The sequence below is a fragment of the Variovorax sp. YR216 genome (assembly GCF_900107745.1).
Classification (GTDB): domain Bacteria; phylum Pseudomonadota; class Gammaproteobacteria; order Burkholderiales; family Burkholderiaceae_C; genus Variovorax.
Map to the genome: position 1 here is coordinate 54,812 of NZ_FNRO01000018.1, position 55,665 is coordinate 110,476.

54 protein-coding genes and 1 pseudogene (2 of these 55 only partly in view) are annotated in these 55,665 nt (G+C 68.2%); 22 read left to right on the forward strand and 33 right to left on the reverse strand.

The features are described from left to right. The 9 genes from BLW05_RS29355 to BLW05_RS29395 all read right to left on the reverse strand — a co-directional run. Window positions 1-1,060, reverse strand: the 5' portion of a protein-coding gene (locus tag BLW05_RS29355) for a family 2A encapsulin nanocompartment cargo protein cysteine desulfurase (protein ID WP_371126986.1). The gene continues 671 nt to the left of window position 1, outside the view; only the first 1,060 of its 1,731 coding nucleotides appear in the window; it begins with the start codon at window positions 1,058-1,060; its stop codon lies off the left edge, out of view. A gap of 72 nt (window positions 1,061-1,132) precedes the next feature. Beyond that, window positions 1,133-2,071 (reverse strand): family 2A encapsulin nanocompartment shell protein, encoded by a 939-nt coding sequence (locus BLW05_RS29360; protein WP_093167319.1) that lies wholly within the window; start codon window positions 2,069-2,071, stop codon window positions 1,133-1,135. 65 nt (window positions 2,072-2,136) lie between these two features. Further along, complete coding sequence (gene epsC, locus BLW05_RS29365; RefSeq protein WP_093167321.1) at window positions 2,137-3,042, reverse strand: serine O-acetyltransferase EpsC; 906 nt, start codon at window positions 3,040-3,042, stop codon at window positions 2,137-2,139. Window positions 3,043-3,066: 24 nt separating this feature from the next. Then, window positions 3,067-3,546, reverse strand: coding sequence for a rhodanese-like domain-containing protein (locus tag BLW05_RS29370; RefSeq protein WP_093167323.1), 480 nt, complete (start codon window positions 3,544-3,546; stop codon window positions 3,067-3,069). Window positions 3,547-3,653: 107 nt separating this feature from the next. Further along, window positions 3,654-4,604, reverse strand: coding sequence for an aliphatic sulfonate ABC transporter substrate-binding protein (locus BLW05_RS29375; protein WP_093167325.1), 951 nt, complete (start codon window positions 4,602-4,604; stop codon window positions 3,654-3,656). Window positions 4,605-4,642: 38 nt separating this feature from the next. Further along, window positions 4,643-5,884, reverse strand: coding sequence for an SfnB family sulfur acquisition oxidoreductase (locus BLW05_RS29380; RefSeq protein ID WP_093167327.1), 1,242 nt, complete (start codon window positions 5,882-5,884; stop codon window positions 4,643-4,645). Further along, the gene (locus tag BLW05_RS29385) at window positions 5,881-6,900 is read right to left on the reverse strand and encodes an aldo/keto reductase (protein WP_093167450.1); all 1,020 of its coding nucleotides are present in this window, start codon (window positions 6,898-6,900) and stop codon (window positions 5,881-5,883) included. Before BLW05_RS29385 ends, BLW05_RS29380 begins: the two co-directional genes overlap by 4 nt. Window positions 6,901-6,941: 41 nt before the next feature. After that, complete coding sequence (locus BLW05_RS29390; protein WP_093167329.1) at window positions 6,942-8,126, reverse strand: LLM class flavin-dependent oxidoreductase; 1,185 nt, start codon at window positions 8,124-8,126, stop codon at window positions 6,942-6,944. A 116-nt stretch (window positions 8,127-8,242) separates the two neighbouring features. Continuing rightward, entirely contained in the window at window positions 8,243-9,490 is a 1,248-nt protein-coding gene (locus tag BLW05_RS29395) for an acyl-CoA dehydrogenase family protein (protein ID WP_093167331.1), read from the reverse strand. Window positions 9,491-9,740: 250 nt separating this feature from the next. Here BLW05_RS29395 and BLW05_RS29400 point away from each other — a divergent pair, with 250 nt between their 5' ends. The 6 genes from BLW05_RS29400 to BLW05_RS29425 are packed head-to-tail and all read left to right on the forward strand — an operon-like array spanning window position 9,741 to window position 18,163. Further along, window positions 9,741-11,336 carry an ABC transporter substrate-binding protein gene (locus BLW05_RS29400; protein WP_093167333.1) on the forward strand — a complete coding sequence of 532 codons (1,596 nt, stop codon included), beginning with the start codon at window positions 9,741-9,743 and terminating at the stop codon, window positions 11,334-11,336. A gap of 21 nt (window positions 11,337-11,357) precedes the next feature. Further along, window positions 11,358-12,911 carry an amidase gene (locus tag BLW05_RS29405; protein WP_093167336.1) on the forward strand — a complete coding sequence of 518 codons (1,554 nt, stop codon included), beginning with the start codon at window positions 11,358-11,360 and terminating at the stop codon, window positions 12,909-12,911. Next, window positions 12,908-14,536: an ABC transporter substrate-binding protein gene (locus tag BLW05_RS29410; protein ID WP_093167337.1), complete on the forward strand. Its 1,629-nt coding sequence runs from the start codon at window positions 12,908-12,910 to the stop codon at window positions 14,534-14,536. The genes BLW05_RS29405 and BLW05_RS29410 overlap by 4 nt, the downstream gene beginning before the upstream one ends. A gap of 4 nt (window positions 14,537-14,540) precedes the next feature. After that, the gene (locus BLW05_RS29415; protein WP_093167339.1) at window positions 14,541-16,169 is read left to right on the forward strand and encodes an ABC transporter substrate-binding protein; all 1,629 of its coding nucleotides are present in this window, start codon (window positions 14,541-14,543) and stop codon (window positions 16,167-16,169) included. A gap of 33 nt (window positions 16,170-16,202) precedes the next feature. After that, window positions 16,203-17,291 (forward strand): ABC transporter substrate-binding protein, encoded by a 1,089-nt coding sequence (locus BLW05_RS29420; RefSeq protein WP_093167341.1) that lies wholly within the window; start codon window positions 16,203-16,205, stop codon window positions 17,289-17,291. Then, a complete protein-coding gene (locus tag BLW05_RS29425; RefSeq protein WP_093167343.1) occupies window positions 17,288-18,163 on the forward strand; it encodes an NmrA family NAD(P)-binding protein in 876 nt (291 codons plus the stop codon). The genes BLW05_RS29420 and BLW05_RS29425 overlap by 4 nt, the downstream gene beginning before the upstream one ends. A gap of 17 nt (window positions 18,164-18,180) precedes the next feature. On the opposite strand, the gene BLW05_RS29430 is transcribed toward BLW05_RS29425, so the two are convergent. Genes BLW05_RS29430 through BLW05_RS29440 form a run of 3 tightly spaced genes read right to left on the reverse strand, consistent with a single transcriptional unit; the run spans window position 18,181 to window position 21,901 of the window. Further along, on the reverse strand, window positions 18,181-19,893 hold the full coding sequence (locus BLW05_RS29430) for an ABC transporter ATP-binding protein (protein ID WP_093167345.1): 1,713 nt from the start codon (window positions 19,891-19,893) through the stop codon (window positions 18,181-18,183). After that, complete coding sequence (locus BLW05_RS29435; RefSeq protein WP_093167347.1) at window positions 19,893-20,879, reverse strand: ABC transporter permease; 987 nt, start codon at window positions 20,877-20,879, stop codon at window positions 19,893-19,895. The genes BLW05_RS29430 and BLW05_RS29435 overlap by 1 nt, the downstream gene beginning before the upstream one ends. Window positions 20,880-20,917: 38 nt before the next feature. After that, entirely contained in the window at window positions 20,918-21,901 is a 984-nt protein-coding gene (locus tag BLW05_RS29440) for an ABC transporter permease (protein ID WP_093167349.1), read from the reverse strand. 140 nt (window positions 21,902-22,041) lie between these two features. Between BLW05_RS29440 and BLW05_RS29445 the strand changes: the two genes are divergently transcribed. Continuing rightward, on the forward strand, window positions 22,042-22,959 hold the full coding sequence (locus BLW05_RS29445) for a LysR substrate-binding domain-containing protein (RefSeq protein ID WP_093167351.1): 918 nt from the start codon (window positions 22,042-22,044) through the stop codon (window positions 22,957-22,959). Between the two features lie 30 nt (window positions 22,960-22,989). Here the strand turns inward: BLW05_RS29445 and msuE are convergent, their stop codons facing one another. Beyond that, complete coding sequence (gene msuE, locus BLW05_RS29450) at window positions 22,990-23,583, reverse strand: FMN reductase (protein ID WP_093167353.1); 594 nt, start codon at window positions 23,581-23,583, stop codon at window positions 22,990-22,992. A 218-nt stretch (window positions 23,584-23,801) separates the two neighbouring features. On the opposite strand from msuE, the gene BLW05_RS29455 reads away from it, so the two are divergent. Together BLW05_RS29455 and BLW05_RS29460 are read left to right on the forward strand one after the other, a co-directional pair. Next, window positions 23,802-25,169: an LLM class flavin-dependent oxidoreductase gene (locus BLW05_RS29455; protein WP_093167355.1), complete on the forward strand. Its 1,368-nt coding sequence runs from the start codon at window positions 23,802-23,804 to the stop codon at window positions 25,167-25,169. A 2-nt stretch (window positions 25,170-25,171) separates the two neighbouring features. Then, window positions 25,172-26,216: pseudogene (locus BLW05_RS29460) on the forward strand (acyl-CoA dehydrogenase family protein). 6 nt (window positions 26,217-26,222) lie between these two features. Here the strand turns inward: BLW05_RS29460 and BLW05_RS29465 are convergent. From BLW05_RS29465 to BLW05_RS29475, 3 genes are all read right to left on the reverse strand, one after another. Beyond that, on the reverse strand, window positions 26,223-27,047 hold the full coding sequence (locus tag BLW05_RS29465) for a hypothetical protein (RefSeq protein WP_093167357.1): 825 nt from the start codon (window positions 27,045-27,047) through the stop codon (window positions 26,223-26,225). Window positions 27,048-27,064: 17 nt separating this feature from the next. Next, the gene (locus BLW05_RS29470) at window positions 27,065-28,360 is read right to left on the reverse strand and encodes an MBL fold metallo-hydrolase (RefSeq protein WP_093167359.1); all 1,296 of its coding nucleotides are present in this window, start codon (window positions 28,358-28,360) and stop codon (window positions 27,065-27,067) included. An 86-nt stretch (window positions 28,361-28,446) separates the two neighbouring features. After that, window positions 28,447-29,523, reverse strand: coding sequence for a tartrate dehydrogenase (locus tag BLW05_RS29475; RefSeq protein WP_093167361.1), 1,077 nt, complete (start codon window positions 29,521-29,523; stop codon window positions 28,447-28,449). 224 nt (window positions 29,524-29,747) lie between these two features. Here BLW05_RS29475 and BLW05_RS29480 point away from each other — a divergent pair, with 224 nt between their 5' ends. Next, on the forward strand, window positions 29,748-29,969 hold the full coding sequence (locus BLW05_RS29480; protein WP_093167363.1) for a hypothetical protein: 222 nt from the start codon (window positions 29,748-29,750) through the stop codon (window positions 29,967-29,969). Window positions 29,970-29,978: 9 nt separating this feature from the next. Here the strand turns inward: BLW05_RS29480 and BLW05_RS29485 are convergent, their stop codons facing one another. After that, complete coding sequence (locus tag BLW05_RS29485) at window positions 29,979-30,911, reverse strand: LysR substrate-binding domain-containing protein (protein ID WP_093167365.1); 933 nt, start codon at window positions 30,909-30,911, stop codon at window positions 29,979-29,981. Window positions 30,912-31,210: 299 nt separating this feature from the next. On the opposite strand from BLW05_RS29485, the gene BLW05_RS29490 reads away from it, so the two are divergent. Next, window positions 31,211-31,786 (forward strand): NADPH-dependent FMN reductase, encoded by a 576-nt coding sequence (locus tag BLW05_RS29490; protein ID WP_093167367.1) that lies wholly within the window; start codon window positions 31,211-31,213, stop codon window positions 31,784-31,786. Window positions 31,787-31,814: 28 nt separating this feature from the next. Here BLW05_RS29490 and BLW05_RS29495 read toward each other — a convergent pair whose 3' ends face one another. From BLW05_RS29495 to BLW05_RS29525, 7 genes are all read right to left on the reverse strand, one after another. Beyond that, on the reverse strand, window positions 31,815-32,657 hold the full coding sequence (locus BLW05_RS29495) for an IclR family transcriptional regulator (RefSeq protein WP_093167369.1): 843 nt from the start codon (window positions 32,655-32,657) through the stop codon (window positions 31,815-31,817). Next, complete coding sequence (locus BLW05_RS29500) at window positions 32,638-33,618, reverse strand: Bug family tripartite tricarboxylate transporter substrate binding protein (protein WP_256330551.1); 981 nt, start codon at window positions 33,616-33,618, stop codon at window positions 32,638-32,640. Before BLW05_RS29500 ends, BLW05_RS29495 begins: the two co-directional genes overlap by 20 nt. Window positions 33,619-33,676: 58 nt before the next feature. Next, the gene (locus tag BLW05_RS29505) at window positions 33,677-35,311 is read right to left on the reverse strand and encodes a bifunctional 3-(3-hydroxy-phenyl)propionate/3-hydroxycinnamic acid hydroxylase (RefSeq protein ID WP_177142854.1); all 1,635 of its coding nucleotides are present in this window, start codon (window positions 35,309-35,311) and stop codon (window positions 33,677-33,679) included. Window positions 35,312-35,325: 14 nt separating this feature from the next. Beyond that, complete coding sequence (locus tag BLW05_RS29510; protein ID WP_093167373.1) at window positions 35,326-36,279, reverse strand: tripartite tricarboxylate transporter substrate binding protein; 954 nt, start codon at window positions 36,277-36,279, stop codon at window positions 35,326-35,328. 72 nt (window positions 36,280-36,351) lie between these two features. Beyond that, the gene (locus BLW05_RS29515) at window positions 36,352-36,906 is read right to left on the reverse strand and encodes a VOC family protein (protein ID WP_093167376.1); all 555 of its coding nucleotides are present in this window, start codon (window positions 36,904-36,906) and stop codon (window positions 36,352-36,354) included. Between the two features lie 10 nt (window positions 36,907-36,916). Then, window positions 36,917-37,897 (reverse strand): fumarylacetoacetate hydrolase family protein, encoded by a 981-nt coding sequence (locus BLW05_RS29520; RefSeq protein WP_093167378.1) that lies wholly within the window; start codon window positions 37,895-37,897, stop codon window positions 36,917-36,919. A 275-nt stretch (window positions 37,898-38,172) separates the two neighbouring features. Further along, entirely contained in the window at window positions 38,173-38,643 is a 471-nt protein-coding gene (locus BLW05_RS29525) for a winged helix-turn-helix transcriptional regulator (RefSeq protein ID WP_256330552.1), read from the reverse strand. Window positions 38,644-38,755: 112 nt separating this feature from the next. On the opposite strand from BLW05_RS29525, the gene BLW05_RS29530 reads away from it, so the two are divergent. Beyond that, on the forward strand, window positions 38,756-39,343 hold the full coding sequence (locus tag BLW05_RS29530; RefSeq protein WP_093167456.1) for a dihydrofolate reductase family protein: 588 nt from the start codon (window positions 38,756-38,758) through the stop codon (window positions 39,341-39,343). A 58-nt stretch (window positions 39,344-39,401) separates the two neighbouring features. Here the strand turns inward: BLW05_RS29530 and BLW05_RS29535 are convergent, their stop codons facing one another. The 8 genes from BLW05_RS29535 to BLW05_RS29570 all read right to left on the reverse strand — a co-directional run bounded on the left by BLW05_RS29535 (window position 39,402) and on the right by BLW05_RS29570 (window position 46,834). Further along, on the reverse strand, window positions 39,402-40,340 hold the full coding sequence (locus tag BLW05_RS29535) for a dihydrodipicolinate synthase family protein (protein WP_093167380.1): 939 nt from the start codon (window positions 40,338-40,340) through the stop codon (window positions 39,402-39,404). A 54-nt stretch (window positions 40,341-40,394) separates the two neighbouring features. Next, window positions 40,395-41,066 carry an amino acid ABC transporter permease gene (locus BLW05_RS29540; RefSeq protein WP_093167382.1) on the reverse strand — a complete coding sequence of 224 codons (672 nt, stop codon included), beginning with the start codon at window positions 41,064-41,066 and terminating at the stop codon, window positions 40,395-40,397. 7 nt (window positions 41,067-41,073) lie between these two features. After that, the gene (locus BLW05_RS29545) at window positions 41,074-41,754 is read right to left on the reverse strand and encodes an amino acid ABC transporter permease (RefSeq protein WP_093167384.1); all 681 of its coding nucleotides are present in this window, start codon (window positions 41,752-41,754) and stop codon (window positions 41,074-41,076) included. Continuing rightward, window positions 41,751-42,491 carry an amino acid ABC transporter ATP-binding protein gene (locus BLW05_RS29550; protein ID WP_093167458.1) on the reverse strand — a complete coding sequence of 247 codons (741 nt, stop codon included), beginning with the start codon at window positions 42,489-42,491 and terminating at the stop codon, window positions 41,751-41,753. The genes BLW05_RS29545 and BLW05_RS29550 overlap by 4 nt, the downstream gene beginning before the upstream one ends. Next, window positions 42,491-43,345, reverse strand: coding sequence for a transporter substrate-binding domain-containing protein (locus BLW05_RS29555; protein ID WP_093167386.1), 855 nt, complete (start codon window positions 43,343-43,345; stop codon window positions 42,491-42,493). The genes BLW05_RS29550 and BLW05_RS29555 overlap by 1 nt, the downstream gene beginning before the upstream one ends. A gap of 81 nt (window positions 43,346-43,426) precedes the next feature. Continuing rightward, entirely contained in the window at window positions 43,427-44,926 is a 1,500-nt protein-coding gene (hydA, locus tag BLW05_RS29560) for a dihydropyrimidinase (protein ID WP_093167388.1), read from the reverse strand. Window positions 44,927-44,939: 13 nt separating this feature from the next. After that, window positions 44,940-45,719, reverse strand: a complete 780-nt coding sequence (locus BLW05_RS29565; protein WP_093167390.1) for an SDR family oxidoreductase — start codon at window positions 45,717-45,719, stop codon at window positions 44,940-44,942. A 197-nt stretch (window positions 45,720-45,916) separates the two neighbouring features. After that, a complete protein-coding gene (locus tag BLW05_RS29570; protein ID WP_093167392.1) occupies window positions 45,917-46,834 on the reverse strand; it encodes a LysR family transcriptional regulator in 918 nt (305 codons plus the stop codon). A 135-nt stretch (window positions 46,835-46,969) separates the two neighbouring features. Between BLW05_RS29570 and BLW05_RS29575 the strand changes: the two genes are divergently transcribed. From BLW05_RS29575 to BLW05_RS29590, 4 genes are read left to right on the forward strand one after another with little or no spacing between them, the layout of a single operon-like run. After that, window positions 46,970-47,626, forward strand: a complete 657-nt coding sequence (locus BLW05_RS29575; protein WP_093167394.1) for an aspartate/glutamate racemase family protein — start codon at window positions 46,970-46,972, stop codon at window positions 47,624-47,626. Between the two features lie 19 nt (window positions 47,627-47,645). Next, window positions 47,646-49,052 (forward strand): FAD-binding oxidoreductase, encoded by a 1,407-nt coding sequence (locus BLW05_RS29580; protein WP_256330553.1) that lies wholly within the window; start codon window positions 47,646-47,648, stop codon window positions 49,050-49,052. A gap of 60 nt (window positions 49,053-49,112) precedes the next feature. Continuing rightward, window positions 49,113-49,898 (forward strand): SDR family oxidoreductase, encoded by a 786-nt coding sequence (locus BLW05_RS29585; RefSeq protein WP_093167396.1) that lies wholly within the window; start codon window positions 49,113-49,115, stop codon window positions 49,896-49,898. A 5-nt stretch (window positions 49,899-49,903) separates the two neighbouring features. Further along, a complete protein-coding gene (locus BLW05_RS29590; protein WP_093167398.1) occupies window positions 49,904-50,509 on the forward strand; it encodes a glutathione S-transferase family protein in 606 nt (201 codons plus the stop codon). A gap of 11 nt (window positions 50,510-50,520) precedes the next feature. On the opposite strand, the gene BLW05_RS29595 is transcribed toward BLW05_RS29590, so the two are convergent. Next, a complete protein-coding gene (locus BLW05_RS29595) occupies window positions 50,521-51,504 on the reverse strand; it encodes a LysR family transcriptional regulator (RefSeq protein ID WP_093167400.1) in 984 nt (327 codons plus the stop codon). Window positions 51,505-51,579: 75 nt separating this feature from the next. On the opposite strand from BLW05_RS29595, the gene BLW05_RS29600 reads away from it, so the two are divergent. The 6 genes in view from BLW05_RS29600 to BLW05_RS29625 are tightly spaced (at most 41 nt apart) and all read left to right on the forward strand, a layout consistent with a single transcriptional unit that may run on beyond the window. Continuing rightward, entirely contained in the window at window positions 51,580-52,182 is a 603-nt protein-coding gene (locus tag BLW05_RS29600) for a hypothetical protein (protein WP_093167402.1), read from the forward strand. Window positions 52,183-52,200: 18 nt separating this feature from the next. Further along, window positions 52,201-52,611: a VOC family protein gene (locus BLW05_RS29605; protein WP_093167404.1), complete on the forward strand. Its 411-nt coding sequence runs from the start codon at window positions 52,201-52,203 to the stop codon at window positions 52,609-52,611. Then, window positions 52,608-53,399, forward strand: a complete 792-nt coding sequence (locus tag BLW05_RS29610; RefSeq protein WP_093167406.1) for an alpha/beta fold hydrolase — start codon at window positions 52,608-52,610, stop codon at window positions 53,397-53,399. The genes BLW05_RS29605 and BLW05_RS29610 overlap by 4 nt, the downstream gene beginning before the upstream one ends. Continuing rightward, window positions 53,396-54,196, forward strand: coding sequence for an ABC transporter ATP-binding protein (locus BLW05_RS29615; protein WP_093167408.1), 801 nt, complete (start codon window positions 53,396-53,398; stop codon window positions 54,194-54,196). Before BLW05_RS29610 ends, BLW05_RS29615 begins: the two co-directional genes overlap by 4 nt. A 10-nt stretch (window positions 54,197-54,206) precedes the next feature. After that, window positions 54,207-55,097: an ABC transporter permease gene (locus BLW05_RS29620; protein WP_177142855.1), complete on the forward strand. Its 891-nt coding sequence runs from the start codon at window positions 54,207-54,209 to the stop codon at window positions 55,095-55,097. 41 nt (window positions 55,098-55,138) lie between these two features. Beyond that, a protein-coding gene (locus tag BLW05_RS29625; RefSeq protein ID WP_093167412.1) for an ABC transporter substrate-binding protein crosses the window boundary here: on the forward strand, window positions 55,139-55,665 show its 5' end (the start). 571 nt of this gene lie beyond the right edge of the window; only the first 527 of its 1,098 coding nucleotides appear in the window; its start codon is at window positions 55,139-55,141; the stop codon falls past the right edge of the window.

Below are 55,665 nucleotides of genomic sequence, written 5' to 3' on the forward strand. Positions count from 1 at the left end.
CCGGCACGACCGTGCCCAGGGCATTGGAGACTTGCGTGACCGAGACGATCTTCGTGCGGTCGTTGAGAAGCTTGCGGTATTCGTCCAGCAGCACCTGCCCCGAATCGTCCACCGGGATCACGCGCAGCCGCGCGCCCTTGGCGCTTGCCAGCTGCTGCCAGGGGACGATGTTGGCGTGGTGCTCCAGGTGGCTGACGACGATCTCGTCACCCTCGCCCACGTGCTGCCAGCCCCAGCTCTTGGCCACGAGATTGATCGCCTCGGTGGTGCCGCGCACGAAGATCACTTCGTTGACGTCGGGCGCATTGAGAAAGGCGCGCACCTTCTCGCGCGCGGCTTCGTAGGCATCGGTGGCACGCGCCGCGAGCGCATGCGCGGCGCGGTGGATGTTGGAGTTCTCGTGCTCGTAGAAGTACGTGAGCCGTTCGATCACCGCGCGCGGCTTGTGCGTGGTCGCCGCGTTGTCGAGCCATGCGAGCGGACGGCCGTTGACCCGCTCGGCCAGGATAGGAAAGTCGCGCCGCACCGCATGCACGTCGAAGGGCGGATGACGATCCTGCACGCCCAGCGGCGCATCGGTGAAGTAGAACTTCGGGCCCGCCGAGGGCTGGCGCGAGGGCTCGAGGAAGTAGTACGGCGAAGCGCCCGTCAACGCGGCCGAACGTTCCGCTGCCGCGTTTGCCCCGGCGGGCACGCCCTGCGTGCCGCCGAAGCGCGGCTCGTAGCCGGGCACCGCCGCATAGGCGTTGTCCGGCACGCCATTGCCCGCCACCGCATGCGGCGCCAGCACAGGCGCGCGGTTCGCGAGCGAGAGCACCGGTGTCGGCGAAGCGGGCAGCAGGTTGGTGCCCGGAAGCTGGCCTTGCGGAATCGGCGTGCCCGGAACCGACGGGCCAAGCCCCGCGGGGCTCGCGAGGGGCGAACCCGGCGGTGCGATGTTGACCGGCGCCTGGACGCCCGGCGGCGTGAGCGGCAGGCTCGCGACCGATGCGGGCGAAGCCGTGGACTTCGGCGTCTCGCCGGCGTTGCCGGGAAGCGCCGCGAAAAGCGCATTCGCCATGCGCGCGAGCACGGCCGGGTCGATGGGCGCCTCGAGAGTGGTAGGAACTGCGGTCATGCCGGCCAGCCGCCCTTACTTGTAGGTGTCCAGCACCGAGTAGTCGTGGTAGCGGTTGATCTCCACGTCGTCGAGCACCGCGAGCGCATCGGAGGTCAACACCGCGAGCGAGCAATACAGCGAGATCAGGTACGAAGCAATCGCATGGTTGTTGATGCCCATGAAGCGCACCGACAGCCCCGGGCCCTGCTCGCCCGGCAGACCCGGCTGGTACAGGCCCACCACGCCCTGGCGCTTGTCGCCCACGCGCAGCAGCAGGATCTTGGTCTTGCCGTCGGCCACCGGCACCTTGTTCGACGGGATCAGCGGAATGCCGCGCCAGGTGATGAACTGCGAGCCGAACAGGCTCACGGTGGGCGGCGGCGTGCCGCGGCGCGTGGCTTCGCGGCCGAAGGCAGCGATGGCCAGCGGGTGCGTGAGGAAGAACGCAGGTTCCTTCCACACCTTGGTCAGCAGCTCGTCGAGGTCGTCGGGCGTCGGCGCGCCAGTGAGCGGGAAGATGCGCTGCTCGTCCGTCACCTGCGCCAGCAGGCCGTAGTCGGGGTTGTTGATCAGCTCGCTTTCCTGGTTCTCCTTGATCGTCTCGATCGTCAGGCGAAGCTGTTCCTTGATCTGGTCATGCGGGCTGCTGTAGAGGTCCGAGACGCGCGTGTGCACATCGAGCACCCTGGACACCGCGTTGAGGAAATATTCGCGCGGCTGTTCCTCGTAGTCGACGAAGGTGCGCGGGAGCTGGTTCTCTTCTTCCTTCGCGGTGCAGGTGACCTTGATCGCCTCCGGGTTCCTGACCTTGTTGAGGCGGTAGATGCCCGCCTCCACCGGCGCCCATTGCAGCAGGTGCGTCAGCCATCGAGGGCTGATCGTCTCCAGTTGCGGGACGGTCTTGGTGGCATTGGCCAGTTGCCTGGCGGCGTTGTCGCCCAAAGCGGTCGTACCGCCCACGGTTGCACTCATTCGGAACTCCGTTGTCGTTGAGGAAGAAGGGGAAGGAAAAGCGGAAAGCCCACGCACGAGGGCGGTCAGGAGGCCAGCGCGTTGCGCGCCTTGGCCTGGCTGATGCTCGCACCGGGCGGCACGTCGTCGGTGACCCAGACGTTGCCGCCGATCACCGCGCCGCGCCCGATCGTCACGCGGCCGAGGATGGTCGCTCCGGCGTAGATCACGACGTCGTCCTCGACCACCGGATGCCGCGGCAGGCCCTTGCGCAGCTTGCCCTCGCTGTCGGTCGGGAAGCGCTTGGCGCCGAGCGTGACGGCCTGGTAGAGCCGCACGCGCTCGCCGATCACCGCGGTCTCGCCGATCACGACGCCGGTGCCGTGGTCGATGAAGAAGCCCGCGCCGATCGTCGCGCCCGGATGGATGTCGATGCCGGTCGCGCCATGCGCCAGCTCGGCCACGATGCGCGCGAGCAGCGGCAGCCCGAGCCCGTAGAGCAGGTGCCCGACACGGTGGTGGATCAGCGCCAGAACGCCCGGGTAGCACAGCAGCACCTCGTCGACGCTGCGCGCGGCCGGGTCGCCGTCGAAGGCGGCGCGCACATCGGTGTCGAGCAGTCGCCGGATGCCTGGCAGTGCCACCGCGAATTCGCGCACCGCGCTTTCGGCGCGCGATTGCACCGAGTCGTCGGAAGGGTTCTCGTGGCGCTCGACGTAGGCGATCTCCAGCTTCGTCTGTGCGAGCAGCGCATGCAGCGCCGCGTCGAGCGTGTAGCCGATGTAGAAATCCTCGCCGTCATGCCGCAGATCGGGCGGACCGAGCCGCATCGGAAACAGCACGCCCTGCAGCTGCTTCAGGATCTGGGCCAAAGCCTCGCGCGATGGGAACTCGCGCCCCCGTGGCTCGCGGGAGCGCCGCTGCGCATCGCGCCATTCATCGCGCACCGCGTGCAGCTCGCGCACCACGCTCTGGACGTCGAACACCGTCATCGGTCCTCCCCTTGATTTCTTCGTTCAGTCCTGCACCCACGGCAACCCGCGGAAGCGCCAGCCGTCGGCATGGCCGCGCTGCTGCCTGGCATCGAGCTCGCCCTCGAAGCCTTCGAGGACGTTGAACACATGGGTGAATCCCGCCTTGGCCGCAGCCTCTGCCGCCAGCGCCGAGCGCTTGCCGCTGCGGCACAGGAGCAGGACGACGGCCTGCTTGCCGCCGACTTTCGCTTCGAGTTCGCGCACGAAGCGCGGATTGCGGGTGAGCGCGGTGCCCGTGGCCCATGGCACATGCAGGCTGCCTTCGACGTGGCCCACGAACTTGCGCTCTTCGCCCGAACGGACGTCGACCAGGAGCGCCTGTTGCCGCTGCACCAGGTCCCAGGCGACCGGCGGCGTCACACCGCCCGCATATGGGAGATTGGCTTCGGCGGCCAATGATTGCGCCTGCTCCAGCGCGGGGGGAAGCGGTTGCGCGAGCGCGGCTTCGGTGTCGACGGACATGGTTTTTCTTCCTTTTCGAGGCGTTCCTGATGGCGATGACCATCACTCTAGGGAAGCGGTCTTCCTTCTCAAACGACCGAAAAGTGAAATCCAAACTACCTTTTCATTTATGCCTTCCACACCGCTTCGCGCACCACCACCGACTTCGGCAGCACGCCGACCTTGAGCAGGCGGTCCGCGGTGCGTTGCTGCGAGTCGAGGATCGCGTCGGACAGCGGCACCACGTCGAAGCCCGCGTTGGCATTGACCTCCGTCACCACGTCGAGCGGCATGCCCGTCGCGGAGGCCACCGCCTTCGCGACTTCACCGGGGTTGGCCTTGGCCCATTGGCCCGCTTCGCGCGAGCCCTCCACCAGCGCATTCACATGTGCGGGCCAGTTCTTCGCGAACTCGGTGTTCGCGAGCAGGAAGCTCGCAGCGTCGGGCAGCACGTCGCCCTGGTAGGCCACCACGCGCGTGGGGCTGCGCCGCTTCGCGATGGTGAAGTAGGGATCCCAGATCGCCCAGGCGTCGATGTCGCCGCCGTCGAAGGCAAAGGCCGCATCGGCGGCGCTCAGGCCAATGCTGGTCACGGACTTGATGTCGAGGCCCGCGCGTTCGAGCGCCGCGGCCACGAGGTTGTGCGAGCTAGATCCCTTCGCATAGCCGATGCGCTTGCCCTTGAGATCGGCGATGGTGCGGACCGGTGAGTCCTCCTTCACGAGGATGCCTTCGGAGCGCGGCGTCGCGGGCTGCGCCGCCACGTAGGCCACGCGGCCGCCCGACGCCTGCAGGAAGATGCAGCCCACGTTGCCCGCATTGCCGAAGGCCACGTCGCCGGTGTCCATCGCCTGCAGCAGGTTGAGCCCCGAGGTGAACTCGGCCCATTCGATGCGGATGCCCAGCGGCTCGAAGCGTTTCTCGAACACCTTGAGCTGGCGCGCGACGAGCGGGATGCCGGTCTTCTGGTAGCCGAGCGTGAGCGTCCCGCCCTTGAGGCCGCTGGCGCTCCAGGCGCGAGGGGTGGTGGCGAGCGAGGCGGCGCCCGCGGCGATGGTGAACTGGCGTCGGGTGAGCATGGTCGGAGAGCTTTGGATTGAAGGGGAGGAAGCGCGGCTCAGAGCGCACCCGCGCTTTCGGGCAGCAGGCCGTTGAGCAGGTGGTCGCCCACCACCGTGGATTTGTGGCGCACCGGGTCGTGCAGCGTGTGCACCCGCGCGTTGCGCCAGTGCCGGTCGAAGGCATGCGGCGATTGCGCCGCGCGCGTGCCGCAGAACTCGAAGAGCTTGCTCGATGCATGCAGTGCGATCTCGGTGGTCAGCACCCTGGCTTCGGCCACCGCAAGCGAGGCAGCGGCGCGCCGCTGCCGGTCGGGCGCCGCGATCGCGGCATCAACCGCCAGGCCCGCGCGCTGCGTCATCGCCTCGGCCGCGTGCAGGCGGATCTGGATTTCGCCGACCTGCGCGATCACCTGCGGATCGACGATGGCACGCGTCGCGCCCTCGGGCTGCCGGATCGACGCCTGCTCGCGCAGGAAGCGCACCGTGTCGTCGAGCGCGGCTTGCGCAATACCGAGGTCGATCCCCACATGACTGAGCTGGGAGACCGCACCCATCGCCTGTTCGCTGTAGGCGCGGTGGATCGGCAGCACGCACAGATTGGGCAGCTCCACGCCCTGCAGGTGCACGCGCCCGCTCGCGGTGGTGCGCTGGCCGAAGCTCTGCCAGTCATCCTCGATCACGAGGCCCGGCGTGCCGGCAGGGATGATCGCGACGGTCTTCTCGCCGGCCTCGTTCAGGCCGATCACGGAGACATAGTGCGCGAACAGCGCGCCGGTCGCATAGATCTTCTCGCCCGAGAGCCGCCAGCCGCCCGGCGTGCGCGCGATCACGAGCGGGCGCGGGGCCTCGCCGCCCTGCACCGCATCGACGTTGGCATTGCCGAAGCGGCACCCGCGCAGGATCTCGCCGAGGAAGAAGCGCTTCTGCGCCTCGCTGCCGATCGACGAGAGCCAGAACACCGCGCTGTTGTGGTTCTGCTGGATCTGCCCGATCGATGCATCGGCGGCCGACAGGATCGCGAACACCCGCGCGACGGTGGCGTACGACACGCCCGCACCGCCATGGGCGCGCGGGATGTTCATCGCCCACAGGCCTGCGCCCGAGACGAGGTCGAGCTCGCGCTCGGGCAGGAGGCGGTCGCGGTCGCGCGCGGCCGCACCGGGTGCGATCCGCTCGGCCACCCGGTGCGCGGCCTCGAGCACCTCGGCATCCGAGGACAGCACGCGCGCGGGCTCGACCCGGCGCGCGGTGCGCCATTCGAGATGCGGTGCCGCGACAGCGGCGGCCAGCGCACTCATGCGCGATGCGCCGGCTTGCGCCCGAAGAAGGGATGGCTCGGATCGTTGAAGCCCGGCCGCGACGAATGGCCCGTGGTCACGAGCGCATCGACGAGCGCCTCGTCCTCGTCGCTGAAGCGGTACTGCAGCGCGGGCACGTAGTCCTCCCACTGCTCCAGCGTGCGCGGCCCGGCAATCGCCGAAGTCACGAGCCGGTTGTTGAGCACCCACGCAAGTGCGAACTGCCCCGGCGTGATGCCGCGGCCTTCGACATGCTGCTTCACGCGCTGCGCGATCTCCAGCGATTCGGGCCGCCATTCGGTCTGCAGGATGCGCTTGTCGTCGCGGCCCGCGCGCGTGCCCGGCGCCGGCGCTTCGCCGGGGCGGTACTTGGCGGTCAGCACGCCGCGCGCGAGCGGGCTGTACGACACCACGCCGACCTCGTAGTACTCGGCGGCGGGCAGGTGCTCGGCCTCGACCTGCCGGTTGGCGAGGTTGTAGAGCGGCTGGGTCGCCGCGGGCCGGTCGACATTGAGCGCGTCGGCGGTGCGGCTGAACTCGGCGATCTTCCATGCGGGGTGATTCGACAGGCCCCAGGCGCGCAGCTTGCCCGCGCGGATCAGGTCGCCGATGGCGCGCACCGTCTCGGCCACCGGCGTCGCGCGGTCCTCGCGGTGCAGGTAGAGCAGGTCGATGTAGTCGGTGCCAAGCCGCCGCAGGCTGGCCTCGACCGATTGCACGATGCCGTGGCGACCGGTACTCCGGTTGTTCGGTCCGGCGATGTCCGGATCGGGATTCGCGAACTTGGTCGCAAGCACCCAGTGCTGGCGGCGCGGTGCGATCAACTCGCCGACCACCACCTCCGACTGCCCCTTGTTGTAGGCGTTCGCGGTGTCGATGAAGTTGATGCCCTGCTCGAAGGCTCGGTCGGCGATGCGCTGCGCAGTCGCGCGGTCGGTCTGGCCGCCGAACATCATGGTGCCGAGCGTCACGGGGGAAACGAGGATGCCGCTGCGGCCGAGCGGGCGATAGGTGATGGAACTGCTCATGGGAAAGGTAAGTGAAGAAGACGAAGTGTTCAGAAGCGAAGCCCGGCCTGCTTCATCAGCGGCAGGATGCGGTCGCCGAAGAATTCGAGGTCGGGCTGGAAGTCGTAGAAGCTCAGCTGGAGGCCGTCGATGCCCGCGCGCTTGAGCTGCACGAACTGCTCCACCACCTGCTCGGGCGTGCCGATGACCTCGATGTTTCCGCCGATCGCGCGGCGCTTGGGCGCGTCGCGCCCGACACGGCCGCGCCACGCATGGGCATCGCTGTCGAAGCGGTTGAAGCTGGCCTCGGGATCGCGGTCGATGTGGGCCACGATCGCATCGTGGTAGTCCCAGGTCTCCTTCTCGGTCTCCCGGCTGATCACCATCGGGTTCAGCAGCGTGCGCACCTCGCGCCCGACGTCACGGGCGGCCTCCTTGACGCGCGCGGCATGCACTGGCAGCGACGCGATCGCGCTGTCGAAGCTCGAACCGGTAGGACTGGTGATGAACACCACATCGGAGTAACGCGCCGCGAAGCTGATGCCGGCATCCGAGCCGGTGGCATTCACCAGCACCGGGCGGCCGAAGCGCGGCTTCGGCGTCACGTAGGCGCCGTCGAGCTTCCACGGCGATTCGCCCTTGAAAGACCAGTTCTCGTTGTCGGCCCACAGCCGCTGCACCACCTCGAGGAACTCGGCCGCGAGCTCGTAGCGCCGGTCATGCTCGATGCGATGCGAGCCGAACATCTCGTGCTCCACCGCGCGATGGCCGGTGACCACGTTGATGCCCCAGCGTCCGCCGGAGATGTGATCGAGCGTCGCGGCGTACTTCGCCAGGTGCAGCGGATGCATGGGTCCGTACAGCACATGGATCGTCGAGATGAGCACGATGCGCTGCGTGACGGCGGTGAGCGCGGCGGTGGTCATGAACGAATCGAGCGCATGGCCGTCGAACACGCCGCCATAGCCGCCCTTGGGCAGCCACTGCGAGAGCGCGAACACGAGATCGAAGCCCAGCTGCTCCGCCTTGAGCACCAGGTCGCGGTTGTAGTCGAAGCGCCAGTCGGTGGTGCGCGGATAGGTCGAGGCGCTCCACCCGCCCGCCTGGATCGGCAGGAACAGGCCGAGCAGCACGGGCTGCCTGAAAGCCTGCGCAAGCGGGCTCTCGCTGAATTCGCTGGGCGCGGCGAAGCGCTCCCACCCGACGAGCTCGCCGGGCCGGTGTGACAGGGACATCTGGAGGACTACCTTCTATCGTTCATGCAGCCCTGGGCTGCTGGTGCTGCGGGAATTCTGGCGAGTGGCCGCGTGCTTGGCACGCCCGTAATTCGCATATCGACATGCGGCGATGGTCAGAAGACCTTGCCCTCCTCGAGGTGCGTGGTCGTTCCGTTGAGGTGGAAGTCGCCGAGCACGCGCGCCTTCTGCATCAACGGGTTGTGGTTGAAGATGGTGCGCAGGTTGCGCCAGTGCCGGTCGAAGTTGTGGCGCCGCGACGTGGCCGATGCACCACCGGCGTCGAACAGGCGTTCGGCTGCCGCGAGCGCAATGCGGCTCACTGCCAGTTGCGTCTTCGCGGTGGCGAGTGCGCCATCGAGCACGAGCTGCCGGATCGCGTCGTCGTCGCCCGGCACGGCTTCGGGCGCCGCCGCGCTGCGCCGCAAGGCATCGGCCGACCGGTCGAGCCGGCGCGCGTTGTCGGCGATCAGTGCATCGACCGCATGCGTGGCGGTGGCGAGATCGCCCACCACCCATTGGGTGAACGGGTCCTCGGCGGGAGTCGCCGCGGCGCTGTGCGCGGCAGGGCGCGCGTGCTGGCGCACGTACTGCAGCGCATCGGCCAGGATGTTGCGCACGATGCCCGCGGCCACCGCGACCAGGAACAGTTGCCGCAGTGAGCTCGCGTGACGCAGCTGCGGCGTGCGCGGCGTCGCGTGCACCAGTTCGCCGGGCCGCACTTCGAGCTCGCTGAATTCGAGGCTGCCGCTGGCCGTGAGGCGCTGGCCCATGCCGTCCCAGTCGTCCTTCACGCGCAGGCCTTCGCGACGCGTGGGCACGATGACCGTGGCGTCGCGGCCCTCGTGGTCGCGCACTGCAATGCTCGCGTAGTCGGCGAAGGCGGTGCCGGTCGCGTAGAACTTGCTGCCGTTGAGCACGAGGCGGTCGCCGCGCTGCTCGAGCGTGGTGGTGACCGTGCCGGACTTCGGCGTGCCGAGCTCGGTGAACGCGCCGCCAAAGAGCGCGCCATCGAGCACGCGCGCCAACTGGCGCTCGGCGTTGTCGTTGCGCGGCGCCGAGGTCCACAGCTCGATCGCGTTGTAGTGGGTGCGAAGCGCGTGCGCCACGTTGGAGTCGGCGGCCGCGAGCGTCGCGACGACCTCGATGAGCTCGGGGATCGTGCCGCCGGGCCCGCCGCGTTCCACCGGAATGCGCAAGGTGCCGAGGCCCGATTCGCGAAAGCGCCCGAAGGCTTCGAAAGGCATCACGCCTTCGCGCTCGCGCTGCGAAGCGCCTTCGGCGATGGAGGCGGCCAGCGCGGGCAGGCGGCCCAGCAAGGTGGCGAGATCAGGCGCACGCACGGCGCGAACAGCGGCATTCATCGACGAGTCCCTGCAATCCATTGAATCGGGCTCGCAATATAGGCGCCGGGATTCATCGTTCCGTGCATATGGAAAGTCGCGTTTCTCGATTGGCCGCGACAGCGGCGCGGTGCATTTCCAAGCGCGAAAAAATGCTAAGCCATCGCTTGGATTTCACGCGCTTATCCAACACCATCGCGGCCCCTGGAGGTGTTCGGCGTTCCACGCCATCGCCGCTTTTTCATCACCACTTCGCAGCGACAGAAGAAGAATGCAATTCGATCGATGGGCGCTCCGCATCGCCCTCGCGGCCGCCGCCGCCACCCTGCCCCTCTCCACGCTCGCGCAAGCCGCACCGCGGCCGATCGACGGCGGCACGCTGACGCTTGCGGTGCCGCAGGAGCCGACCTCGCTGGTGTCCTTCCTCGACACCAAGACCGACAACCGCAACGTGAGCGCCAAGGTCACCGAGGGCCTGTTGCGCTACGACGAGCAGTTCCGGCCGCAGCCGCTGCTCGCGACCGCGTGGCAGGTGAGCGCCGACGGGCTGCGCTACACCTTCCGGCTGCGCCCGGGCGTGAAGTGGCACGACGGCCGCGACTTCACCGCCGAGGACGTGCGCTACTCGTTGCTCACGCAGAAGAAGCAGGGGCCGCGCGGGCGCATCACGCTCGCCAACGTCGAGCGCGTGGACACGCCCGATGCGCTGACCGCGGTGATCGTGCTCGCGAAGCCCGCGCCCTTCCTGCTCAAGTCGCTCTCTTCGGCCGAACTGCCGATCGTGCCCTCTCACCGCTACGCCGACGGCGAGCCGCTCGGCAATCCGAACGTCACCGCGCCGGTGGGCACCGGCCCGTTCATCTTCGAGCAGTGGGTGCGCGGCAGCCACCTGGTGCTGCGCAAGAACCCCGACTACTGGCGCAAGGGCTATCCGCACCTCGACCGCATCATCGTGAAGTTCGTGCGCGACCCGGCCGCGATCTCGACCGCGGTGGAGACCGGCGAAGTCGACATCGCGCAAGGCGTGGCGCTCGCCGACCTGGAGCGGCTGTCGAAGAACCCGAAGCTGCGCATCGACGCGAGCTACGACGCCTTCCTGAACAACGCGTCCTTCCTCGAATTCAACCTCGAGAACCCGATCCTCGCGAAGCCGAAGGTGCGGCATGCGATCGCGCAGGCGATCGACCGCAACTTCATCCGCGACACGATCTACTACAAGCAGGTCGAGGTGGTGAACTCGCCGGTGCCGAAGGTGCTCGGCGACTACTACGACGACAGCACCTTCCGCTATCCCTACGACGTCGCGGCCGCGAACCGGCTGCTCGACGAGGCCGGCCAGCCGCGCCAGGCGGGCGGCACGCGCTTCACGCTGCGGCTGAGCTACATCCCGGGCGCCGACTTCAAGCGCACCACCGACTACCTGCGCGCAGCACTTGCGCGTGTCGGCATCAAGGTCGACGTGGTGGACGGCGACCTGCCGACCTTCCTCAAGCGGGTGTACGGCACGCGCGACTTCGACATCAACCTCAACGGGCTCGGCCGGCTGTTCGACCCGACCGTGGGCGTGCAGCGCATCTACTGGGGCGACGGCGTGCGCAACCCGCTGATCTGGATCAACGCGTCGCACTACGACAACCCGCAGGTGGACGGGCTGTTCCGCCAGGCCGCGGTCGAGCTCGATCCCGGCAAGCGCGCCCAGCAGTTCCGCGAGATCCAGCAGATCGTCGGACGTGACCTGCCGGTGGTGCCGCTGGTCACGGTGCATTCGGCGCTGCAGGTCTACAGCAGCCGCGTGCACCAGATCTCCAACAGCATCGACCTCGCGGCCGGCGACCTCGCCGACGCATGGATCGAGCCGCGCAAATGAACACACGAGGAGAAGGAAACGATGACATCGAAGAATCCTGAAGGATCTCGCCAGGCACAGATCGCGGCGCTGAGCTTCGCGGGCGCACGCGCGCAGGCCGAGGCGCTGGCCGAAGGGCGCGTGCGTGCGGTCGAACTGCTGGAGCACGCGCTGGCGCGCATCGACCGCTTCGATGGCGAGCTGCGTGCGATCGCGGTGCGCGACGACGAGCGCGCACGCGCGGCCGCACGCGAGGCCGATGCCGCGCTCGCGCGCGGCGAACGCCGGCCGCTGCTCGGTGTGCCGGTCACGGTCAAGGAATCGTTCGACGTCGCCGGGCTGGTCACCAGCAGCGGCAACCCCGCCTTCAGGGACAACGTCGCGCACGCGGATTCGCTCGCGGTCGCGGCGCTGCGCGAGGCCGGGGCGGTGATCGTCGGCAAGAGCAACGTGCCGCTCGCGCTGGCCGACCTGCAAAGCTACAACGCGATCTATGGCGTGAGCAGCAACCCGTGGGATCTCGCGCGCACGCCGGTTGGTTCCTCGGGCGGTTCCGCCGCCGCGCTGGCGGCGGGCTACGTCGCGCTGGAGATCGGCACCGACATCGGCGGATCGATCCGCATCCCGGCGCACTTCACCGGCGTGTACGGCCACAAGCCCACCGCGGGACTCGTGCCGCTGCGCGGCACTGGCGTGCCCTCGGGGCGCCATGCGGACCGCGACCTCGTGGTGGCCGGGCCGCTCGCGCGCACCGCCGGGGACCTCGCGCTGGCGCTGGAACTGCTGATCAACCGCGACCCCTTGCAGGCCAAGGCCTGGAAGGTCACGCTGCCGCCGGCGCGCCATGCGCGGCTCGACCATTTCCGGGTGCTCGTGATCGACCAGTGGCCCGGCACCACGCGCAGCCTGCACGAGCAGGAGATCGGCGAGCGTGTGATCGAGCGGCTGCGCACGCAGGGTGCGCAAGTGAGCCGGCCGGCCGATCTGCCGCCGGGCCTGCTGCCCGACCTGGTGCGTTCGCACCGGATCTACCGCAGCCTGCTCGGCTCCTCGACCGCTTCGCCACCGCCCCTCAGCGAAGCAGCGCAGCGCCGGTACGCGTCGCTCGCGCCCGACGACGATTCCGCCGACGCCGCATGGCTGCGTGCACCGACGCTGCGCCACGCCGAATGGCTGCAGGACAACGAAGCGCGCCACGCGTTGCGCCATCAGTGGGAGCGGTTGTTCGAGCGCTTCGACGTGGTCGTCACGCCGGTCGCGCCGCTGCCGGCGTTCCACCACAACCACGCGGAGCCTAAGGACGAGCGCAGCTACCCGGTCGCGTTCGCGGACGGCACGCGCGCGGTGCGCTTCCTCGACTTGTTCCACTGGGCCGGGCTGCCGGTGCTGCCGGGCCTGCCGGCGACCAGCTTTCCGATCGGGCTCGACGACGAGGGCCTGCCGATCAGCGCGCAGGCCGTGGGCCCGTATCTGGAGGACCAGACCACGATCGCCTTTGCGCAACTGCTCGAAGAAGCCTACGGCGGCTTCATCGCACCGCCCGGCTATCGCGAGAACACCACCGAGACCACGCCCTCTTCCGCACCGACCGCATGACTCCCACGCCACCGATCAACCGCCGCGGATTCCACCGCCGGCTTGCCGGCTTGCCGCTCGCGCTTTCCGCACTGCCGGCGGTTGCAGCGGCCGCCGCACCCGCTCCAACCGAAACGCCGCGCCACAAGCCCGGCAGCGTCGTCACGCTGCTCACCGCGCTGGAACCACCGACGCTGGTGGGCCTCGTCAACTCCGCCGCCGGCACCTTCCTCGTCTCGCCGAAAGCAGTCGAGGGGCTGTTGAGCTACGACTTCGACCTTCGCCCGAAGCCCCAGCTCGCAGTCGCCTGGGAGGTGCAGCCGGACGGCCTTCAATACACCTTCCACCTGCGCCGTGGCGTGCGCTGGCACGACGGACGGCCCTTCACCTCGGCCGACGTCGCGTTCTCGATCCTCGCGCTCAAGCAGTCACATCCGCGCGGACGCGCCACCTTCGCCAGCGTGACCGAGGTGCGCACGCCCGACCCGCACACCGCGGTGCTGGTGCTCGCGAAGCCCGCGCCCTTTCTTCTGACCGCACTCGCGGCGGCCGAATCGCCGATCGTCCCGCGCCATGTCTACGAAGGCCGCGATCTCGCGAGCCATCCGGCGAACAACGCACCGGTCGGCACCGGCCCCTTCGTGTTCAAGGAATGGCAGCGCGGCAGCCACATCATCTACGAGCGCAATCCCGACTACTGGGATGCGGGCAAGCCCTACATCGACCGTCTCGTGGTGCGCTTCGTGCCCGACCCCGCCGCGGCCGCCGCGGCGCTGGAGAGCGGCACGGTCGACCTCGCGGGCGCCACCCCGGTGCCGATTCCCGATCTCGACCGCCTCAAGGCGCTGCCGCACCTGAGCCTGGACACGCGCGGCAACGAGTACTTCAACAACTCGACCACGCGCATCGAGTTCAACCTCGACAACCCCTACTTCCGCCACGTGAAGGTGCGGCAGGCGGTGGCGCTCGCGATCGACCGCGAGGTGGTGCTGAAGACCGCGTGGTACGGCTACGGGCTCGTCGCGCCCGGGCCGATCTCGCCGGTGCTCAAGCAGTTCTACGACCCGGCTTCGAGCAAGCCGGTGTTCGACCGCAAGCGCGCGGAGGCGCTGCTCGACGAGGCGGGCTTTCCGCGCGGCGCGGACGGCGTGCGATTTCGCGTGACGCACGATGTGTTCGACGGCGGCGGCAACCGTGTCGGCCAGTACATCCGCCAGGCGCTCGCGCGCGTCGGCATCGACGTGACGATCCGCACGCAGGAGTTCGGCGCCTACATCAAGCGCGTCTACACCGAGCGCGACTTCGACTTCAACAACCAGGGCATGAGCCAGATGTTCGACCCCGCGGTGGGCATCCAGCGCTTCTACTGGTCGAAGAACTTCCGGCCCGGCGTGCCGTTCTCGAACGGCGCGCACTACCAGAACCCCGAGGTCGACCAGCTGCTCGAGGCCGCGGCGGTCGAGAACGATGCGGCGAAGCGCCGCGCGCTCTACGCCGAGTTCCAGCGCGTGATCGCGCGCGAGCTGCCGACCATCGGTCTCGTCGCGGTCGCGCAGGTGACGGTCGCCAACCGCCGCATCGGCGGCCACACGGTCGGCGCCGAAGGGCTCTCGGGCAACTTCTCAGACCTCTACATCCGGACCTGAACGCATGACGGAAAGAACTCTCGATCGCCGCCTGTTCCTGCAAGGCGGCGCGGGCCTCGGGCTCGCTGGATTGACAGGACTCGCGAGCCTGCCCGCATGGGCGCAGGCGCGGGCCGAAGGAACACCCACGCGCGGCGGCACGCTCACCGTGCTGATCGATCCCGAGCCGCCGACGCTCACCACCATCGCGCATTCGGCCGGCGCGTCGGTGCTGATCTCCGCCAAGACCACCGAAGGACTGCTGACCTACGGCTTCGACCTCGCCCCGCAGCCGCAGCTCGCGACCGCTTGGGCGGTGAGCGCGGACGGACTGCAATACACCTTCACCCTGCGCCGGGGCGTGCGCTGGCATGACGGCCGGCCCTTCACCTCGGCCGATGTGGCGCACTCGATCGGCCTGCTCAAGCAGTACCACCCGCGCGGCCGTGCGACGTTCTCGAGCCTCACCGAAGTCAGAACGCCCGACGCGCACACCGCGGTCCTCGTGCTCGCGAAGCCGGTGCCCTACCTGCTGACCGCGCTGTCGGCCTCCGAGTCGCCGATCGTGCCGAAGCACCTGTACGAGAACGGCAAGGCCGACGCCAACCCGGCCAACAACGCGCCGGTCGGCACCGGCCCCTTCGTCTTCAAGGAATGGGTGCGCGGCAGCCACGTCACCTACGAGCGCAACCCGGACTACTGGGACAACCCGAAGCCGTACGTGGACCGCCTGATCGTGCGCTTCATTCCCGACGCGGCGGCGCGCGCGGCCGCGATCGAGAAGGGCGAAGTGCAACTGGCCCCCGGCACGCCGGTGCCGCTCGGCGATGTCGAGCGCCTGCGCGCGAAGCCGAACCTGGTCTTCGAGCCGAACGGCTATCAGTACATCAACAACGTCACGCGGCTCGAGTTCAACCTCGAGAACCCCGCGCTGCAGGACCTGCGCGTGCGGCAGGCGATCGCGCAGGCGATCAACCGCCAGGTGGTGCAGAAGACCGTGTGGTACGGCCAGGGCCGGCTGATCCCGGGCCCGGTGCATCCCGCGCTCGCGAAGTTCTATGTGCCCGACCTGCCGGTGCTGCCGTACAACCCGAAGCAATCTGAGGCCCTGCTCGACGAGGCGGGCCTCACGCGCGGAAAGGCCGGCGGCAACCTGCGCCTCAGGCTCGCGCTCACGCCCATCCCCAACGAAGGCGGTCAGCGCACCGCCGAATACCTCAAGCAGGCGCTCGCACGGATCGGCATCGAGGTCGCGATCAACGGGCAGGACTTCGCGACCTACGTGCGCCGCATCTACACCGAGCGCGCCTTCGACCTGCATGTGAGCGTGATGAGCAACACCTTCGATCCGACCGTCGGCATCCAGCGGCTTTACTGGTCGAAGAACTTCAAGAAGGGCCTGCCCTTCTCCAACGGTTCGGGCTACGCCAATCCCGAGGTCGACCGGCTGCTCGAAGCCGCGGCGATCGAGATCGACGAAACGCGGCGCCAGAAGGACTTCGCGGAGTTCCAGCGCCACGTCGCGCACGACCTGCCGGACATCACGCTGCTCGCGCTCGACAACTACACCATCGCCGACCGCCGCGTGCGCGGCCACACGGTCGGCGCCGACGGCATCGCCGGCAATCTCGCCGGTGCGTGGATCGGCGCCTGAGCCCAGCCCTTTCAACCCCGCAAGGAAAGACGCATGACAACCTCCACTCCCACCGAACGCCCCGACGTGCTCTGGTACACGCGCTGCCCGGTGCCCTCCCCGCTCGGCATCGCGGCGCGGCAGGGCTGGCTGGCCGAGGCCTTCGCCGAAGAAGGCATCGCGATCGAATCGATCATCGACTCGAAGGAACGCAGCATTCGCGAAAGCCACTTCGACCACCACCTCGCCTGGTCCTTCCGCCAGGGCGGCAACATCCCGCCGATCTGGGCCCGCGCCAACGGGCGCGCGACGCGGCTGGTGGCGATCACCTGGACCGACGAGTTCCAGGCCATCGTGACGCTGCCGGGGCGCGGCATCGCGTCGATCGAGCAACTGGCTGGACGGCGCTTCGCGGTGCCGCGCCGGGTGAACGACCTGATCGACTTCCACCGCGCGACCGCGCTCAAGGGCGTGGTCTCCGCGCTGTCGCTCGCGAATCTCACGACGAAGGACCTGACGCTGGTGGACCTGCCGATCGAGGAATCGGTGATCCTCGCGCAGGGCGAGCCGAGCCTCTTCGGGCTGCGCCGCCGGCATCCCTACTTCCGCGAGGTCGAGGCGCTCGTGCGCGGCGAGGTGGACGCGATCTTCGTCAAGGGCGCGGAAGGCATCGTGGTCGCGAACCTGATCGGCGCGCAAGTGGTGGCCGAGTTCGGCAACCATCCCGATCCGAAGATCCGCATCAACAACGGCACGCCGCGGGTGCTCACGGTGGATGCGGCACTGTCCGAGCGCCGGCCCGATCTCGTGGTGCGGCTGCTCGAGGTGGTGGCGCGCGCCGGCCGCTGGGCCGAGGACCATCCCGACGAAACCCTGCGTTTCGTCGCGCGCGAGATCTCGACCAGCGAGGAAGCGGTGCTCGCATCGAATGGGCCCGAAGTGCACAATCACCTGGGCATCGGCCTCGATGCGCCGCTCGTGGAGGCCATCTCGCACTTCAAGGACTTCCTGCTCGAATGGGGCTTCCTGCCGGCCGACTTCGACGTCGGCGCATGGGTGGACGCCGCGCCGCTGCGCGCGATCGACACACGCAAGCCTGCGCAGGCCGCGACCACCGACGCCGACGCGCTCGCACCTGCATGAGCCGGAACCCGCGCATTCTCGTGACCGGCGCGACGGGGCGCCTGGGCCGGCTGCTCGTGCCGCGGCTCCTCGCGCGGGGAGCCCACGTGCGCGCGCTGACACGCGAGGCTGGCCGCGCGGCATCGCTGGCCGCGGATGGCGCCGAGGTGGTGGTGGGCGACCTGGGCGACGGCGCGTCGCTGCGCCACGCTTTTCACGGCGCGTCGCACCTGTTCCTTCTGTCGCCGATTTCGCCTGAGCTGGCTGCAGAGCAGATCGCCGCCATCGCCGCCGCGAAAGCCGCCGGCGTGCAGCGCATCGTCAAGCTCTCGGGCTCCCACTGGACCATCGAGCCGCCCGGCCGATCGTTGTCCGGCGATGCGCATGCGCACATCGAGGCGGCCCTGCGCGCCTCGGGCATCGCGCACCAGGTACTGCGGCCGAATGCCTGGCTACAGGTCACGCTCGCGCGCCTGGCCGGTGAGCTCGCCGCAGGCGATGTCCTGCACGCGCCTCCCGCATTTCCCAAGGTGGCGGGCATCGACGCGCGCGACATCGCGGACGTCGCGGCCCACGCGCTGCTCGGGCCCGAACCGTCCGCCACCGACTCACCATGGGTGCTGACCGGCGCACGCGCGGTCGACCATCACGAGATCGCGCGCATCGCATCGGCGCTGTCCGGGCGCCGCATCGTTGCGGAACCGCTGTCGCGCGAGGCACTCGCGCAGCGCGCGGCGCAGGCCGAATCGCCCTACGTTGCGCAGGTGCACGCGCAGTTCGCGGCGCTGATCGGCACCGGCGAGGCGGCCACGGTCACCGACACCGTCGAGCGCGTGCTCGGGCGGCCGGCGCGCACCATCGAAGCCTTCGTCGCCGAGGCGCTGGCGGCCTGAGCGCGCCCCGCGCTGGATCAGGCCGCCGCGCGCTCCAGCGCCCCCGGCACGGCGGCGATCAGGCTGCGCGTGTAGGGGTGCTGCGGCCGATCCCAGATCTCGCGGTGGCTGCCGGTCTCCACGATGCGGCCCTCGCGCATCACCATCACCCGGTCGGCGATGTAGCGCACCACCGAGAGGTCGTGCGAGATGAAGAGGTACGAGAGGCCGAAATCCTCCTTGAGCTCCACCAGCAGGTTCAGGATCTGCGCCTGCACCGAGACGTCGAGCGCAGACACCGGCTCGTCAAGCACCACGAGCGAGGGCTTGAGCACGAGTGCGCGCGCGATGCCGATGCGCTGGCGCTGGCCGCCCGAGAACTCGTTCGGGAAGCGCTGCGCCGCGTCGGCCGGCAGGCCCACGCGCTCCAGGATCGCGCCGATGCTGCGTCGCCGCTCGCCCTGCGAATCGACGCCGTGCACCTTGAGCACGCTGTCGAGGATGTCGAAGACGCTGCGACGCGGGTTGAGGGAGGCGTACGGGTCCTGGAACACCATCTGCACCCGCCGCCGCCACGGCTTGAGCGCCTTCTCGGGCAGGCGGGCGATGTCGGTGCCGTCGAGCAGGATGCGCCCCTCGGACGGGTTCACCAGCCGCAGCAAGGTCCGCGAGAGCGTGGACTTGCCGCAGCCCGATTCGCCGACCAGCCCGAGCGTTTCGCCTGCGCGGATGTCGAACGACACATCGTCCACCGCATGCAGCACGCCGCCGTCGCGCCGCGCATAGCGGGTGCGAAGCCGCTGCACCGAGAGCAGCGGTCCGCCACCCCCGGGGCGCGGAGGCAGTGTCCGCACCGTGGTGCGCGGCTCAGGCAGGTGCAGCACGAAATCGCGCGCGCCGCTTGCCGGATCGACCCGCGCCTGGATCTCAGGCAGCCGCGCGTCGGCATGGTGCAGCGCGCTGCCGCCATGCAGCGACGCGCCGAGCAGGCCGCGCGTGTAGGGATGCGCGGGTGCCGCGAACAGCTTCGAGGCGGACGCCTCCTCGACTTTCTCGCCGCCGTACATCACCGCCACGCGGTCCGCCCATTGCGCGACGAGGCCGAGGTCGTGGGTGATCAGCAGCAGCGCCATGTCGAGCTCGCGGCGCAGGCCGTCGAGCAGTTCGAGGATCTGCGCCTGGATGGTCGCGTCGAGCGCGGTGGTCGGCTCGTCCGCCACCAGCAGGCGCGGGTTGCACGCGACCGCCATCGCGATCATCACGCGCTGGCGCTGGCCGCCCGAGAGGTGGTGCGGATGGTCGTCGATGCGGCGCTGCGGCTCGGGGATGCGCACCAGGTCGAGCAGTTCGATCGCGCGGCGGCGCGCTGCTGCGGCCGGCAGCCTCTGGTGGCGACGCAGCGTCTCCTCGATCTGCGCGCCGATGGTGTGCACCGGGTTCAGCGAAGTCATCGGCTCCTGGAAGATCATCGCGATCTCCCGCCCACGCACCTCGCGCAGCTGCGCCGGCGGCAGCGCGAGCAGGTCGCGGCCATCGAAACGGATCTCGCCGCGCAGCGTCGCGCCCGGCGCGAGCAGGCGCAGCAGCGCGAGCGCGGTGGTCGACTTGCCGCAGCCCGATTCGCCGACGAGCGCCAGTGTCTCGCCGCGCTGCAGCGTGAGGTCAAGGCCGCGCACCGCCTGCACCGGGCCTGCGGAGCCTTCGAAGAACACATCGAGCCCGCGCACGTCGAGCAAGGGTTGGTGGGCCATCATTTCCTCAACCGGGGATTGAAGGCGTCGTTGAGACCGTCGCCGACCAGATTGAGCGCCAGCACCGTGAGCACGATCGCCGCGCCCGGCAGCGCGGTGAGATACCACGCGGTGCGCAGCAGCTCCCGGCCCTGGCCGATCATGCTGCCCCACGACACCGCGTTCGGGTCGCCCATGCCGAGGAAGGACAGCGCCGACTCGATGAGGATCGCGCTCGCGACCAGCACGGAGGTCGTCACGATGACCGGCGGCAGCGCGTTGGGCAGCATCTCCTGGAAGATGATGCGCGCATGGCTGAAGCCCTGGCTGCGCGCCGCGAGCACGAACTCGGTCTCGCGCAGCGCTCGGAACTCTGCGCGCACCAGCCGCGCGATCACCGGCCACGATGCGAGGCCGATCGCGAACACGATCACCGGCACCGAGGGCTGCCCGATCGCCACGACGACGATCACGAACAGGAAGGCCGGCATGGTCTGGAACAGCTCGGTGATGCGCACCAGCACGTCGTCCACCCGACCGCCGAAGTAACCCGCCGTGGCGCCCACGAGGATCCCGATCGCAAGGCTGAGCACCGCGGCGACCACGCCGACCGCGAGCGAGACGCGCGCGCCGTGCGCGATGCCCGCGATCACGTCGCGGCCCAACGAATCGCTGCCGAGCGGGAAGGCCCCGTCCTGCCCCGGCCACAAGAGCGGCGGCGCGACCATGTCGAGCGGATCGCCCGGGTAGAGCACCGGCGCGGCCACGGCCAGCGCGAGCATGAAGAGAAGCAGCACCACACCTGCCATCGCGGACGGATTGCGAACGAAGGCCCGCAGTGCGGCGCGACGCGCCGAGACTGGCCGCACATCGATCGCGGCGATCGCGGCGACCGTTTCAGGGGCCGTGGACGCGGCCGGGGCATCGGCGCGGCGCTCAGGGACCGAAGGCGCCGGCGGAAGAGACCGCGCAATCGGACCGGAATCGAGAAAGAAGGGTGTGGACATCGAAGCGGACAGAAAAGGAATGCGAGTGGCGTTGCGACTCAGCGCACCTGGATGCGCGGATCGAGCAGCGCGTGCAGCAGGTCGACGAGCATGTTCGCGACGATCACCAGCATCGACGACATCAGCAGCACGCCGAGCAGCACCGTGTAGTCGCGCCCGGCGACCGAATCGAAGGCGAGTCGCCCGAGGCCGGGCCAGCTGAACACCGTCTCGACCACGACCGCGCCGCCGAGCAGCGTGCCGAAGTGCATGCCGGCCACGGTGGTCACCGGGATCAGCGCATTGCGCAGCACATGCCGCATCGTGACCGTCCACGGATGCAGCCCCTTGGCTTCGGCGGTGCGGACGAAGTCCTGCCGCGCGACCTCGAGCATCGCCGCGCGGGTGAGGCGCGAGAAGATCGCGATGTAGAAGCCCGCGAGCGCGAGCGCCGGCAGCACCAGGTGGCGGGCAACGTCGACCCCATGCGCCCAGCCTGTGTAGCCGGCGCCGATGGATTCGCTGCCGCCGGTCGGCAGCCAGCCCAGGTGCACCGAGAACAGCACGATGGCCATCAGCCCGAGCCAGAAGCCGGGGGTCGAATACAGCAGCAGCGCCAGCACCGACAGCGTCCGGTCCTGCCAGCGGCCCACGCGCGTCGCCATGACGGTGCCGACGGCGATGCCGATCGCGAGCGCGAACAGCAGCGCCGTGACCATCAGCACCAGCGTGTTGCCGATGCGCGCGCCGATCAGCGAGGCCACCGGCATGTTGTAGCGCGGCGAGACGCCGAGGCTGAAGTGGGCGAGGTTGTTCAGGTATGCCGCGAGCTGGTGCAACACCGGCAGGTCGAGCCCGAAGTGCGCGCGAAGTTGCGCCATGCTCTCCACGGTCGCGGAGCCCGACTCGGCCGCGACCACGTCGGCGGCGTCGCCCGGAATCCACTGCATCAGCAGGAAGTTCAGCAATATGACGCCGACCACCGTCGGCACGGCCTGCCAGGCTGTTCGAAGCAGCGTGCGGCCCGCGTGGCGCAATTTCATGGGCAAGGAGCGTATGCGTGGCCCGCCGCGCATCGAACGAAGCTTTCCGCATACGCTGCGCCGCTTTTGTTCTTTGGAACGGATCGAACGTGCCGGATAGCCTCGCGGGCCTTGCCAAAGAGACAAGGGCCCATGCAACCATGAACTTCCAGCAACTGCGCGCCGTGCGCGAAACCGTGCGCTGCGGCTTCAGCCTGACCGAAGCCGCCCACGTATTGCAGGCTTCGCAATCGGGCGTGAGCCGCCAGATACGCGATCTCGAAGAGGAGCTCGGCCTCGAGCTCTTCACCCGGACGGGCAAGCGGCTGGTGGGCCTGACCTTTCCGGGCGACCACCTGCTGCCCTTCATCGAGCGGCTGCTCGACAGCGGCACCGACCTGCAGCGCGCGGGGCAGGACTTTCTTTCGCGGCGGGACGGCATGCTCACCATCGCGGCGACGCACTCGCAGGCGCGATACGCGCTGCCGCGCGCCGTGCAGGCCTTCCGCCGCATCTTTCCGGAAGTGCGGTTGCAGCTCCACCAGGGTTCGCCGCGCCAGATCACGCAGATGCTGCTCGATGGCGAGGTCGACCTCGGCATCGCGAGCGAGTTGCCGAGCGACCATCCGCAGCTCGCGGTGCTGCCGTGCCAGGACTGGAAGCATGTCGTCGTCGTGCCGGCGGGCCATGCGCTGCTGCAGGAATCGCCGCTCACCATCGAGCGCCTAGCTAGTCATCCACTCGTCACGTACGACAGCGGGCTCACGGGCCGCGCGCGCATCGACGGCGCCTTCGCGGCGCACGGCCTCGAAGCGAACATCGTGCTCACCGCGATGGACGCGGACGTGATCAAGACCTACGTGGAGCTCGGGCTCGGCGTCGGCATCATCGCGGACCTCGCCTTCGACCCGGTGCGCGACCGGCGGCTGCGTGCGCTCGATGCGGGCCACCTGTTCGGCGCGAACGCGACGCTGCTGGCGACGCGCAGGGGCGGAGCGCTGCGCGAATTCGTCTACGCCTTCGCCTCGATCTTCTCGCCGGGGCTGGACCGCGAGACGCTGACGCGCTCGCTGGCATAGCGCTTATTTGCCGCCCGGCGCCAGCAGCGCTCAAGCCAGCGCCAGCAGCGGCGCGCGTGCGGCCTGCTGCGCGCGCGCATCGACGAGCTGCCGCAACGCAGGAACCGCACGCTCGACGGCAAGCTCGATGCGGGAGCGAAGCGCCTCGCTGGTGATCACGTAGTTGCTGAAGTCGGCATCGGTCGCATAGACGCCGACCGGCAGCGTGCGTGACTGGAAGAAGCTGAAGAGCGGGCGCAGCTGGTGGTCGATCACGAGGGCATGGCGATCGCTCCCCCCCGTGGCTGCGAGCAGCACCAGCTTGTCGACCAATGCATCCTGGTGCACGAAGTCCAGCAGGTGCTTGAAGAGGCCGCTGTAGGCGCCCCGGAAGACCGGGCTCGCGGCAACGAGCAGATCAGCCGACTCGATCGCCTGCAGCGCCCGCTCGACCTCGGCGGGCAGCTTCTGACGATAGAGCACAGGGCCGAACTGCGGCACGAGGGTGCCGAGCTCGATCGTCTGGGCCTGCACCGGCACCGCCTGCGCGATGCCGTCGACGAGTTCCTCGACCAGCGCCAGCGTGCGCGAAGGGCGTTGCAGGCCGCCGGACAGGGCGACGATCTTGAGTGTTTGTTGGGACATTGCGGGAACAGGAAGGGGAGCCGTTTCGATCGATTCTGCGACGCGAAGCCTGCCGCGTCCCAACGCTTTGCGCATTTGCTTAGTCGCAGGGCGATGTTGGCCGCGCCGGCCGGCAGGCCACATATGCATGCGCGCTTTTCTTCGTTGGCCGCCGCGGCTTGCACTGCCCAGAATGCCCGTCCTTCGGAGCCCGTCGGCTCCCGAGAGAGACGCAATCCATGAGCACCTCCCCCCGCCAGTTCAGCCTCGGCGCCTTCCTGATGCAGACCGGCCACCATATCGCCGGCTGGCGCCATCCCGAGGCGCAGGCCGATGCCGGCAGCAACTTCCGCCACTACGTGGACCTCGCGCGCAAGGCCGAGGCCGCGAAGTTCGACGCCATCTTCCTCGCCGACGCGGTCGGCGTGCGCAGCACCGACCTGCCCTCGCTCGCACGCACCGCGCGTTCCGACCACTTCGAGCCGCTCACGCTGCTGGCCGCGCTCGCGGCGGTGACGGAGCGCATCGGGCTGATCGCGACGGTCTCGACCTCGTTCAACGAGCCCTTCAACGTGGCACGCAAGTTCGCCTCGCTCGACCAGATCAGCGGGGGCCGCTCGGGCTGGAACCTCGTCACCTCCAGCGGCGGTGCCGAGGCGCGCAATTTCAATCGCGAGACGCACTTCGATCATGCGCTGCGCTACGAGCGCGCGGCCGAGTTCCACGACGTCGTGACCGGGCTCTGGGACAGCTGGGAAGAGGACAGCTTCGTGCGCGACAAGCCCAGCGGCATCTACCTGGACACCGACCGGCTCCATGTGCTCGGCCACAAGGGCACGCATTTCCAGGTGCAGGGGCCATTGAACGTCAACCGCTCGCCGCAGGGACGGCCGGTGGTGGTGCAGGCGGGTGCTTCCGACGATGGACGCGACCTTGCGGCGCGCACGGCGGAGGTGATCTTCGTGGCGCACCAGACCTTCGACGAAGCGCGCGCATTCGCGACCGACATCGAGCGCCGGCTCGCACAACACGGCCGAACGCGCGATGCGGTGAAGATCATGCCCGGCATCTTCCCGGTCATCGGTCGCACGCAGGCCGAGGCCGAGGAGAAGTTCGAGCAGCTTCAATCGCTCGTCGACCCGGTGGTGGGCCTTGCGCTACTCGGCACGGTGCTCGGCGACATCGACCTCTCCGGCCATCCGATCGATGGGCCGGTGCCCGAACTGCCCGAGACCAACGGGCCCAGGAGCCGCCAGCAACTGCTCGTGGACCTCGCCCGTCGCGACGGGCTGACGATCCGCCAGCTCTACCTGCGCATCGCGGGTGCGCGCGGCCACCAGCAGGTGGTGGGCACGCCGGCGCTGATTGCCGACCAACTGCAGGCGTGGTTCGAGGCGGGCGCGGCCGACGGCTTCAACATCATGGCGCCGTGGTTCCCGGGCGGGCTCGACGACTTCATCGCGCTCGTGCTGCCTGAGCTGCGGCGACGTGGCCTCTTCCGCACCGAGTACCAGGGACGCACGCTGCGCGAGCACCTGGGCCTGCGAAAGCCCGCGCATCCGAAGAGCGCGCCGGCTGCGCGGCACGCAACGCCCCTTGCCGCATGAACATGACAGACCCGACACGAACGCTCGACCATCCCTGGGGCGCACCGCCGAGCGCGCGCTACGAAGAACTGGCCCGGCCTTTCCGCCCGGTGTTCGAACGCATCCGCGCCAGCGCCACCGAACGCGACCTGACGCACCGCCTGCCGCACGAGGAGATCGGCTGGTTGCGCGAAGCCGGCTTCACCCGCCTGCGGCTGCCCGGCGAGTACCGCGGGCTCGACCTCTCGCTGACCGAACTCTTCGCGCTGCTGATCGAACTCGGCGCAGCGGACACCAACGTGGTCAATGCCGCGCACGGCCGCCGGTGTCGAGGTGGTGGACGATTGGGACGGCTTCGGCCAGGCGCTGACCGCGAGCGGTACCGCGCATTTCGAAGACGTCGCGATCGATCCGGAATGGACCAACACGAACGGCCATCGCTTTGCCTACGCGGCGCCCTTCTACCAGCTCGTGCACATCGCCTCGCTGGCGGGCATCGGGCGCGCGCTGGCCGACGACCTCGGCACGCGCGTGCGCGAGCGGGACCGCGTCTACAGCCACGGCAACGCGGCTCGCGTGGCCGATGATCCGCAGATCCTGCAGGTGGTCGGCCGCGTGCGCAGCGCGGCCTATGCCGCGGGCGCGATCGCGCTGCATGCGGCTGGCGCCTTGCAACGCGCCGACAAGGCCCTGCGCGATTCGAGCGCGCACGAAGAAAGCCGCGCCGCCGCGATCCGCGCCGCGCACGTCGAGGTGGACCAGGCCGTGTCCGTCGTGACCGGCCTGGTGCTGAACGCAAGCACCGAGCTGTTCGATGCGCTGGGCGCCTCGGCCACCTTGCGCACGCATGGCCTCGACAGGTACTGGCGCAACGCCCGCACGATCTCTTCGCACAACCCGCGCGTGTATCGGGAGCGGCAGGCCGGGGCCTTTGCGGTCAACGGCACGACGCCGCCTGCGTCGTACCGCATCGGCAAGGCGTCGTCATCGTCCATGCCTCAGACATCGGCTCGGCCGGACTCGACTCGCACCGCGCGCTTGGCTTTCGCTCTCATGCTCGCGCCGTGAGCATCGTCAACTCTTGCGGACCGGAAGTGCGAAGGTAGTGGGCAGCAGCACCCTGTCGGCACCAACGCTCCCCGGGTAAGTCACGATCACTTGCGTGTCTGCGTCTTCGTCCCCATGGTCTCCGTCATCGCCATGCTGATCGACCAGCCGGCACGACGCGATGCCATTCGCATTTGCCCTGGCGGCGCATCCGGAGTGTGGAGCGCGATTGAAATAGACCGTGGCGCCTGGCATTGGCCTGCTCTCGTCGAGCACCTGGACCGCCACGTCGTCGTGGTCGGCCGTCGGCGCCGCGACTGCGTTCATCGATATGCTGCGCCAAGGCGTCATCGTGAACGGGTGGCCCGCGAACGAAGCCGTCCGCTTTCGTTCGCCTGCCAACTCGCGCAACAGGGCTTCGTGCGAGCCCCCCTGCCGGACGGCGTCGCATTGATGCGGTCCGACCGCCAGGCAGTAGCGGCCAAGCGCATCCTGCCTGAGCATGAGGGCATACAGCTGCTCGAGCGCCAGGACATCGAGCACGGGGTTTCTTGCGTCGGGAAGAAACTGCACCGATACAGACGCATCCGCACCATCGCCAGCGTGCCTCATCACGGCCACCGGCACGAGCGCGACAGCCGGGTCGCGACGCGCCAGCACCGTCAGCCAATACCCGCCTTCCCGCACTTGCGCCTGCACGAAGGTCGGGTCGGTGCGCGACACGAGCGTCGACCTCAGGACCGGCCGGTAGTCCGACGCCTGAACCACAGGCAGCGGCGGGCTCACACAGGCCCCGAGACCGACACTGGCAGCTGCGGCGATCAGCCAGCGTCTCAGGCAGAGTGCGCTCATGGTCGGGGCCTTCGTGGTCAGTGCGCGTTGCAGTTGCCGTTGCTGCACACGAGGGCAGAGGTCTCGGCAGGGAGATCAACGTAGCTCGCGTTCTGGCCGCCCGCGAACTTCGCTTTCAGATAGTCCTTGTGCGGACGCAGCGGTCGGACGTCGCACGACGCCACGCCATCGGCGCCGGTGGTCGCGGTGCAGTTGGCGCCCGTCTCCTCCACCGAGAACGTCACCATCTGGCCGTTGACCGGACCCCAGCCGTTGCTGACCCTGGCTGCCACCTTGGTCGGCGTCGGGCCGCCGTCAACGAACTCGATCGTGTTGAAGCGCCACACAGGAAGCACCGCCGTCGAATCAAGGCGGGTAAGCCAGGCCGCCGAGCACTCGCGCGCCACCGCGAGCTGGCGCATCACGGATTCGTGACCGTATATGTTCTGGCTGGGGTTGGTGCGGCCCTTGGCATTGATCTCATCCAGCTTCACGCCTTCGCCGTCCCAATAGATGTGGGGCGTCATGACCCCGTCCACGTTCAGCGCGGTGGCCATGGTGTAGGTGCGCTCGATGGAGTCCAGGTACTGCGCGACCTGCGGGATCGAGTTGGTCATCGACTGTCCCCCGTTGATCAGAACCCGCTTCGTCTGGCCCCAGTCCTTGACCTCGAGCACGGCGGACGTCGAGCCGGGCGTGTGGCCGGGAGTCGGCAGGATCCAGAAGGTCTTGCCACCGATCGTCATCTGCCGCATGGCAAGATTTGTCGAATCAATCTGGATCGGGTTGTAAGACTTGCCCGTGGCGTCCGCGGAACCGATGGACGAGCGCGTGCCGAGGTTGTCGAGCGCCCATTGGGCACCGCCGTCATGGTCGCCATGGCCGTGGGTGAGGAAGATCGCCTTCAGCGGGTAGGAGGCGCTCATGCCCAGCGACTGCAGCGCCGGATAGTTGAACGTCTTGAACTCGTTGGCGTTGTTGCCGGAATCCACCTGCACGAAACCGTCCGGTGTCTTGATCATGTACTGCCCGACATAGTGGTTGCCCACGAACCACACGTCGTCGAATATCTGCGTGAGCGGAATGCGGTACTGGTTGTTGTTTGCTCCCGTCGTGTTGTTCCAGGCGCGGGCAGCAACGACGATCGCGTTGTTGTCGTCGGGCAGGTTGCAGTAGAACGCGCGCGAGTACTGCGTCATGAAGGCGTCACCGCCCACGTTGCGCGTTGCAGCGTCACGGTGCACATCAGTCTGCGCCTGCGCCCCGGCGACGGCGGCTGCCGTCGCCAGCGAGGACGCCGCCAGAACGAGCTTGAGCTGGGATAGTCGATGCATCACGGTTTTGTCTCCTGTGGTTGAGGTTGTGTGGGGAAATCCGGTCATGCGAGCCTCCAGCGCGCTATCGCCGCCAGAGGCCAGATTCATCGGGCCGTCGCGGCAATCTGGCGACACACCGCCCGCGTCACCTCGTCAGTGGTCGCGTCGCCGCCGAGGTCGCGCGTGTGAAGGGCGGGCGTCGCCGTGACGATCTCGATGGCCTCCATCAGCCGACGCGCGGCGCCTGCCTCGCCGATGTGCTCGAGCAGCATCACGCAGCTCCAGAACGTGCCCACCGGGTTGGCCAGGCCTTGGCCCATGATGTCGAAGGCCGAGCCGTGGATGGGCTCGAACATGCTCGGGTAGCGCCGGTCGGGGTCGAGATTGGCGGTCGGCGCGATGCCCAGGCTGCCGGCCAGGGCGGCGGCCAGGTCGCTGAGGATGTCCGCGTGCAGATTGGTCGCAACGACGGTGTCGATCGACGATGGCCGGTTGACCATGCGCGCGGTCATCGCGTCGACAAGTTCCTTGTCCCAGCGCACATCCGGGAACTCCTTGGCCACCTGCACGGCGACCTCGTCCCACATCACCATGGCGTGGCGCTGTGCATTGCTCTTCGTGACGACAGTGAGTTGTCTGCGCGGGCGCGATTGCGCGAGTCGGAATGCGAACCGGATGATCCGCTCGACGCCGGCGCGGGTCATGATCGACAGATCGGTCGCCACCTCAATCGGATGGCCCTGGTGGGCGCGGCCGCCGACGCCCGCGTACTCGCCCTCGGTGTTCTCGCGCACGATGACCCAGTTCAGGTCGTCCGGACCGCAACGCTTCAGCGGTGCGTCGATGCCCGGCAGGATGCGCGTGGGCCGCACGTTGGCGTACTGGTCGAATCCCTGGCAGATCTTCAGTCGCAGGCCCCACAGCGTGACGTGATCGGGAATGTGGGGGTCGCCCGCCGAGCCGAACAGGATCGCGTCCTTGCCACGCAGGGCATCCAGACCGTCCTCCGGCATCATGGCCCCGTGCGCTCGGAAATAGTCGCCGCCCCATCCGAAGTCTTCGAACTCGAAAGCAAAGTCCCTGCATCCGGCAGCCAGTGCTTCCAGCACCTTCTGGCCGGCAGGAACCACTTCCTTGCCAATGCCGTCGCCCGGAATTGCCGCGATCTTGTAGATCTTCATGTTGTCTCGCGTGAGGAAAGGAATGCGGCGACTCTAGGCACCCGCAAACACCATGGGGCGCGGTCGAGGTCAAAGCACAATTAACCTGCGTTCAAAGGTCAGGGTGCTCTCGCCGAACGATCGGGTTCACCGAAAGTTAATGCCGGTTTAACTGCGGGGCTGCTCGTTCGTGCAGCCAGGGCCGCATAGTTTTCCGAATCCCGCCAAGAGGAGATCTCAAAGTCATGGAGCAATCGCAGACAGTTTCCGCATCGACGTTTGCAGCAGGCGGCCCCGACGGCAATGCGCTCGGTGGCGCGCTCTACTTCCCGTTCAGCGCCGTGGCGGCCCCGTCGGCACCACCACCGGCGACGACGACAGATGAAGGATCGGGCTACACGACCTGCTTCGGAACCGTGGGTCTGGTCATCCTTGGCATCGTCGCCTGGAAGATGCTCTCAAGGTGAAGAGGACCGTCAGCGATTCACCTTGCTGGCCTCCGAGTGACCAAAAGCCTCAGCGACGAAATCCACGAAAGCGCGAACACGAGAGAACGCGTGCTGATTCTGGGGATAGACGGCGTAGATGTCGGCATCGGGCGTCTCGTACTGCGGTAGCACCTGGACGAGCCGGCCGCTGCGCAAGTAGCGCCCGATGTCCCACTCGGCACGCAGGAGGATTCCGTGCCCATCAAGGGCCCAGTTGACTGCGATCTCACCATCGTTGCTCGTCAAGTTGCCGCGTACCTTGACGATCTGCGTTTGAGGCTTCCGCCCCTTCCTGGGCGTGAGCCGCCAAACACCGTAGCCCTCGTCGCCCTGGCGGATCGTGATGCAGTCGTGTCGAAGAAGATCGCTCGGCAGCGTCGGTGTGCCGCGCCGCGCCAGATAGGCCGGCGCAGCGCAAAGCAGACGCCTGTTTTCCGCCAGCTTTCGAGCCATCACACGCGTATCGGGCGGCGGGCCAAAGCGCACACAGACATCGTAGGCATCCTCCGTCAGGCCCGGCGGGCTCACCGACAGCTGCAACTGCACGTCGATGCTTGGATATCGCTTGGCGAAGCGCGAAATCAGGGGCGCCACATGGCTGCGCCCGAAACCCAGAGTGGCATTGACACGTAGAAGACCGCTGGGATTGGCCTTCGTCGAACCCAAGGCCTGTTCCATTTCGTCAATGCTTGAAAGGATGCGCCTCGCGTGCTCCAGGTAGATCTCTCCCTCAGGCGTCAATCCCATGCGCCGCGTTGAGCGATTGACCAACGAATAGCCAAGGCGGGTCTCCATCGATGCCAGATGCTTGCTGACGGCCGCCGTCGAGATGCCCAGTTCACGCCCGGCCGCGCTCAGGCTGGCAGATGAGGCCACCTTGGTGAAGAACGTCAGGTCGGAGGGTTGAATTCGATTCGACATGCCTTCCGATTTTCCTGGCCACGCCCCACAACGGCTCTTAACTTTGGGTTAAAGACGGTTTTCCTCCCGCTCCGTCCCGCGCGACTTCCTTCTACCTAGAGTTGTGCGCTCCTGCGCTCCCCGGCGCGGGCGCTGGTCGATGCGTTCACCGGCGCCTGCCGGATCTACAACACGCTGGGTCGCGGCGGGCCGATCGCGGCCACGGTGCGGGTGCTGGACTGAACATCGAACGCCACTTGCAGGCAAACTGCGCGGTCCGCCCGTCCGGGCGGACCTGAAATCAAGTGGATCGAAACTCAATGAACAGTGCTAAGAAACGCGTGATCGGCATCAGCGGGAGCCTGCGCAAGGACTCCTTCAACACCATGGCGCTCAAACTGGCGGCCTCGAAGCTTCCAGCGCATGTGGAGATGGACATCCTCGACTGGCGCAGCGTCCCTCCCTTCGACGCGGACCTGCTGGCCGAGGGATTCCCTTCGGGCGTGGCCAGCATCCGCAACCGCATCGCCGGCGCCGATGGCATTCTCATCGTCACGCCTGAATACAACTTTTCGGTACCCGGCATGCTCAAGAACCTGCTCGACTGGGTTTCGCGCGGCGCGGACCAGCCGCTGGCCCGCAAGCCGGTGGCGATCCTGTCCGCGTCCGCCGGCCCGCTGGGCGGCGCGCGGGTTCAGTACGACCTGCGCAAGGTGCTGTTGTTCATGAATGCGATGGTCCTGGCCAAGCCCGAGGTGTTCATCGGGAATGCCGCCGCCAAGTTCACGGCGGACGGCCAATGCACGGACGAGGACACGGGCCGTTTCGTGCACCTGCAGATGCAGGCCTTCGCGACCTGGATCGACGAGGTCGCCCGCATGTCCGCGCCGGCCTGACGCATGCGCGGTGCCCGGCGCGGCATGGTCAGTCTTCGCGCCGGCGCCACTGGTGCCCGCTGAGGGCATCGCGCAGACCCCGGCTCGTGCGCGCCAGCAGCTGCTGGAGCTGGGCGAGGCGCGCGGGATCCATGCGCGCGTTGGCCGCCGCGACCGTGACCGCGCCGACCACCTGGCCGAGGCTGTCGAAGAACGGCATGCCCACCGCGGTCACGCCGGGGTTGACCCGGTTGCGGATCACCGCATGGCCGCGGCGCGCGGCCTCTTCCAGCGACTGCGCGAGCAGCTCGGGCGGAAAGCCCCAGTGCCGCTCGATCCGCGCGGTCACGTTCTCCAGGATGTCCCGCCGCTCGTCCGGCGGCAGTGCCGAGAGGATCGCGAGCCCGCCGGCGCCGAGCCCGAGCGGGCGCCGGCTGCCGATGTGAAGCGTGACCACCCGCAGGGGCGTGGGGCCCTCGGCGACGTCGATGCACACCGCCTCGTCGCCGCTTCGCATGATGAGGTAGGCGGTCTCGCCCGCTTCGAGGGCCAGCGCTTCGAGGGCCGGGCGAAGCAGCCCGCGCATGTCGAACTGCTGCGCCGCCGCGAGACCGATCTCGTAGGCCAGCGGGCCGATGGTGTAGTGGCGGCTGGATTCGATGCGCATCGCCAGCCGCTCGTCCTGCAGCTGCTGCAGCAGGCGATGCATCGTGCTGTTGGGGAGGCCGGCGGCCTTGGCCAGGTCGGTCAGCGCGAGGCCGCGGCGCCCGGCGGTCGCCAGCAGCCGGAGCACCGCGGCGGCACGGTGCAATGCGCCGTCCCGGCTCGCGGAGGCGGCGGCGTCGTGCGGCGCGTCCGCGTGCGATCGTGTGTCAGGTTGAAGTGATGCCACGCGATTTGATCAGCTTGTCCCAGAAGCGCATCTCCTCGCGAATATAGCGGTCCATCTCGCCCGGATCGCTGGGCGTGGCCTCCATGCCGAGCTCCGCGAGCTTCTGCCGCACGGCGGCAAGCGCGAGCGCCTGCCGCATCTCGGTGGACAGCGCCGACACGATGTGGGGCGGCGTGCTTTTCGGCACCACCAGCCCCTGCCACGCATAGATGCCGGACGGCGCGAATCCGAGCTCCTTCAGCGTGGGAACGTCGGGCAGCTGCGCCATGCGCTGATCGGCCGTCACCGCGAGCGGAACGAGCCGGCCGTCCTTGATGAAGGGCAGCGACAGCGACGGCGAGATCACCGCCACCGGCAGCTGCTTGCCCGCGACATCCTGCATGGCCGGCGCGTCGCCCTTGTACGGCACGTGCTGGGCGGTGATGCCTGCCGAAGACGCGAGCACCTCCATCGCCATGTGATGGGGCGTGCCGACGCCGGCGGACCCGTAGTTGAAGCTCTTCCCCTTGCGGGCATCGGCGACCAGTTGCTGGAGGGAGGTGATGCCGCTGCCCGGATGTGTGGCGACGATCAGCGGGAAGCGCGCCATCAGGCCCACCGGAACGAAATCCGTGAGCGGGTTGTAGCGGACCTTGGGATAGATCGCCGGATTCAGCGCGAGGATCGCGATGTCGGCGGTCAGCAGCGTGTAGCCGTCGGGCTCGGCGCGCGCAACGCTCTCCGCGGCGATCATGCCGGCAGCACCCGCCTTGTTATCGACGATCACCTGCTGGCCGAACTGGGTCGACAGCTGTGCCGCGACGGTGCGTGCGAGCACGTCGGTACCGCCGCCGGGCGGAAAGCCAACCACCCATTTGACGGTCTTGGTCGGATAGCCCTGGGCGAGCGCCCACGGGCTGAGCATCGCCAGCGAGGTGCCGGCGGCGAAGGTCCTGCGCGTCATGCGGGGATGGGATGCCATGGTGTGTCTCCTTTGAGTTGGAACGGGGATGCGGCGTGCGGCGACAGGTCGCCCCGATTCAGGCTTCCGCCACTGCAGCAGCGCCTTCGTCGACAGCCGCGCCGGCGAGCAGCGCCTCGCCGAGTTGCGCGAGAAGCGCCTGAAGACCGGCTGCATTGCTGGCAGTGCCGAAGACGTAGTGGTCCGGCCGCACGATGACTGCTCGCGCGCCGAGCGCGTGAAGCCAGCGCCCGAAGAGGCCATCGCGCTCGCGCACCGCGAGCACGCCCTGCGGCGCAGGCTGCGATGGCGCGCCCACCACGACATCACGGCCGCCGATGCGTGCCCAGACATCGGTGGACCCGGCATCGAACCATGCGCGGGTCTCCGCGTCGTCGGTCACGAACAGGAAGCCCGGCGGCAGCAGGTCGTCGAGCCGGCGCACGTCCTCGCCCTGCTGCACCCAGGGCTGCACGAACAGTTCGCCCGCGCCGTCGGCCCTCGTGCCGTCGTCGTTCCGCGCGATGAGCCCCGTCTCCAGGTTCGGGATGAACTTCTGTCGGACCGATTCAGAACGACCCGCCGCGAGTTGCTCACCGAGCTCACGATCGCGTTCGCGCGCCGCCTGCGGATCGAGCTCGCCGATGATGAGCCCGAAGTCCTTCGCATGGGACACGATGGTGCGCACATGCTGCTTGCGCTCGAGCCCGTAGCTGTCGAGCAGCTGCGCGTCGAAACCCAGCCGCTCCACGCCGTCGATCTTCCATGCGAGGTTGACCGCATCGCGGATGCCCGCGCACAGGCCCTGCCCCAGGAAGGGCGGCATCTGGTGCGCTGCATCGCCCATGAGGAACACGCGCTGGTCGCGCCATTCGTTGACCACCAGCGCATGGAAGCGATAGATGGCGGTGCGGCACAGTTCCAGCCGCGTCGTGTCGACGAAGGTCGACAGTACTTCGATCACCGACGCTTCGGTCTGGAAGTCGTCCGGCGTCTCGCCCGGAAGCAGCTTGATCTCCCAGCGCCGCAGGTTCTCGGGGCCGACGATGTAGGTACCGGGCCGAGAAGGCCTGCAGTACTGCACGCAGCGCCCGGGCAGGTCCACCGGGCCGCGCAGCCAGGCGTCGACCACCATCCACCATTCGTCGAATGCGAGATCCTCGATCGTGGCATCGATGCTGCGCCGCACCGCACTGCGGCCGCCGTCTGCGCCGATCAGGTAGCGCGCGGTGTGAGTGAACACCGCACCGTCATCCCGCCGCCGCACGCTCACGCGCACGCCGTCCTCCCACGGCTCGCAACCGGTGAACTCGTGGCGCAGGAAGGTCGCAAACTGCGGGTGACGCTCCAGGCCCCGCCGCAGCGTGGCTTCGAGTTCGGGCTGCACGAACATCCAGGTGGGCTCCCATGCCAGGAGATGCGGCGGCGGCGCCGGATAGAAGCGCTTGATCACCTGCCCCTCGATGCCGACGAAGTCGGTGCCCGGATGCGGCGCGGTGGTCGCCGCGATCTCGTCGGCCAGCCCGCATTCCTGGAAGACGCGCATCACTTCCTGGTCAGCGGTGATCGCGCGCGGCTTGTCATAGATGGCCCCGGCCTGGTCGAAGACCGCGATGCGGTAGCCGCGCTGCGCCATCAGCTTCGCGAAGGTCGCGCCGCTCGGGCCGTAGCCCACGATGACGATGTCGAAGTCGGTCGTCTGGCGTGTGTTCACGGAAGGGCTTCCTCTCATTGCTGCTGGATCTGCGCGTCGCGGACGACCTTCTTCCACTTCGCGACCTGCGTGCCGACGAAGGCGCGGGCGTCCTGCGCATCGGCCGACGGCGTCACGATGCCGCCGGTGGCCTCGAGCTGCTTGACCACGTCGGGCGACTTGAGCACGCGCAGCAGCGCAGAACGCAGGCGTGCGGCGACGTCCGGCGGCAGGCCCTTGGGGGCGGCGACGGCGGTCCATGACGTCACCTCGTAGCCGGGCACCACGCGCGCGACCGGCGCCACGCCCGGCAGCAGCGGCGAGGGCTCGGGCGAGGTCACGCCCAGCGCACGCAGGCGGCCGCCTTCGATCTGCGGCCTGGCGACGGTCACCGAATCGAACAGCAGGTCCACGCGCCCGGCGACCACGTCCTGCACCGGCGCGCCGCCGCCGCGATAGGGAATGTGGTTGAGCTGCACGCCGGCCATCGACTGGAAGAGCTCGCCCGAGAGGTGCTGCGTCGAACCGATGCCCACCGAGCTGTACGAGACGGTGCCCGGGGCGGTCTTCGCGGCGCTCACCACCTCGCCGAGCGAATGGAAGCGGCTCTCGCTGCTGGTCGCGATGACGAAGGGGAAGCGCGTGACCATCGACAGCCAGTCGAAGTCCTCCAGCGCATCGAAGGAAAGGCTCTTGTACATCGCGGCCGACACGGCGTGGCCGCCCGTCATAAGGATGAGCGTGTTGCCGTCCGGTCTGGCGCGGGCCAGGGCGGCGCTCGCGATGTTGCCGCCCGCACCGGTCTTCGCGTCGACGATGACCGGTTGACCGAGTTCGCGCGACAGGCCCTGCGCGACGATGCGCGCGATCGTGTCGGCATTGCCGCCCGGCGCGAAGCCTTGCAGCAGGGTGATGGGTTGGTCCGGCGCGGCGGCGGCGCCGGTCGCGATGCAGGCTGCGAAGGCCGCCAGCAACAAGGCTCTGATCATTTGCGTCTCCTGGTTCTTCTGATTGAGCGAAGCCGCCGCACCGCGAGCGGCAGGTCGCGGGGTCGCGGCGGCTCAGCCGCCCTGCCGCTCGTAGCCGGTGCTGCCGCCGAAGAGCGTGTGGCGCTGCGACCAGTCGTGCGTCTTCTCCCACAGCGCGAGCACCTGCGGCGCCTCGTCGACGAAGGACTGCAGCTGCTTCGCGTCGCGGCAGGTGCGGGTGGTCAGCTCCAGTCGATGGCCGGAGGGATCGAAGAAGTAGATCGAGCTGATGAAGTCGTCATGGTTGGTGGGCCCCACCACATTGAGCCCCTTCGCCTCCAGGTCGGCCTTGGCCCTGACCAGCGTGTCCATGTCCTCGACCTCGAAGGCGAAGTGCTGGATCCAGTCCGGCGATTCCATGTCCTTGACGTTGCCCGGATCGCGCGGGCATTCGAAGAAGGCGATGTTGCTGCCGTCCTCCATCTCGAAAAAGATGTGCACGTGCGGGCTGTACTTGCCGGTGGAGGGCACATGGTCCTCGCCCATCGCGTGGGAGAACTTCAGGCCCAGTACCTCGGTGTAGAAGGTGGTCGTCTCGCGCGCGTCGCGGCAGCGGTACGCGGCATGGTGGAGTTTCTTGCACAGCATGGTGTCTTCCTCAGGCCTTCGCCACGGCGTTGTCGATCGCGCCGAAGATCGACGCGCCCCCGGCATCGAGCATCTCGATGCGCACGCGGTCGCCCCAGCGCAGCCACGGTGTGGTGGCACGGCCGCCGGCGAGCTCCTCGTCCGCGCGCTTCTCGGCCAGGCAGGCGTAGCCGGTCTCCGGATCGAGGTTCGACACCGCGCCCGCGCCGATGATCGTGCCCGCGCTCAGGCTGCGCGTGCGTGCCGCATGCGCGATGAGCGCCCGGTAGGTGAAGAACATGTCGCGCCCGGTGTTGGCGCGGCCCATCGGCTGGCCATTGATCGACGAGAGGATCGGCAGGTCGAGCTTCTCGCCGTCCCATGCGGCACCGAGCTCGTCCGGCGTCACGGCCACCGGCGAGAACGAGCTCGTCGGCTTCGCCTGCATGAAGCCGAAGCCCTTGGGCAGCTCGGTGCGGGTGAGCGCGCGCAGCGTGAAGTCGTTGAGCAGCATCAGCAGCTTGATGTGGCCCGATGCCTGCGCAGCCGAAGTGCCCATCGGCACATCGCCCAGCACCACCGCGAGCTCGGCCTCGTAGTCGAGGCCGAGCGCCTCGTCGGGCACGACCATCGGATCGCGCGGACCGATGAAGCGGTCCGACAGGCCCTGGTACATCAGCGGATCGGTCTTGTAGTTCGGCGGCATGTCCGCGCCCCGCGCCTTGCGCGCCTTCTCCATGTGATGCAGGTACACCGAGCCGTCGAGGAACTGGAATGCGCGCGGCAGCGGACTGGCCAGCTCCTGCGGGTCGACCGCGAAGGACTGCGGCACGTCGCCCCGGTTCAGCGCGGTGTAGACCTCGCCGAGCGCGGGCGCGGCGCGATCCCAGTCCTCGATGGCCTGTTGCAGCGTGGCGGCGATCTGCGGGACCCGCACGCCGCGCGAGAGATCGCGGCTGACCACGATCAGGGTGCCGTCGCGGCCGCCTTCCTTGAGGCTTGCCAGTTTCATGTGTGTTTCTCCAGATGCGTTGTTCGACGCAAATTGTCGGAACGCGGGCATCGCGGCAAGGTGGAATTTCCGGCCAGCGGAAATGACTTGGCGGGCAATCGCTCCCGCTGTCCATGAACATGCGGCCGTGCCGCCGGGCCAGATGCATCCGTTGCCCATGCGCTCTTCACCGTCGACCTCGCTGCCTCCACTGCCCACGGATCCGAAAGCACTCCAGAAGCTCGAGGGATCGCTCGCGACGTGAAGGTGTTCAGGGCGCGGCAGGTGGAGCGGGCCTAGATTCGGCTCGACTTCTTCGACCGGACGGAGGGCACGTCCACACTCGCCAGATGCGCCTTGGCGAGCGACGCGCGCATTCGCTTCAACCCGTTCGCACCGCCCTTCTCGAGCGACAGCGCGACAGCGGCGCTTTCCTTCGTGACGGGCAGGTACTTGGCGCCCCAGCCACCAAGGGCAGCGATCACCGGCAGAAGGTCGATGCCCATCGACGTCAGCCTGTAGATCGCCTTCTGCTTGTGCGTCGGATCGTCGGTCCTGCTCAGCACGCCGACCTGCACCAGCCTGCCGAGCCGTTCGGCGAGGATGTTCGACGAGATGCCCTCCTCTGACTCCAGCAACTCGCGGTAGTGATGCCGTCCCGCGAACATGAGGTCGCGCACGATCAGCAGGCTCCAGCGGTCGCCGATGACCTCGAGCGCGAGGTTGATCGGGCAAAGCGAACGATGTGTGGTGGTCGATGTGGCCAAGCGATTCACTTGTAGTTTCAGACTGCTTGCAATTCTGCATCAGTCATCCTAGAGTGCAACTGCTTGCCTTATGCAAGCAGTTTTCCACGACCACTTCCGTGAGGGCCTCACCATGCGCAAGCTGATTCTCCAGATGCAGACTTCCGTCGACGGCCGGGTCGCTTCCGACGACGGCGGTTGCTGGCAGGTCTGGGGCTGGGGCGACGCGTGGCCCTGGGACGAATCGCTCAAGCGCGACTTCAACGCAACCCTGCAGGGCGTCGGGTGCATCCTGATGAGCCGCCCGATGATCGAGCAGGGCTACCTCGATCACTGGATGCGCATGGCGAAGGTGCTGCAGGCGGATCCGCACGGCGGCTTTGCGCGACGGATCGGCGAGGTCGAAAAGGTCGTGCTGAGCAACACGCTGTCCGCCTCGCGATGGCCGCGCACGACGATGGCGCGAGGCCCGATCCCGGAAGCCGTCGGCGCGTTGAAGCTGGTGGGCGCCGGCGACATCATCTGCTTTGGAGGCGCTGGCTTCGCGAGCGCGCTGGTCGCCGCCGGCGTGGTGGACGAGTACCAGTTCTATGTGAACCCGACGGCCGTGGGCAGCGGCGACTCGATCTTTCGCGTGACGTCCCCGTTGCGCCTGATCGGCTCGAGGTCGTATGAATGCGGGATCGTCGTCAACCGCTACACCCACGCCGGGCCCGATTGAGAGCGAAAAGGAGGAGGCTCCGTTGCCCGCGCGTGTATCGACGTGGAGCCGGGGGCGTTCAGGCGAGCGCCGTCAAACGTTCCTCCAGACGGGCAATCAGCCTGCCCAGTTCCGCCATGTCGGTCGCATTGAGCACGGGGCCGGGCCGACGCACATAGGCCGACCGGATGGCTCCCCGGCGCTTCAGCGTCTCCTTTCGCAGCGCCAGCCCGATGCCGTACTGGAACTCGTGGCGCAGCAGCGGCAGGTACACATTGAAAAGATCTTCCGCCTCCTCGTTGCGGCCTTCGTCGAAAAGGCGGCATACCTGCACCAGCATCTCGGGGTACGCGAAGCCCGTCATCGCACCATCGGCGCCGCGCAGCATTTCCTGTGGCAGGAAGAGCCCGCCGTTGCCTACCAGCACGCTGATGCGGCGGCGGCCGGCGGCGGCGCTCTGCTCGCGCACCTCGCTGAGCTTGCGCATGCCCGGGAAGTCCTCGTGCTTGAGCATCACGACCTGCGAAAAGTCGTCGACCAGCTTGTGGATCACCGACACCGACATGTGCACGCCGGTCGACTGCGGAAAGTCCTGCAGGCAGATCGGGATCGCCGGCCCGAGCAGCTTCGCCACCGTCGCGTAGTAGTTGTACACCTGCTCGTCGGTCTTCAGGTTGGCCACCGGCGCCAGCATCACGCCTGCGGCGCCCAGGTCCATGGCGGTCTTCGACAGGCGCTCGACATGCCGGTTCGAGGCATGGCTCACGCCCACCACCACCGGGGCGCGAGCGCCAACGCGCCTGAGCACCCGCTCCATCACCGTCAGCGTCTCGGCCTCGGTCAGCTTGGGTGCCTCGCCCATCATGCCGAGGATGGTGAACCCGGTGACGCCCTTTTCCAGGTAGAACTCGGTGAGGCTGTCGATGCTGGGCAGGTCGAGCTCACCGTTGTCGGTGAACGGCGTCGCGGCAATGATGTAGACGCCCTTCGAGCTCTCGCTGATCTTGGTTGTGGTCATGAGGATTCCTTTGGATGGATGAGTTTGGTTGTTGTTTGTCGTCCGCTGTGCCGCTCAGCGGCGCACGCGGCGGTGTTCGAGCCGGCCTAGCCAGCGCGTGAGCGGCCAAAGCATCAGCAGGTACATGAACGCGGCCAGCATCACCGGCGAGGGGTTGAAGACGAGCGACTGAGCGTCGCGAGCGGCGCGCAGCAGCTCCGGCATGGCCACCACGCTCGCGATGCTGGTGAGCTTCACGATCTCGATGCTGTTCCCTACGAGATCGGGCAGGACGTTCTTCACGGCCTGTGGCACCACCACATGGCGCAGCGCCTGGGCACGCGTGAGGCCGGTGGATCGCGCGGCCTCCATCTGGCCCTTGGCCACGCCTTCGAGCCCGGCGCGGAACACTTCGGCGTAGTAGCTCGCGTTGTTCAGCACGAAGGCCAGCGCCACCGCCGTGACCTTGCCGAGTTCGATGCCGAGGAAGGGCCCGCCGAAGTAGATCAGGATGAGCAGCACCAGCGGCGGGAACGCACGGAAGAAATCGATGTACCCCACGATGCCCCAGCGCACCGCCCGGCGACCCGACTGCGTGAGCCCGAGCGCCAGCGCCAGTCCCGCGGCCGCGCCCAGCGGAATGACGAGGGCCGACAGCCATACGGTCGTCCACAGCCCGCTCAGCAGGTACGGAAAGACCGCTGCATAGACCTCGAGGTTGAAGAAGTTCTGGATCAGGCTTTCCATCGCGTGCCTACCTCCGCTGCCACTGTTGCTCGAGCCACCGCGAAAACACGACCAGCGGCAGGAAGACGACCAGGTAGGCGAACGCGGCCATCATCAAAGGCGTGGGATTGCCCGCATAGCTGCTCGCGCCCTGGGCGTTGTTCAGGATCTCGTTGAGCGCCACCACCGAACCGAGCGCCGTGTTCTTGGTGATCGAGATCACACGGTTGGTCAGCGGCGGCACGGCACGACGCAGCGCCTGCGGCAACACCACCCAGCGCATCGCCTCCCACCAGCGCATGCCGGTGGAGCGAGCCGCCTCGAGCTGCCCGTGGGGCACCGACGAGATGCCGGCCCAGATGCTCTCTTCAGCGTATGCAGCCAGCACCAGCGACAACGACAGCCAGGTCACGGCGAAGGCCGACAGCGGCATGCCGAGCGCCGGCAGCCCGAAGTACAGGACGATGAGCACCACCAGCGGCGGCAGCGACCGCATGATGTCGGCGAACGCCACGATCGGCATCGCAAGCGCTCGCCGACCGATCGCGCGCAGCACGGCCAGCACCAGGCCGAGCGCCGTGCCGGTGATGACCACCGCGACACCTACCCCGACCGTCATCAGCATGCCGGCCGCAATGTTGGGCCAGTACTGCTTCGCGACCGCGACGTTGAAGAAAGTGAAGAAGAAGCCGCTGTCGACGCCTGTCATGACCGTCTGCTTCCATAGCGGGCCAGAAAGCTCCGGGTGCGCGCCTCGCGCGGATGCTCGAACACATCGGCCGCGCTGCCTTGCTCGACCACCACGCCGCCGTCCATGAAGACCACCCGGTCGGCGGCCGCGTGGGCGAAGGCCATCTCGTGCGTCACCACCAGCATCGTCATGCCGCGCTGACGCAGGTCGCGCATCACATTGAGCACGTCTTCCACGAGCTCGGGATCGAGCGCGCTGGTGGGCTCGTCGAACAGGATCACATGCGGCTTGAGCGCGACCGCGCGCGCAATGCCCACGCGCTGCTGCTGCCCGCCCGACAGTTCTGCCGGAAAGGACTTCGCCTTGGCACCCAGGCCCACCTGCTCGAGCGCGGCTTGCGCGAGCGCCTCGGCCTCGCCCCTGTTGCGCCGCTGCACCTTGCGCAACGCCAGCGCGACGTTGTCGAGCGCGCTCAGATGCGGATACAGGTTGAACTGCTGGAACACCATGCCGATGTCCTGGCGCAGCCGGTTGATGTCGACCGTGGGCGAGGTGACTTCATGCCCATTCGCGAAGATGCGGCCGCCGCTGGGCGTCTCCAGCAGGTTGCAGCAGCGCAGCATGGTGCTCTTGCCCGAACCCGAGGGCCCGATCACGCACACCAGTTCGCCGGCATGCACCTGCAGGTCAACGCCGCGCAGCACCTCGGTGCTGCCGTAGGACTTGCGAAGTCCGGAGATTTCCAGGATAGGCATCAGGCGCACTTGGGCGTGACGGGGGTCGGGTCGTAGCCCTCGGTGCCCGGCACGCCGGTGCCCGGGGCGAGCTTGACCGCGGCGTCGTCAGGACCAGGCTGGAAGCCGAACCATTTCACCGCCAGCTTGGCGACGGTGCCGTCCTTCTTCATGCACTTGAGAGCGTTCGATGCCGCGTCGCGCCCGGCCTTGTCATCGGCCCGGAAGGGCAGTGCCCACACCAGGCCGGTCTTGATGGTGTAGCTCGTCTTCAGGCTCGGGTTCTGCTTCGCAACCCAGGACACGACAGTGGTGCCGGCCAGGTTGTAGTCCGCGCGGCCCGACTGCACGGCCTGCACCGCATCGGCATTGGCGCCATACACGTCGAACTTGAAGCCGTACTTCGCAGCGTTGTCGCGCGCCCAGCCCTCGTAGTTGGAGCCCTTGTTGACTGCCAGGGTCTTGCCCTTGAGGTCTTCGAGCTTCTCGACGGCCGGGGCCGACTTCGCGCCGAGAAAGGTGTAGTCGGTGTCCAGGTAGCCCTCGGTGAAGAGCAGTGACTTTGCGCGTTCGGGCGTGACGGTGACGGGCGCGATCAGAAAGTCGTAGCGGCGGCTGTTCAGGCCCGGCACGAGACCGGAGAACTCCGCGCCCTCGATCTCGATCTTGCGGCCCAGTCGCTTGGCGAGCTCTTCACCGAGGTCGACGTTGAAGCCCTGCACACCGCCGCCGAGCTTGGCCATGGCATGCGGCGCGAAGGTGGCGTCGACCGCGGTGCGCAACGGCGCCTGCGCCAGTGCGGCGGTCGCGCCAAAGCAGCACAGCAGCGCGACCGGCACTGCACGGAGGCGCGAAGAAAGAGACTGGGACTTCATGGTTCAACTCCAGAGGATCAATCGAAGGGCAGCCGGTGTTGCGCGGCCTGGGGAAGGGGTAGGAAGGAAAGCGAAGAAAGTTCAGCTGGCTCGCGACAGGCCCACGAGTTCGCTGAAGCGGCCGCGCTCGGGGGATGCCGGGGGCCGCTGCACCAGTGGATCGGGCCGGCCGCGCGGGATGTATCGGCCCGTGCCGCGTTCGACCTGCAACGCGTTGTCGCGCACCACGCAGCGCCCGCGGCTGAAAACCTGCTCCGGCCAGCCTTGGAGCACGCGGCCCTCATAGGGCGTGTAGCCCACGTTGTCGTGCAGCATCGCGGCGCTCACTTCGACGGTGCGCTCGGGATTCCACAGCACGATGTCGGCATCCGCACCCACGGCGATGGCGCCCTTGCGCGGTGCCAGGCCGTACATGCGCGCATGGTTGGTGGACGTGAGCGCCACGAATTCCTCGATGCCCAGCCGCCCCTTCATCACGCCTTCGGAAAACAGCAGCGGCAGGCGCAGCTCGATGCCCGGTACGCCGTTGGCCATTTCCTTGAAGGTGGTGGCGTCGCCCTTGGGCAGCTTGCCCGAGGCATCGAAGCGGTACGGCGCATGGTCCGACGAGTAGACGCCGAGCGTGCCGTCTTTCAGGCCGGCCCATACCGCCTCTTGCGAATCGGCGTCGCGCGGCGGCGGGCTGCAGCAGAACTTGGCGCCTTCCATGCCGGGCCTGTCGCTGTCGGCAGCTTCCAGGAACAGGTACTGCGGGCAGCTCTCGGCGTACACGGCCGCGCCCAGGCGGCGCGCGTTGCGGATGACGTCCACCGTCTCGCGACCCGCCACATGCACGATCAGTACCGGCACGTCGGCCAGCCGCGCGAGCGCGATCGCGCGGTGGGTGGCCTCCGACTCGGCCAGCGCATCGTGCGCCACCGCATGGAACTTCGGCGCCACGTTGCCACGCTCGAGCAGGCGGTGCGCGATCCAGCGGATCATGTCGTGGTTCTCGGCGTGCATCATGACGAGCGCGCCTTCCTCGCCTGCCACGGACATGACTTCCAGCAGTTGGTAGTCGTCGAGCTTGAGCTTGTCGTAGGTCATGTAGACCTTGAGCGAGGTGATGCCGTCGCGGATCACCTTCGGCAGGTGCTCGCGCAACGCGGTCTCGTCGGGGTTGGTCAGGATCAGGTGAAAGCCGTAGTCGATCACCGCTTTCTCGCGCGCCAGCCGGCCATAGGCGGCCACCACGTCGGGAATGCTGTCGGCGCGGTGCTGCGCCGCGAACGAAAGGATGGTGGTGGTCCCGCCGAACGCCGCAGAGACGGTGCCCGAATAGAAATCGTCGGCGCACATCACGCCCATGCCCGAGAGCTGTTCGATGTGGCAGTGGCTGTCGATGCCGCCGGGCAACACCCAGCGGCCCGCAGCGTCGACGTCGCGCGTGCCCGGCCGCAGATTGGGCGCGATCTGCACGATCACGCCGTCGTTGATGCCGATGTCGGCATGGAAGGTCGCGTCGGCATTGCTGATGCGGCCGCCGCGGATGGTGAGGTCGAAGAGACCGTCGGAAGAAGGGTGCAGAGGTTTGTCGGTCATGCCAGTGTCATGGCTAAAAGGTGCCCGGGTACGAACCGCCGTCGAGCAGCAGGTTCTGTGCCGTGATGAAGCCCGCCTGCGCACTGCAGAGAAAGGCGCAGGCGTCGCCGAATTCATGCGGCAGGCCGAAGCGGCCGGCCGGGTTCGCCGCGCGGCGGCGGGCCAGCACTTCATCCGGATCCCTGCCCTGGTCCTTCGCCCATTGGTGCGCGGTTTCCAGCAGGCGGTCGGTCTCGAAGGGGCCGGGCAGCAGGTTGTTGATGGTGACGTTGTGCGCCACGTACTGGCGTGCCAGTCCGGCCACGAAACCGGTCAACCCGGAACGCGCGCCGTTTGACAGGCCGAGGATGTCGATCGGCGCCTTCACGGCCGCCGAGGTGATGTTGACGATGCGTCCGAAGCGGCGCCGGGCCATGCCGTCGATCGTGGCGCGGATCATTTCGATGGGCGCGAGCATGTTGGCATCGAGCGCGGCCATCCAGGTCTCGCGGTTCCAGTCGCGGAAGTGGCCCGGCTTGGGTCCGCCGGCGTTGGTCACGAGGATGTCGGGCGCGGGATGTGCGGCCAGCGCGGCCTCGCGCCCCACTGCGGTCGTGATGTCGGCCACCACCGCGTGCACCTGCACGCCGCTCGTTCGCCGGATGTGCGCAGCGGTTTCCTCCAGGGCGTCGCGGCCCCGAGCGACCAGCGTGAGGCTCACGCCCTCACCGGCCAGCGAGACCGCGCAGGCGCGGCCGAGTCCGCGGCTCGATGCACAGACCAGGGCGTGCCGGCCCTCCAGACCCAGCTTCACTGGCTTGCTCCCCGGGCCGGTTGCGGACGCCGGGCGAACCGGCGATTTTCAGTCGGAAGAAGGCGGGCGACAGGGGCTGTGCGGATCGCGGCGGAGGGCATGGAATGCGCGTCGGAATGGCGTTTTGTTGCGGCCCATTATTCCGACGCCGACCTGCCATGTCGTGTGACAGTTTGAGTGCCGTCCTTAACTTGTTGTTAAGTCCCTTGGGTGGAAACCCGAAAACCCTCCCTCTGCATCACGTTCTGCAGAACCTCCACGAAGGTCTGCGCCAGTTGCGACATCGGCTCCGTGCGCAACCGCACCAGGGTCGCCTTGAGGACGGGTGCGTTCACCACCGGGCGCACCACGAACTTGCTGGCCGCCCAACTGCGCGCCGAGAACTCATCGACCAGCGCGATGCCGGCTCCCGCCTGCACCAGGGCACAGGCGTTCTGCGGCGAGCCGGCCTCGATCGCGGCCCGTACGGTTTCGCCGCTCGCCTCGAAGAGCGCACCCACCATGGCGCCGAACGGTGAGGCCCGGTCGTAGGAAATCAGCGGAAACGGCAACAGATCGGCCACCGCCAGCGTGGCCCGTCGGGCGAGCGGATGGTTGTACGGGCAGATACAAATCAGCCGGCCGCTGCCGATCTCTTCCATTTCCAGGTTCGGATGGTTCACCGGGAGGATCGAGACGGCCAGATCGGCCTGGCGGTTGAGCAACCTCTCCATCAGCGGCGCATGGCCCAGGTAATGAAAGGTCAGCTTCACCTGCGGGTTGTTGTGCCGGTACTCGGCCATGGCCATCGGAATGACCATCTGCCCCACGCTGGGGCTGGCGACCAGGTTCAGGATGCCCTCCTGGTGCTCGCTGAGCTCGCGCGCAAGCTCGTTCACCCTTCTCACGCCGGCGTAGACCTGTTCGACCTCGTGGAAGAGCTTCTTGGCTTCCGGCGTCGCATAGAGCCGGCCCCGGATGCGTTCGAACAGCGGAAATCCCACACGCGCCTCGGTATGGGAAAGCAGGCGGCTCACCGCCGGTTGGGACACGAAAAGCAGTTGCGAGGCCCCGCGGATGGAGCCCGTGATCATGACTGCGCGGAAGACCTCGATCTGCCTCAGATTGAATGACATGGGGGGAGATGAAATAACACGGTGTTAATCATGACGCATGAATTGGCAAGTGTGAAACCGCCGATGCACTCCTAAACTGCGAGCCCTCGGCGCCCCCCTGCCGGGTCAAGCAGTTCCAAGGTTCACCAGGCCGCCATGAAGACCCTCTACGTCATCAACCCCAACAGCAGTGAAGCCGTCACGGCCGGCATCGACGCCGCCATGGCGCCGCTGCGCCGCCCCGATGGCCCGCGCATCGAATGCGTGACGCTGGCCGACGGTCCGCCCGGCGTGCAGACGCAGCACGACGTCGACCGCGCGGCGCTGTCGGTGCAGCGCTTCGCGCAGGAACACCAGAGTGATGCGGCAGGCTTCGTCACCGCCTGCTTCAGCGATCCGGGGCTGCACATGCTGCGCGAAATGAAGGGCGTGCTTTCATTCGGCATCAGCGAATGCGCCGCACTGACGGCGCTCACGCTCGGCCAGCGCTTCGGCGTCATTGCGATCCTGCAAGGCTCCATCGGCCGTCACTGGCGGACATGGGGCGCCATGGGCATCACGCAGCGCGTGGCGGGCGAAGCGGCCATCGGACGCACTGTGTCCGAGCTGTCCGACCAGACCGCAACGCTCACCGCCATGGTCGATGCGGGCAAGCGCCTGCGCGACGAGAACGGCGCCAACGTGCTGGTGATGGGCTGCGCGGGCATGGCCCCTTTCCGTGCGCCCTTGCACGAAGCGACGGGCCTTCCGGTGGTCGAGCCGACGCAGGCCGCCGTTTCCATGGCCCTCGGCCGAATTCAACTGGGCTGGTGACACACACATGATGGGCAACATGCATCCCGAACTCCTCAAACGCCTGCGGGCCGCCGTCGGCGACGCCGGACTCGTCAGCGACCCCGAGGCCAAGGCCGCCTACGAAACCGACTGGCTCAAGAAATGGACCGGCCGCAGCAGCATCGTCGTGCGACCGGCCGACACCGCGCAGACCGCCGAGGTCATGCGGATCTGCCACGAGACCCACACGCCGGTGGTGACGCAGGGCGGCAACACCGGCATGAGCGGTGGCGCCACGCCGGACGGCAGCGGCGCTCAGGTCGTGCTGAGCACGGTCCGGATGAATTCGATCCGGGCGATCGATCCGCTCAACAACACGCTCACCGCCGAAGCCGGCGTGCTGCTCGCCCACATCCAGGCCGCGGCGCAGGAGGTGGACCGCTTCTTCCCGCTGAGCCTGGGTTCGGAAGGCAGTTGCACCATCGGCGGCAACCTGGCCACCAATGCCGGCGGTATCGCGGTACTGCGCTACGGCAATGCGCGCGAGTTGGCGCTGGGCCTGGAAGTGGTGCTGCCCGACGGGCGCATCTGGAACGGCATGCGCGCACTGCGCAAGGACAACACCGGCTTCGACCTGCGCGACCTGTTCATTGGCTCCGAAGGGACATTGGGCGTCATCACGGCCGCGGTGCTCAAGCTGCATCCGCGTCCACTGGCACGCGCCACGGCCTGGGTGGGCGCGCAGGACATCGACGCACTGGTCCGCCTGCTCGCGCAGCTGCGCGCCGCCTGTGGCGAGCGGCTGGTGGCTTTCGAGATGCTGTCGGCCGAATCGCTGGAGCTCATCCTCGAGCATGTGAGCGACGTTCGCGCACCGCTGGGTTCGGCGCACGCGTTCCATGCACTCATCGAACTGGCGGACACGCAGGTCGAAGGCCTGCCGGAGCTGCTCGAGGCCAGCCTCGGCGATGCGCTGGAGCACGCGCTGATCGACGACGTCGCGGTGAGCGTGAGCGGTGCCCAGACGCAGGCCTTCTGGAGGATCCGCGAGGGCATCTCGCAGGCCCAGATGCGCGCAGGCAAGGCAGTGAAGCACGACATCGCACTGCCGATCTCGGCCATTGCCGCGTTCGCGCGCGAAGCCGACGCCGCCCTGCGCAACGCACTGCCCGGCGTGCGGATCATCAACTTCGGGCACCTGGGCGACGGCAACCTCCACTACAACGTGCTGCTGCCGCTCGACACCTCGCCGGATGAACTCGCGGCCACCACTGCGCGGCTGAATCGCATCGTGCACGACATCGTCGCGGCGGCCAACGGCAGCATCAGCGCCGAGCACGGCGTGGGGCAGTTGCGGCGCGACGAGCTGCGGCACTACAAGTCGGAGGTCGAATTCGACCTGATGATGCGCATCAAGCAGTCGCTCGACCCGAACCAGATCATGAATCCCGGCAAGCTGATCTGAGCCGGTCGGCCTTCTCTTTCCTTCGTCTTCATTGCTCTTCAAAACCCAAAGGACACATCCATGGATCTCGGACTCTCGGGGCGAACCGCGCTGGTGCTGGGCGCCGGCGGCGGCCTGGGCGGCGCCATTGCGCGCACGCTGGCACGCGAGGGCGCGCGCGTGGCGCTGGCCGACATCGACCTTGCCGCCGCCAGCGCCGCAGCCGGGCAGATCGCCAAGGAAGGCGGCACCGCCATCGCCCTGCAGTGGGACCTGGCCGACCTGTCGGTGATCGACCCGAACATCGCGCGCATCGAGAAGGAACTCGGCCCTGTGGATGTGCTCGTCAACAACACCGGCGGCCCGCCGCCCACGCCTGTCTCGGGCCAGACCAGCGAGCTCTGGAGCAGGCATTTCCAGAGCATGGTGATGTCCGTCATCGCCATCACCGATCGCGTGCTGCCCGGCATGCGGGAACGCAAATTCGGCCGCATCGTCACCAGCACGTCGTCGGGCGTCGTCGCGCCGATCGCGAACCTGGGCCTGTCGAATGCGTTGCGGATGACGCTGCTGGGCTGGTCCAAGACACTTGCGCGCGAGGTTGGCAAGGACGGGATCACCTGCAACATCGTGCTGCCGGGCCGCGTGGCCACCGGTCGCATCAAGTTCCTCGATGAGCAGAAGGCCAAGCGCGAGAACCGCGCAGTGGAAGACGTGACCAGCGAAAGCACCGCCAGCATCCCCGTCGGCCGCTATGGCGACCCGCAGGAATATGCCGATGTGGTGGCCTTTCTTGCGAGCCGCAATGCGTCGTACGTGACCGGCTCCGTCGTTCGCGTGGACGGCGGCCTGCTCGCCAACGTCTGAACACCATGCGCGTGCTTCGCACTTCCCCTGCCTCGCCCTTCGGTCGCAAAGTGCGCATGGCGATCGACGCGGTGGGCCTCACGCACGACGTGCGCATCGTCGCCGCGGACACCACCGACCCGGCCGACGACCTGCGCCAGCAGAACCCGCTCGGCAAGATCCCCACGCTGCTTCTCGAGAACGGCGAAGCGCTGTTCGATTCCCGCGTCATCGTGGAATACCTCGACGCGCTGGACGGCCGCGGGATCCTCGTGCCGCACGGCACCGAAAGACGCATCGCCGTGCTGCGGCAGCAGGCGCTGGCCGATGGTCTGCTCGACGCGGCGCTGCTGCAGGTGTATGAACGGCGCTTCCGCCCGGAGACGCACCAGCTCGCGTCCTGGGTGGCGCATCAGCAGGGCAAGGTCGAACGCGCCCTGGATGCGCTGTCCGCTCGCCTTCCCGACGCGTTTGCCCCCGGCCCGAACATCGGCGAGATCGCAACGGCGGCGGCGCTGGGCTACCTGGATTTCCGATTCGAAGGCCAGTGGCGCGCGACGCATCCGCTTCTTGTTCAATGGCTGGGCGACTTCGCGAGGCGGGTCCCCATGTTCGATCGCACGGCGCCCTGAGGGGCAGGCATTCAGTTCCCCTGCTTCGCCGCATCCTGCTTCATGCGCAGCGCGGTTTCGACCACCACGCGACGCAGCGATTGCACCGTGGGGTGTGCTTCCACTTCCTTCAGCGTGAAGAAGCTGACGGGCGGCAGGTTCCAGTTGAGCCGATAGGGGAGCGCAGCCCATTGGGATGAACGCTCCATCTCGACCATCACGTCGCGCGCGAAGATGGTGACGGCGTTGGGCTCCTGGCGCAGCACCATCTCGATGCTGCGCAGCGAGGTGGTCTCCAGGATCGGCATCGGCGGCTGGACGCCTGCGCCGACGAAGATCGCGTTGTAGGTCCTGCGCATGGGCGTGTTGGGCGGCGGCAGGATCCAGTCGAGCTGCGCGAGCCGGGCCCAGTCCAGCGGCCCGCGCGAGAGGCGCTTGACGTTCTTCGCGCCGACCACGAGGCAGGGCTCCTGCTCGTAGATGGCCTGCTGCACCAGGCCGCTGGCCTCGCCGTCGTACGAGCGGCCGATCGCGCAGTCGATCTCGCGTGCGAGCAGGCTCGCGACCAGCTCGTCCGTGGTCCCCTCGCGCGACATCACCGAGATGCGCGGCGTGCGGTCGAGCAGGTGGGTCAGCGCGGCTGCCAGCAGCTGCTGCGGCACCTGCTGGGTCAGGCCCAGCCGAAGGCGACCGCTGCGGCCCGCTTCCAGCGAGGTGAGCACGCGCGTGGTCGCCTCGAGTTCTGCCAGCCAGCGCCGCGCGCAATGCAGCGCGGCCTCGCCCGCGGGGGTCGGCACAAGCCCGCGGCTCGTGCGATCGAACAGCTGGCTGCCGAAGATGTCCTCGACCTCGTGCATCGCCTTGGTGATTGCCGGCTGGCTGAGCTGCATCTCGGCCGCCACACGCACGAGCGAGCGATGCCGGTCGACGGCCTGCAGCAGGGACAGCTGCCGCAACTTCAGGCGGGAAAGAAGCGCGTGCTGCAGGGCAGCGGCGGGGTCCTGGACAGTCGGCAAGGCCTTAACTCCACGGTTATAGGTGCATGAGAAATTATTTCACTTTTGTGAATTGCGGGTCCTAGACTTTTCTCCATGGACCCGATCGACGCACCGACCACCGCAGCCATCACGGCCGACTTCCTGGACGAGCTCGCCGAGGCACGCGGTGCCGACGAAGCGCTGCGGCGAATCGACCTCCAGCGCCTGCGGATCGCCCGCGGCGGCATCTTCAGCATCCAGCAGAACGTGACGACCGCGCGCGACCCGTCTGGCGAAGTCCGCCTGCGCCGCTTCTATTCGTCCGAGGGCGGAAGCTTCCCGGTCAACGGCGCAAAGCGCAAGACGCGGACGCCGTGGACCGAATGCCTCTTCGTGCGCAGCCGCGTGTTCGTCGGCGAGGGCGAGCATGTGCTTGCGCGGACCTTCGACGACTTCGAGCAGATGCGCGCCTACGAGCTGCGCAGCGTGGTCAACGTGCCGATGATGCAGGGGGCGCTCTGCTACGCGACCTTCAACGTCTTCGGCACGCGCACCCGCTGGACGCCGGAGGAGATCCTGGGCATCCGGCTGCTCGCGCTCACTGCCTCGCGATGGGTGCCTTCGATCCCCGGGCTTTCCTATTCCTTCCCTGAAGCGTCCGCCGCTTCGCCAATCCACGACGAGCGCAACCGCGGCGGCATGGCGTCGGTGCGCTGAACTGAAAAGGGGAATGCGATGCCCGTGACTGCCTTGCACCACTTCACGATTCGCTGCACGCCTGACGAGCTGCCGCCTCTGCTGGACTTCTACACCCGCGTGATGCGCCTGACGGTCGGCGCGCGGCCCGAGATTCCGGCGCCCGGCGCGTGGCTCTATGCGGACGGGCAGCCGATCGTGCATCTCTACGCGCACCTCTCGACCCCCGACAAGGCGGTCGACCCGGTCACCGGCCCTCTCGACCACATCTCGTTCCGGTCGCACGGCGTCGTCGAGATGCGCGAGCACCTGCGCGCCATGGACGAGCCCTTCGCCGAGGCGCCGATTCCCGGCTGGCCGATCCACCAGATCTTTCTCCATGACCCGCGCGGCCTCAAGATCGAAATGACCTTCTGGATGGACCAGGAAGACGAAGGGAGCGCCACGTGACCCACTTCGTCCAGGCCGGCGACTCGCGCATCGCCTTCGACCGCGAGGGCGAGGGTCCGCCCCTGCTGCTGATGCATGGCGCGGAAGCCTCGCGGCAGATGTTCTCGGCGCTGGTGCCGCATCTCGCGAGGCACTTCACCGTCATCGCCTACGACCAACGCGACTGCGGCGAAACCGAGGGGCCGGATCGCGCATCGACCCTCGCGGATCTCGCCGCGGATGCGCAGCAGTTCGTCAAGGCGCTGGGACTGCGGAACGTGCACGTGTTCGGCTCCAGCTTCGGCGGCCGGGTGGCGCAGGCGCTGGCCCTCTTGCATCCTCGCGCCGTCGACCACCTGGTGCTGGCCAGCACCTGGCCCCTGCCGCGGCCCTACGAGGAACTGTGCCCCGACGCGCGCCGGCTCGCAGAACTGCGGCGCGGCCTGCCCGGCACGGCCGAGGAGCTGGCGACCTGGTTCTTCCCCGAAGCCTTCCTCGATCAGCGGCCTGATCTGCGCCGCATCTTCGCCAACGCCCGGCCCGAATCGGCCCGCTCGGCCCGCCGCGCCGCGACCGTGGCGACGGCGCTCGCGATGGGCGTGGCCGACATCGTCGCCCCCACGCTGGTGCTGGCCGGCGAGCTCGATCGCGTGGTGCCACCGGCGGTGACGCTTGCGATGGCAGGACGGATCCGCGGCGCCGATGCGGCGCTGCTCCCGGCCATCGGCCATGTCACTGCGCTGCAGGCGCCGGAGGTCCTCGCGCATCACCTCGTCCGCTTCCTGAAACCCGAAGGAGCCAAGTCATGAGCACGAACCCCCGACCCGCACGCGGGCGGCCCGACTACATCCGCATCGAAGGCCTCTCCAAGCACTTTGGCGACGGCGGCGACGGCGTGCTCGCCCTCCAGGGCATCGACTGCGCCATCGAGCAGGGCAGCTTCGTGACCATCGTCGGCCCAAGCGGATGCGGCAAGAGCACCCTGCTGCGAATTCTTGCCGGCCTGCTCGACTACCGCATCGGCCGCGTGTTGCTCGACGGCCAGCCGATCCGCGGCACGCGACGCGACGTGGGCGTGGTGTTCCAGAGCTCCATCCTGCTGCCATGGCGCACGATCCTGGAGAACGTGATGCTGCCGGCCGAGGTGCTGGGCATCCCGATGAAGCAGGCGCGCGAGCGAGCGATGCAGCTGCTGCACATGGTCCGGCTCGACGGCTTCGAGCACAAGCTGCCCCGACAACTGAGCGGCGGCATGCAGCAGCGCGCCTCGATCGCGCGGGCCCTGCTTCACGACCCGAAGATCCTCCTGATGGACGAGCCCTTCGGCGCCCTGGACGCCATGACGCGCGAGCGCATGAACCTGGAGCTGCAGCGCATCTGGATGGAGAGCGGCAAGACGGTGGTGCTCATCACGCACTCGATCCCGGAAGCCGTGTTCCTCGGCGACCAGGTGTTCGTGATGTCTCCCCGCCCCGGCACGCTCGAGCGCGTGCTGCCCATCGACCTGCCGCGCCCGCGATCGATGGAGGTGATGGCCCATCCCGTCTTCGCCGCCGCATCCACATCCATCCGCGAGCGCTTCTCGCATGCCGCTTCGTTCGATTGAGAGGGCTTCCATGACCACCGCCATGCTCACCCCCCACGAACCCATTGCGAAAGCCGGGGAAGCCGCCACGGGCGCCGCGAGGGCGCAGCCGCGGCGCCGCGCCAATCCGCTCGCCTCGATGCGGGTGCAATCGCTGCTGCTGCTCATCACGCTGCTCGGCGCCTGGGAGGCGGCGGTGCGGCTCTTCAAGGTGCCCAGGCACCTGGTGCCGCCAGTCAGCGACATCGCGGTCGCGCTCTGGCGGGGCCTGGCGACCGGTCCGCTCGCCAAGGACGGGTTCTGGTACCACGGCGGCGTGACGGTGGCCGAGATCCTGCTGGGCTTCGTGATCGGCAGCGGCGTGGGCCTGGCGATCGGCATCGTCGTCTCGCAGATGCCGAAGGTCGAGGCGCTGCTGGAGCCCTACGTCGCCGCCCTGCAGAGCGTGCCCAAGGTGGCGATCGCACCGATCATCGTGGTGTGGCTGGGCTTCGGCATCGGATCCAAGGTGATGATCATCTGCCTGCTCACCTTCTTCCCGGTGCTGGTCACGAGCATCGCGGGCTTCAAGGCAGTGGACCCCGACCGCATCGATCTGCTGCGCTCGCTCTCGGCCACGCCGTGGCAGATCTTCCGCAAGGCCAAGTTCCCGAGCGCCCTGCCCTACATCTTCGCGGGCCTGAACATGGCCGCGGCCTTCAGCGTGGTGGGTGCGGTGGTCGGCGAGTTCGTCGGTGCGCAGGCCGGGCTCGGCGTGCTCATCCTGCAGATGGAGGCGCAGGCCGACACCGGGGGCAGCTTCGCGGTGTGCGTGGTGCTGTCGGTGATCGGCATCGTGCTCACCGGCCTCCTGCGCCGCGTCCAGCGCCGCGTGCTGCACTGGATGCCGGCCGACACATCGCAGCGGACGGTCAACGTCTGACGCCTTCCCGTTCCAGCTATTTCTTCCTGAAGGAGTGAACCATGTTGACGCGACGTGATTTCGGCCTGGGCCTTGGTGCCCTGGGCATGACGGCCAGCCTGCCGGGCCTGGCCCAGAACGTGCGGATGATGCGGGTGGCGAACACCGTGGCGGTGAATGATCCGCAGCAGTGCTTCTGCACGGCGGGCCAGCATCCCAAGCTCAACTTCTACAAGCCCAACGGCGTGGACGTGGAGTACGTCAACATGTCGAGCATCACACAGGCGCTGCAGAGCCTGCGCGGCGGACATGTGGAGTTCGGGCCGGCCGTGCCCGGCGTGCTGCTGCCGGCCATGGCCAAGGACCCGGGGCTCGACCTGGTGGTGGTCTACAAGTGGCTGCCGCGCAATGCCAACGTGATCGTGGTGAAGCCCGGCAGCCCGATCAGGACGGCCGCCGATCTCGCGGGCAAGCGCATTGGCGTTCGCAGCCAGGGTGACACCGGCATCGTCATCACCAGGACGATGCTGGCCGAGCTGGGCCTCGCGGACGACAAGTGCGAGTACATCGCCATCGGCGACGGCGCCCC

Coding starts and splice junctions, on each gene's coding strand:
- BLW05_RS29360 (WP_093167319.1), bottom strand. CDS start 2,071: ATGAGTGCAACCGTGGGCGGTACGACCGCTTTGGGCGACAACGCCGCC.
- epsC (WP_093167321.1), bottom strand. CDS start 3,042: ATGACGGTGTTCGACGTCCAGAGCGTGGTGCGCGAGCTGCACGCGGTG.
- BLW05_RS29370 (WP_093167323.1), bottom strand. CDS start 3,546: ATGTCCGTCGACACCGAAGCCGCGCTCGCGCAACCGCTTCCCCCCGCG.
- BLW05_RS29375 (WP_093167325.1), bottom strand. CDS start 4,604: ATGCTCACCCGACGCCAGTTCACCATCGCCGCGGGCGCCGCCTCGCTC.
- BLW05_RS29380 (WP_093167327.1), bottom strand. CDS start 5,884: ATGAGTGCGCTGGCCGCCGCTGTCGCGGCACCGCATCTCGAATGGCGC.
- BLW05_RS29390 (WP_093167329.1), bottom strand. CDS start 8,126: ATGTCCCTGTCACACCGGCCCGGCGAGCTCGTCGGGTGGGAGCGCTTC.
- BLW05_RS29395 (WP_093167331.1), bottom strand. CDS start 9,490: ATGAATGCCGCTGTTCGCGCCGTGCGTGCGCCTGATCTCGCCACCTTG.
- BLW05_RS29400 (WP_093167333.1), top strand. CDS start 9,741: ATGCAATTCGATCGATGGGCGCTCCGCATCGCCCTCGCGGCCGCCGCC.
- BLW05_RS29405 (WP_093167336.1), top strand. CDS start 11,358: ATGACATCGAAGAATCCTGAAGGATCTCGCCAGGCACAGATCGCGGCG.
- BLW05_RS29410 (WP_093167337.1), top strand. CDS start 12,908: ATGACTCCCACGCCACCGATCAACCGCCGCGGATTCCACCGCCGGCTT.
- BLW05_RS29415 (WP_093167339.1), top strand. CDS start 14,541: ATGACGGAAAGAACTCTCGATCGCCGCCTGTTCCTGCAAGGCGGCGCG.
- BLW05_RS29420 (WP_093167341.1), top strand. CDS start 16,203: ATGACAACCTCCACTCCCACCGAACGCCCCGACGTGCTCTGGTACACG.
- BLW05_RS29425 (WP_093167343.1), top strand. CDS start 17,288: ATGAGCCGGAACCCGCGCATTCTCGTGACCGGCGCGACGGGGCGCCTG.
- BLW05_RS29430 (WP_093167345.1), bottom strand. CDS start 19,893: ATGGCCCACCAACCCTTGCTCGACGTGCGCGGGCTCGATGTGTTCTTC.
- BLW05_RS29435 (WP_093167347.1), bottom strand. CDS start 20,879: ATGTCCACACCCTTCTTTCTCGATTCCGGTCCGATTGCGCGGTCTCTT.
- BLW05_RS29440 (WP_093167349.1), bottom strand. CDS start 21,901: ATGAAATTGCGCCACGCGGGCCGCACGCTGCTTCGAACAGCCTGGCAG.
- BLW05_RS29445 (WP_093167351.1), top strand. CDS start 22,042: ATGAACTTCCAGCAACTGCGCGCCGTGCGCGAAACCGTGCGCTGCGGC.
- msuE (WP_093167353.1), bottom strand. CDS start 23,583: ATGTCCCAACAAACACTCAAGATCGTCGCCCTGTCCGGCGGCCTGCAA.
- BLW05_RS29455 (WP_093167355.1), top strand. CDS start 23,802: ATGAGCACCTCCCCCCGCCAGTTCAGCCTCGGCGCCTTCCTGATGCAG.
- BLW05_RS29465 (WP_093167357.1), bottom strand. CDS start 27,047: ATGAGCGCACTCTGCCTGAGACGCTGGCTGATCGCCGCAGCTGCCAGT.
- BLW05_RS29470 (WP_093167359.1), bottom strand. CDS start 28,360: ATGCATCGACTATCCCAGCTCAAGCTCGTTCTGGCGGCGTCCTCGCTG.
- BLW05_RS29475 (WP_093167361.1), bottom strand. CDS start 29,523: ATGAAGATCTACAAGATCGCGGCAATTCCGGGCGACGGCATTGGCAAG.
- BLW05_RS29480 (WP_093167363.1), top strand. CDS start 29,748: ATGGAGCAATCGCAGACAGTTTCCGCATCGACGTTTGCAGCAGGCGGC.
- BLW05_RS29485 (WP_093167365.1), bottom strand. CDS start 30,911: ATGTCGAATCGAATTCAACCCTCCGACCTGACGTTCTTCACCAAGGTG.
- BLW05_RS29490 (WP_093167367.1), top strand. CDS start 31,211: ATGAACAGTGCTAAGAAACGCGTGATCGGCATCAGCGGGAGCCTGCGC.
- BLW05_RS29500 (WP_256330551.1), bottom strand. CDS start 33,618: ATGGCATCCCATCCCCGCATGACGCGCAGGACCTTCGCCGCCGGCACC.
- BLW05_RS29510 (WP_093167373.1), bottom strand. CDS start 36,279: ATGATCAGAGCCTTGTTGCTGGCGGCCTTCGCAGCCTGCATCGCGACC.
- BLW05_RS29515 (WP_093167376.1), bottom strand. CDS start 36,906: ATGCTGTGCAAGAAACTCCACCATGCCGCGTACCGCTGCCGCGACGCG.
- BLW05_RS29520 (WP_093167378.1), bottom strand. CDS start 37,897: ATGAAACTGGCAAGCCTCAAGGAAGGCGGCCGCGACGGCACCCTGATC.
- BLW05_RS29530 (WP_093167456.1), top strand. CDS start 38,756: ATGCGCAAGCTGATTCTCCAGATGCAGACTTCCGTCGACGGCCGGGTC.
- BLW05_RS29535 (WP_093167380.1), bottom strand. CDS start 40,340: ATGACCACAACCAAGATCAGCGAGAGCTCGAAGGGCGTCTACATCATT.
- BLW05_RS29540 (WP_093167382.1), bottom strand. CDS start 41,066: ATGGAAAGCCTGATCCAGAACTTCTTCAACCTCGAGGTCTATGCAGCG.
- BLW05_RS29545 (WP_093167384.1), bottom strand. CDS start 41,754: ATGACAGGCGTCGACAGCGGCTTCTTCTTCACTTTCTTCAACGTCGCG.
- BLW05_RS29550 (WP_093167458.1), bottom strand. CDS start 42,491: ATGCCTATCCTGGAAATCTCCGGACTTCGCAAGTCCTACGGCAGCACC.
- BLW05_RS29555 (WP_093167386.1), bottom strand. CDS start 43,345: ATGAAGTCCCAGTCTCTTTCTTCGCGCCTCCGTGCAGTGCCGGTCGCG.
- hydA (WP_093167388.1), bottom strand. CDS start 44,926: ATGACCGACAAACCTCTGCACCCTTCTTCCGACGGTCTCTTCGACCTC.
- BLW05_RS29570 (WP_093167392.1), bottom strand. CDS start 46,834: ATGTCATTCAATCTGAGGCAGATCGAGGTCTTCCGCGCAGTCATGATC.
- BLW05_RS29575 (WP_093167394.1), top strand. CDS start 46,970: ATGAAGACCCTCTACGTCATCAACCCCAACAGCAGTGAAGCCGTCACG.
- BLW05_RS29580 (WP_256330553.1), top strand. CDS start 47,646: ATGCATCCCGAACTCCTCAAACGCCTGCGGGCCGCCGTCGGCGACGCC.
- BLW05_RS29585 (WP_093167396.1), top strand. CDS start 49,113: ATGGATCTCGGACTCTCGGGGCGAACCGCGCTGGTGCTGGGCGCCGGC.
- BLW05_RS29590 (WP_093167398.1), top strand. CDS start 49,904: ATGCGCGTGCTTCGCACTTCCCCTGCCTCGCCCTTCGGTCGCAAAGTG.
- BLW05_RS29600 (WP_093167402.1), top strand. CDS start 51,580: ATGGACCCGATCGACGCACCGACCACCGCAGCCATCACGGCCGACTTC.
- BLW05_RS29605 (WP_093167404.1), top strand. CDS start 52,201: ATGCCCGTGACTGCCTTGCACCACTTCACGATTCGCTGCACGCCTGAC.
- BLW05_RS29615 (WP_093167408.1), top strand. CDS start 53,396: ATGAGCACGAACCCCCGACCCGCACGCGGGCGGCCCGACTACATCCGC.
- BLW05_RS29620 (WP_177142855.1), top strand. CDS start 54,207: ATGACCACCGCCATGCTCACCCCCCACGAACCCATTGCGAAAGCCGGG.